36 protein-coding genes are annotated in these 48,422 nt (G+C 74.9%); 18 read left to right on the forward strand and 18 right to left on the reverse strand.

Annotated features, from left to right (window positions below; genetic code table 11):
- Positions 1–134: 134 nt before the first annotated feature.
- The 5 genes from AB0O82_RS25245 to AB0O82_RS25265 all read right to left on the reverse strand — a co-directional run bounded on the left by AB0O82_RS25245 (position 135) and on the right by AB0O82_RS25265 (position 4,288).
- Positions 135–1,205 (reverse strand): bile acid:sodium symporter family protein, encoded by a 1,071-nt coding sequence (locus tag AB0O82_RS25245; RefSeq protein ID WP_363586229.1) that lies wholly within the window; start codon positions 1,203–1,205, stop codon positions 135–137.
- On the reverse strand, positions 1,202–1,504 hold the full coding sequence (locus AB0O82_RS25250) for a hypothetical protein (protein WP_363586230.1): 303 nt from the start codon (positions 1,502–1,504) through the stop codon (positions 1,202–1,204). The genes AB0O82_RS25245 and AB0O82_RS25250 overlap by 4 nt, the downstream gene beginning before the upstream one ends.
- Positions 1,501–2,385, reverse strand: a complete 885-nt coding sequence (locus AB0O82_RS25255) for an isocitrate lyase/PEP mutase family protein (RefSeq protein ID WP_363586231.1) — start codon at positions 2,383–2,385, stop codon at positions 1,501–1,503. Before AB0O82_RS25255 ends, AB0O82_RS25250 begins: the two co-directional genes overlap by 4 nt.
- A 309-nt stretch (positions 2,386–2,694) precedes the next feature.
- Positions 2,695–3,564 carry a class I SAM-dependent methyltransferase gene (locus AB0O82_RS25260; protein WP_363586232.1) on the reverse strand — a complete coding sequence of 290 codons (870 nt, stop codon included), beginning with the start codon at positions 3,562–3,564 and terminating at the stop codon, positions 2,695–2,697.
- Positions 3,565–3,751: 187 nt separating this feature from the next.
- Entirely contained in the window at positions 3,752–4,288 is a 537-nt protein-coding gene (locus tag AB0O82_RS25265; RefSeq protein ID WP_363586233.1) for a PadR family transcriptional regulator, read from the reverse strand.
- Positions 4,289–5,342: 1,054 nt separating this feature from the next.
- Here AB0O82_RS25265 and AB0O82_RS25270 point away from each other — a divergent pair.
- Positions 5,343–5,870, forward strand: a complete 528-nt coding sequence (locus tag AB0O82_RS25270; protein ID WP_363586285.1) for a DinB family protein — start codon at positions 5,343–5,345, stop codon at positions 5,868–5,870.
- Here the strand turns inward: AB0O82_RS25270 and AB0O82_RS25275 are convergent.
- Complete coding sequence (locus AB0O82_RS25275) at positions 5,857–6,477, reverse strand: TetR/AcrR family transcriptional regulator (protein ID WP_363586234.1); 621 nt, start codon at positions 6,475–6,477, stop codon at positions 5,857–5,859. The genes AB0O82_RS25270 and AB0O82_RS25275 overlap by 14 nt on opposite strands.
- A gap of 75 nt (positions 6,478–6,552) precedes the next feature.
- Between AB0O82_RS25275 and AB0O82_RS25280 the strand changes: the two genes are divergently transcribed.
- Positions 6,553–6,744 (forward strand): hypothetical protein, encoded by a 192-nt coding sequence (locus tag AB0O82_RS25280; protein WP_363586235.1) that lies wholly within the window; start codon positions 6,553–6,555, stop codon positions 6,742–6,744.
- 162 nt (positions 6,745–6,906) lie between these two features.
- Here the strand turns inward: AB0O82_RS25280 and AB0O82_RS25285 are convergent, their stop codons facing one another.
- Positions 6,907–7,086, reverse strand: a complete 180-nt coding sequence (locus AB0O82_RS25285; RefSeq protein WP_363586236.1) for an antitoxin — start codon at positions 7,084–7,086, stop codon at positions 6,907–6,909.
- Between the two features lie 285 nt (positions 7,087–7,371).
- On the opposite strand from AB0O82_RS25285, the gene AB0O82_RS25290 reads away from it, so the two are divergent.
- Together AB0O82_RS25290 and lpdA are read left to right on the forward strand one after the other, a co-directional pair.
- Positions 7,372–8,868 (forward strand): M28 family peptidase, encoded by a 1,497-nt coding sequence (locus tag AB0O82_RS25290; RefSeq protein ID WP_363586286.1) that lies wholly within the window; start codon positions 7,372–7,374, stop codon positions 8,866–8,868.
- A gap of 326 nt (positions 8,869–9,194) precedes the next feature.
- On the forward strand, positions 9,195–10,601 hold the full coding sequence (gene lpdA, locus AB0O82_RS25295; protein WP_363586237.1) for a dihydrolipoyl dehydrogenase: 1,407 nt from the start codon (positions 9,195–9,197) through the stop codon (positions 10,599–10,601).
- Between the two features lie 94 nt (positions 10,602–10,695).
- Here the strand turns inward: lpdA and AB0O82_RS25300 are convergent, their stop codons facing one another.
- A complete protein-coding gene (locus AB0O82_RS25300; RefSeq protein WP_363586238.1) occupies positions 10,696–12,282 on the reverse strand; it encodes an MFS transporter in 1,587 nt (528 codons plus the stop codon).
- Positions 12,283–12,396: 114 nt separating this feature from the next.
- Between AB0O82_RS25300 and AB0O82_RS25305 the strand changes: the two genes are divergently transcribed.
- The 4 genes from AB0O82_RS25305 to AB0O82_RS25320 all read left to right on the forward strand — a co-directional run bounded on the left by AB0O82_RS25305 (position 12,397) and on the right by AB0O82_RS25320 (position 25,722).
- Positions 12,397–13,266, forward strand: coding sequence for a helix-turn-helix transcriptional regulator (locus AB0O82_RS25305; RefSeq protein WP_363586239.1), 870 nt, complete (start codon positions 12,397–12,399; stop codon positions 13,264–13,266).
- Between the two features lie 447 nt (positions 13,267–13,713).
- Positions 13,714–16,881, forward strand: a complete 3,168-nt coding sequence (locus tag AB0O82_RS25310; RefSeq protein WP_363586240.1) for an amino acid adenylation domain-containing protein — start codon at positions 13,714–13,716, stop codon at positions 16,879–16,881.
- 55 nt (positions 16,882–16,936) lie between these two features.
- The gene (locus AB0O82_RS25315; RefSeq protein WP_363586241.1) at positions 16,937–22,504 is read left to right on the forward strand and encodes an amino acid adenylation domain-containing protein; all 5,568 of its coding nucleotides are present in this window, start codon (positions 16,937–16,939) and stop codon (positions 22,502–22,504) included.
- On the forward strand, positions 22,501–25,722 hold the full coding sequence (locus tag AB0O82_RS25320; protein WP_363586242.1) for an amino acid adenylation domain-containing protein: 3,222 nt from the start codon (positions 22,501–22,503) through the stop codon (positions 25,720–25,722). The genes AB0O82_RS25315 and AB0O82_RS25320 overlap by 4 nt, the downstream gene beginning before the upstream one ends.
- Before the next feature lie 50 nt (positions 25,723–25,772).
- Here the strand turns inward: AB0O82_RS25320 and AB0O82_RS25325 are convergent, their stop codons facing one another.
- The gene (locus tag AB0O82_RS25325) at positions 25,773–28,877 is read right to left on the reverse strand and encodes an AMP-binding protein (RefSeq protein WP_363586243.1); all 3,105 of its coding nucleotides are present in this window, start codon (positions 28,875–28,877) and stop codon (positions 25,773–25,775) included.
- A 159-nt stretch (positions 28,878–29,036) separates the two neighbouring features.
- Here AB0O82_RS25325 and AB0O82_RS25330 point away from each other — a divergent pair, with 159 nt between their 5' ends.
- Entirely contained in the window at positions 29,037–29,768 is a 732-nt protein-coding gene (locus tag AB0O82_RS25330) for a leucine-rich repeat domain-containing protein (RefSeq protein ID WP_363586244.1), read from the forward strand.
- 199 nt (positions 29,769–29,967) lie between these two features.
- Positions 29,968–31,248, forward strand: coding sequence for a threonine--tRNA ligase (gene thrS, locus AB0O82_RS25335; protein WP_363586245.1), 1,281 nt, complete (start codon positions 29,968–29,970; stop codon positions 31,246–31,248).
- On the opposite strand, the gene AB0O82_RS25340 is transcribed toward thrS, so the two are convergent.
- Positions 31,242–31,652, reverse strand: a complete 411-nt coding sequence (locus AB0O82_RS25340; protein ID WP_363586246.1) for a VOC family protein — start codon at positions 31,650–31,652, stop codon at positions 31,242–31,244. The genes thrS and AB0O82_RS25340 overlap by 7 nt on opposite strands.
- Positions 31,653–31,747: 95 nt before the next feature.
- Here AB0O82_RS25340 and AB0O82_RS25345 point away from each other — a divergent pair, with 95 nt between their 5' ends.
- Positions 31,748–32,290: a MarR family winged helix-turn-helix transcriptional regulator gene (locus AB0O82_RS25345; protein ID WP_363586247.1), complete on the forward strand. Its 543-nt coding sequence runs from the start codon at positions 31,748–31,750 to the stop codon at positions 32,288–32,290.
- A gap of 7 nt (positions 32,291–32,297) precedes the next feature.
- On the opposite strand, the gene AB0O82_RS25350 is transcribed toward AB0O82_RS25345, so the two are convergent.
- Positions 32,298–32,918 carry an NlpC/P60 family protein gene (locus AB0O82_RS25350; RefSeq protein ID WP_363586248.1) on the reverse strand — a complete coding sequence of 207 codons (621 nt, stop codon included), beginning with the start codon at positions 32,916–32,918 and terminating at the stop codon, positions 32,298–32,300.
- A gap of 215 nt (positions 32,919–33,133) precedes the next feature.
- Here AB0O82_RS25350 and AB0O82_RS25355 point away from each other — a divergent pair, with 215 nt between their 5' ends.
- The 4 genes from AB0O82_RS25355 (at position 33,134) to AB0O82_RS25370 (ending at position 36,593) form a co-directional block, all read left to right on the forward strand.
- On the forward strand, positions 33,134–33,538 hold the full coding sequence (locus tag AB0O82_RS25355; RefSeq protein WP_363586249.1) for a RidA family protein: 405 nt from the start codon (positions 33,134–33,136) through the stop codon (positions 33,536–33,538).
- 261 nt (positions 33,539–33,799) lie between these two features.
- Positions 33,800–34,531 carry a ScbR family autoregulator-binding transcription factor gene (locus AB0O82_RS25360; RefSeq protein ID WP_363586250.1) on the forward strand — a complete coding sequence of 244 codons (732 nt, stop codon included), beginning with the start codon at positions 33,800–33,802 and terminating at the stop codon, positions 34,529–34,531.
- A gap of 424 nt (positions 34,532–34,955) precedes the next feature.
- Complete coding sequence (locus AB0O82_RS25365; RefSeq protein WP_363586251.1) at positions 34,956–35,831, forward strand: AfsR/SARP family transcriptional regulator; 876 nt, start codon at positions 34,956–34,958, stop codon at positions 35,829–35,831.
- Between the two features lie 84 nt (positions 35,832–35,915).
- A complete protein-coding gene (locus tag AB0O82_RS25370; protein ID WP_363586252.1) occupies positions 35,916–36,593 on the forward strand; it encodes a ScbR family autoregulator-binding transcription factor in 678 nt (225 codons plus the stop codon).
- A gap of 61 nt (positions 36,594–36,654) precedes the next feature.
- Here the strand turns inward: AB0O82_RS25370 and AB0O82_RS25375 are convergent, their stop codons facing one another.
- Positions 36,655–37,437 (reverse strand): MBL fold metallo-hydrolase, encoded by a 783-nt coding sequence (locus AB0O82_RS25375; RefSeq protein WP_363586253.1) that lies wholly within the window; start codon positions 37,435–37,437, stop codon positions 36,655–36,657.
- 90 nt (positions 37,438–37,527) lie between these two features.
- Here AB0O82_RS25375 and AB0O82_RS25380 point away from each other — a divergent pair, with 90 nt between their 5' ends.
- The 3 genes from AB0O82_RS25380 to AB0O82_RS25390 all read left to right on the forward strand — a co-directional run bounded on the left by AB0O82_RS25380 (position 37,528) and on the right by AB0O82_RS25390 (position 41,419).
- Entirely contained in the window at positions 37,528–38,136 is a 609-nt protein-coding gene (locus AB0O82_RS25380) for an ABATE domain-containing protein (RefSeq protein ID WP_363586254.1), read from the forward strand.
- A gap of 143 nt (positions 38,137–38,279) precedes the next feature.
- Positions 38,280–40,346 (forward strand): NAD-dependent DNA ligase LigA, encoded by a 2,067-nt coding sequence (gene ligA, locus AB0O82_RS25385; protein ID WP_363586255.1) that lies wholly within the window; start codon positions 38,280–38,282, stop codon positions 40,344–40,346.
- Between the two features lie 278 nt (positions 40,347–40,624).
- On the forward strand, positions 40,625–41,419 hold the full coding sequence (locus AB0O82_RS25390; protein ID WP_363586287.1) for a putative protein N(5)-glutamine methyltransferase: 795 nt from the start codon (positions 40,625–40,627) through the stop codon (positions 41,417–41,419).
- Positions 41,420–41,501: 82 nt separating this feature from the next.
- On the opposite strand, the gene AB0O82_RS25395 is transcribed toward AB0O82_RS25390, so the two are convergent.
- The 6 genes from AB0O82_RS25395 to AB0O82_RS25420 form a co-directional block, all read right to left on the reverse strand.
- On the reverse strand, positions 41,502–42,719 hold the full coding sequence (locus tag AB0O82_RS25395; RefSeq protein ID WP_363586256.1) for an MFS transporter: 1,218 nt from the start codon (positions 42,717–42,719) through the stop codon (positions 41,502–41,504).
- 106 nt (positions 42,720–42,825) lie between these two features.
- The gene (locus AB0O82_RS25400; RefSeq protein ID WP_363586257.1) at positions 42,826–44,025 is read right to left on the reverse strand and encodes a cytochrome P450; all 1,200 of its coding nucleotides are present in this window, start codon (positions 44,023–44,025) and stop codon (positions 42,826–42,828) included.
- A 30-nt stretch (positions 44,026–44,055) separates the two neighbouring features.
- On the reverse strand, positions 44,056–44,715 hold the full coding sequence (locus AB0O82_RS25405; RefSeq protein ID WP_363586258.1) for a DUF5825 family protein: 660 nt from the start codon (positions 44,713–44,715) through the stop codon (positions 44,056–44,058).
- A gap of 55 nt (positions 44,716–44,770) precedes the next feature.
- A complete protein-coding gene (locus AB0O82_RS25410) occupies positions 44,771–46,708 on the reverse strand; it encodes a RiPP maturation radical SAM C-methyltransferase (RefSeq protein ID WP_363586259.1) in 1,938 nt (645 codons plus the stop codon).
- Between the two features lie 79 nt (positions 46,709–46,787).
- Positions 46,788–46,949 carry a hypothetical protein gene (locus AB0O82_RS25415; RefSeq protein ID WP_363586260.1) on the reverse strand — a complete coding sequence of 54 codons (162 nt, stop codon included), beginning with the start codon at positions 46,947–46,949 and terminating at the stop codon, positions 46,788–46,790.
- Positions 46,946–48,422 (reverse strand): prolyl oligopeptidase family serine peptidase (locus AB0O82_RS25420; protein ID WP_363586261.1); only part of this gene is annotated, 1,477 nt, incomplete at its 5' end. The genes AB0O82_RS25415 and AB0O82_RS25420, both read right to left, overlap by 4 nt.

Consider the following 48,422-nt stretch of genomic DNA (forward strand, 5'->3'; position numbering starts at 1 on the left):
GGGCGCGGGCGGGGGGGGGGCGGGGGGGGCGGGGGGGGCGCCCCCCGCGGCCGGCAGCCGCCGTCCGGCCCCAGGCGCTGGCCCCAGACGTCGAGTCCAGACGTCGGGCCCAGGCACCTGCCCCAGGCGTCGGCTCACCCGGGAACGGGCGGCCCGCCCGGCCCCGTGAGCGCGCCCGGTACCCGATCGGCGGGCGGGGCCTGCCCGGCGGGTGTGGTGTCCGGCGCGCGGGCCCAACGGCCGGCGAGCACGGTGCCGGCCACCAGCTGGAGCTGGTGATACGCCATCAGCGGCAGGACCAGCAGCCCGGCCTGGGGCCCGAAGAGCACGGTGGCCATCGGCAGGCCGTTCGCCAGGCTCTTCTGCGAGCCGCACAGCACCGCCGCGATGGTGGCCGGCCGGTCGAGCCCCAGCAGCCGTGCGCCGAGCCCGGTGACCGCGAGCGCGGCGGCCAGCAGGGCGAGCAGCACCGCGAGCAGGCCGAGCAGGGCGCCCGGGGTGGCCAGGCCCCAGCTGCCCTGGGCCGTCGCCGCGCTGAACGCGGTGTAGACGACGAGCAGGATCGAGCCCCGATCCACCGGCGTCAGCACCCGTCTGTGCCGGGCGAGGAAGGCACCGATCCACGGCCGCAGCACCTGCCCGAGCAGGAACGGCGCGAGCAACTGGGCCCCGATCCGCAGCAGCCCCTCGGCCGACAGCGCCGTGTGCACGTCCAGGAGCCAGGCCGCCAGCAGCGGGGTCAGCAGCAGCCCGGCCAGACTGGAGTACGTCCCGGCGCAGATCGCCGCCGGGACGCTGCCCCCGGCGGTGCCGGTCAGCGCCACCGAGGACTGCACCGTCGACGGGAGCAGGCAGAGGAACAGCACCCCGGTCTGCAACTGCCCACTGAGCGGGACGGGCGTGAGTAGTGCGGTGGCCGCCCCGAGCAGCGGGAAGAGGCCGAAGGTGGCGGCGAGCACCAGCCCGTGCAGCCGCAGGTGGCGCAGCCCGGCCAGCGTCTCGCGGGCGGAGAGCCGGGCGCCGTAGAGGAAGAACAGCAGCGCCACCGCCAGGTTGCAGGCCACGGCCGCCACCCGCGCCGAGCCCCCGGTGGCCGGGAACAGGGCGGCCAGGCCGACCGCCCCGGCGAGCGCGACCAGGTACGGGTCGAACCGGCGCGGCCGCGGCCCGCGCCGCCGGCCCCGGCGGGCGGTGTCGTCGGTCATCGGCCACCCCCGATCGCCGCCCCGCCCGGGCCGGACCCGAGCAGGCCGCCCACCAGGGACCCGGCGCCGTCGTGGTCGCTGCCCGCCGAGCCGCTGCCGTTCTGGACGTTGGCCGTGCGGTCGATCTCCACCCAGGAATCGGCGTTGGAGTTGTCGACGAGCGTGATCAGCCCCCCGCCCGCCGCCGCGGGCGCCGCCGCGCCGGCGAGCAGGCCGCACGCCCCGGCCAGCCCCAGCGCGGTGGCCCGCAGGACGGCGGCCGCCGGGGGCGGGGCGGGACCGCGCAGCCCGGCCGTCACACCGTCACCCCCGTGAGCGGGCGTGAGCGCGCGATGTTCCGCTCCAGCAGTTCGGTGGACTCCCGCACGCCGATCTGCCGGCTCTCCCCGGCGCCGGCCGGCAGCCGCCCGTCGGCCACCTTCAGCCCGGCCAGCGCCTCGTCCATCGCCCGGTGGGCCGCGAACAGGCAGGGCGTGCTGTAGATCGCGACGTCCACCCCCAGCTCGGTCAGCTCGGAGAGCGACAACCGGGGGGACTTGCCGCCGGCGATCTGGTTGAACAGCAGCGGCTTGTCGCCGACGACCCGCCGGATCCGCCGGATCCAGTCCTCGCTGCGCACCCCGTCGACCAGCACCACGTCGGCGTCGGTGGCGGCGAGGGCTCGGGCGCGGCGCAGGATGTCGTCCTCCTCGGTGGCGTCGGTGCGGGCGACCACCAGGAGGTCCGTCCGGTTGGCGAGGACGAGGTCCAGCTTCTCCAGGTACTCCTCCAGCGGGAGGACCTGTTTGCCGTCGGCGTGGCCGCAGCGGCGCGGCCGTTTCTGGTCCTCCAGGATGACGCCGGACGCGCCGATGCGTTCGAGCCTGCGCACGACGTGGCAGGCGACCTCGGGATCGACGTAGCCGTCGTCGATGTCGACCAGGAGATGGTGCCGGGGGAAGGCGCCGCGCAGCCGTTCGACGAAGCCGACCATGTCCGGCCAGGCGATGAATCCGATGTCGGGCAGGCCGTAGTAGGAGGCGGCGAAGCCGAATCCGGAGACGAACATGCCGTTGTAGTGCTCGGCCGCGATGGAGGCCGAGTACATGTCGTAGACGCCGATGAGGGGCGTGGCTCCCGGGCTCGTGATCTCCTCGCGGAGCCGCTGCCCGTGGCCCGACGCCGTGGTTCCGTGGAACAAGGCCTTCTCCTCACTCGCGGTGGCTTTGCCTGAACTTGGTCTTCCCTAGACCCAACTGAGGCTCCATCACTATGCGACCTTTAACGTTCCGTGGGCAAATCTTTAAGGGAGATTCACTCATTCGAGTGAGGCGTTGAATTGAAGATATGTCAGACATATGAAAAGGGCGGTGGCGTGGAAGATCCACGCCACCGCCCTGGTCCGGTCGGGCCCGGCCGCCGGAGAATCCCGCGCCCCCGGCGATGGGCGCGTAGCCGTAGCCGTGGCCGTGGCGGGGGAGTTGCGGGCGCGCGTCGGCGCGCCGGAGCGTCAGGACGCCGGAACGGGGCGGACGGCGCGGCGTTCGCGCAGCGTCCGGAGCACCCGGCGGGTCGCCCGGGTGGCGACCGGCGGCAGCAGGTCCAGCGCCAGCCGGCGCGAGGTGGACTGCTGGACGGGGGCCTTGACCTGGTAGTTGAGCCGCAGCACCGGCTCCCCGGCGATGGTGTCGTCGTCCACCGTGTAGCCCTCGGCCCGCCAGTCGCGGGCGAGCAGGACCTGCCGGACGGCCGCGGCGTCGCCCCAGGTGCCGTAGAACTTCATCGGGGTGAGCAGCACCGGCCGCAGGCCGCCGGTGAAGACCGCCTCCCAGACCGCCGCCGACACGCCGGGGGTGTGTTCCGAGCGGTAGTCGTCCAGCGCCACGACGCCGTTCTCGGCGAGCGCCGCCCTGGTCACTGCGATGTCCCCGGCGACGTGCTCGTACAGGTGGGAGGCGTCGACGTGGACGAAGCGGCAGCTCCCGGCCGGGATCCGGCCGTCGGCCAGCACCGAGGTGGGCGCCTGCACGATCTCCGGCAACTCGCCGTGGAAGGCGAGGTAGTTGGCCTCGAAGGCGCTCCGGGTGAGGGTCTTGCGGTAGGACATCGCCATCTCGGCGGCGTTGTCCGCGTCGCCCGCCTCGGAGTCGAACAGGTCGCAGACGGTCAGCCGCTCGCCGGTCTGGAGGTGGTCGCCGAGCAGGACGGCGCTGCGGCCGAGGTAGCTGCCGAGTTCGAGGATGTCGCCGGTGGCGCCCGCCGTGGTCTGGGCCGCCAGCAGGTGGCCGAAGGCCGCCCGGTCGAGACGGAAGAACCAGCCGGGGATGTCGTCCCGGGTCAGTGGCGCGGGGCGGGTGGCTGCGGTCTCGGCGGTGGGCACGGCGGCCTCCAGGAGGGCGGGCGGGGCGCGGTGGCGGGTTCACGCCGCGGAGGGGACGCCGTGGACGTGAGGCCGATCATCATAGCGACGCGGAGGCCGACTGGGAGCCGGCTCGGAACGGCGCGATTTCGCGCGTTCGCGCTGCTGTGCGAAGGCGCGCGCCGGGTCGCGTCCCCGGCCTCACGGGTCAGTGCGCCGGGCCGTCCAGCTCGGCGATGGTCTCCGCCAGCCAGGCCCGCTCGGCCGCCGTGGAGGCCCGGGCGACCAGCAGCATGCCGCGCCGGAAGGGGTTCGGCTCCAGCTCGGCGGTGACCGCGCGGCCCTCACCGTCGTAGGAGAAGCTGCTCGGCTCGTCCAGGAACGCCAGCCGGCGCCGGAGCACGGCCGCCTGCGCGGGCGGGTCGGCGAGGTGGTGGAGGAAGGCGGCGTGCGCGAAGAAGCGGATCTGGTCGGTGATCTCGGCCTGCTCCGGGTCGGCCAGCCGGCGCCGCAGTTCGGTCCGGCCCTCCTCGGTGAGCTCCAGCGTCTGGCGCGGTGCGGCCCCGCTGCCCGGCTCGGTGCGGCGGCGCAGCAGTCCGGCCTTCTCCAGTCTGGCGATGGCGGGGTAGAGCGCGCCGTCGCTGACCGGCCGGACGTGGCCGGTGAGGCCGGTGATCCGGGACTTGAGCTGGTAGCCGTGCAGCGGCTGGTCGTACAGGAAGCCGAGGATCGCGAGGGTCAGCACGGTCGAAGCCCTTTCGTCGGAGTGCGCCCTGTGGCGCGCCCCATGTTACCTCTTGTCGATGTGCCTCGATAAGATATATCTCTATTCGAGACATGCCGCCGGCGGGCGGCGGAACGGGGGAGGAAGCATGCGCGGGCGTCCGTCGCGACGACTGGCCGCGCTGGCCGGACCGGTCTACGCCGAACTGCTGTCCGGCGTGATCGTCTCGGTGATCGGCACCTTCTGGGTGGCCGGCCTCGGCGGGGCGGTCGCCGCCGTCACCCTGCGGTTGGGGCCACGGCTGCCCGCACCCGCCGGGGAACCGGCGCGGCGGCGGGCCGGATCGTCCGCGCGGGAGCGCCGTTCGGCCTGGACTTCACCGCCCGGATGGCCGTCGGCACGGCCCAACTCGCCACTCGCCCTGGTCGAGGGCTTCGGCGTCGCGGCGGTGGCCGGGTACGGCATCGGCTACCGGGCCTTGCTGGTCGTCACCATGGCGTTCTACGCACTCCGGCAGGCCGCCGCGATCGAGGCCGCCCGCCTCTGCGGCGCGGGCCGCGCCACCGCGCCACCGCGCTGGGCGTTGCACCGCGCCACCGCGCCGGGCGCGCTGCACCGCGCCACCGGACGCCTCGCCGCGCTCCTCGGCGCCGTCGCGGCGGCGCTGTCCCCGACGCTCGCCGTCCCGCTGACCGCGCTGTTCACCGACGACCCGGTGGCGGCCGTGCAGTCCGTCGGCTTCCTGCGGATGGCGGTGCTCCACCTGCTCCCGTACGCGCTGGTGGTCGCCCTCGGCGGGGTGCGCCAGGCGGCGGGCGCCGGCTGGCCGCTGGTGCTCTCCGTGCCGCTCGGCCCGGGCGCCCAACTCGCCACCTCCGCGGCCCTGTCGGGGCCGCTCGGGGTGACCGGGGTGTGGGCGGGGCCGGCCGTGGGTGCGGCCGTGCAGCTCGGCCTGCTGCTTCTCCTGGCCCGGCGCGGGCCCCTGCGGCCCGCGCCGTTGGCGGACCAGGGCGACCGGCCCCGAAGCCGGTCGGATGATCGACTCCGGTCGCCCGGCTGTGCCACAGTGGAAGCCATGGGACCGACACTCGACGGGCGGCCGCTGCCGTCCCCGCACGCAGACGAACGCGCCATGCTGGAAGGCTGGTTGGAGTTCCATCGGGTGACTCTTGTGCAGAAGGTCGCCGGACTCGACGACCAGCAGGTCCGGCTGGCGGCCGTCCCGCCGTCGACGATGACGCTGCTGGGCCTGGTCCAGCACCTCGCCGAGGTCGAACGCACCTGGTACCAGCGGGTGCTGGCCGGCCGGGAAGCGCCGCCGCTGTACGGCGCGGACGGCGAGGGCGGCTACGCGCTCACCCCGGACCGGGGGATGCCCGAGGCGTTGGCCGACTGGCGGGCGGAGGTCGAGCAGGGCCGCGAACTGGCCGCCGCGGCGGCGCTGGAGGACACCGGACGCCTCTCCGAGCGGGCGGCGGCCGTGTTCGGCTCGGAGACGGTCTCGCTGCGCTGGATCCTGGTGCACCTGATCGAGGAGTACGCCCGCCACAACGGCCACGCGGACCTGCTCCGGGAGAGCATCGACGGCCTCACCGGCGTGTGACGGCTCCCCGGGGGAGGGCCTCGGGAGCCGGGCCGAGGTGGGCGTCCAGGGCGGCGCGCAGCAGCGGTTCGACGTCCTCGCCGCCGGTGATGAGCCGCAGGCTGCCCCAGGCGCGCAGTTGGGCCAGGCCGTGCAGGTTCGCCCACAGCGCGGCGGCCGCCGGTCCGGGATCGGTGGACTCCGGGCGGGCCTCGCCGACCAGGCGGGCGACGGTGTGGAACATCGGCAGGGTGGTGTGCCGCAGCTCGGCTCCGCTGCCCTCCAGCAGGTCGTGACGGAACATCAGCTCGAACATGCCGGGGTTGGCCGCCGCGAAGCCGAGGTAGGCGCGGGCGAGCGCGTCGAGCCGGGTGCGGGGGGCCGCGTCGGTGGTGGCGGCCATCGCGTCGGCGCCGGCCAGGGTGTCGGTGAGCCTGCCGAACCCGTGCCGCGCGATGGCGGCGAGCAGTTCGCGGTGGGTGGGGAAGTGGCGGCGGGGGGCTCCGTGCGAGACCCCCGCCTGCCGGGCGATCTCGCGCAGACCGAGGGCGTGGACGCCCTCCCTGGTCACCAGTTCGACGCCGGCGGCCACCAGGCGTGCGCGCAGGTCCTTGTCCTGATCGGTCATGGGCCTTGTCTACCAGGCTGCTGTAGACAGTGTCTACTCTCGTCGGTGCGGGCGCTCCGGGCAGAATTCGGAGGCATGGACGAAGGCGGAGAGGCGGCCTGCTGGCTGGACCGGGTGTGCCCGGAGTGCGGGCGCCTGCGCGAGCGGCCAGGGCCGCAACCGTGCGAGAACTGCGGGGCCGGGAGCGCGGACGGCACTGGCGGCACGGGCGGCGAGGCAGGAGCCCGGCAGCCCGCGGCCGAGGCCGCGCCGGAGCGGGACGGCTGACCGCAGGTCCAGGACGGATCGGCCCCGGCCCGGAAGGGCTGAACGCTGACCCGCAACGCCTGAACCCCGGCTCGGAACAGCCGAACGACGGCCCGGAACAGCTGGGCCCCGGTGCGGCCGGGCGGGCCTGACCGGGGCCGCAGGCGTACGGCGGGGTTCGGTCTACTGCTGCGGCGGCTGGTCGCGGAACTGGTTCTTCGCCTGCTCCTGGGCGGAGTCCACCTGGCTGCTGTACTTGCCCTGGGTGCGCTCGTCGACGGCGTCCCCCGCCTTGTCGACGGCCCTGTCGGCCTGGTCCTCGTGGCCCTTCAGCAGGCCCTTGAGCTTATCCAACATGGACATCTGGTCACGCTCCTGGAAGAGACGGCCCCACCCCTCCAGGATCACCGCCTCCGCCGCCGTCCGCATCCCGCGGCCGCGCGGCGGCCTTGGCAACGTGATGCCGGTCATGTCAAATCGGGAGTTCACGGACCGCCGGAAGGAGTCGCCTTGAAGCCCCGAGCCCGCCGCCCGATCTCCCTGCCCCTCCGCCCGACCAGCCCGCTCGACCAGTCCACCCCGATACCGCACCAGCAGCGCCGGGACCAGCGCCCGCGCACTGCCACCGTCCGGAGCGCGGGCGCCGTACTGACCGTCGCCGCCCTGGCCGCCCCGCTGCTGCTGGCCGGGGCCGGTGGCGCGGCCGCCGACCCGGACCCGGTGCGCAGAGGCGAGAGGCTCGCCGCGCGCCTGGTCGATGCCGCCGACGCCGAGAGCGCCCACGACACCCTGGCCGCGCTCCAGCGGATCGCCGACCGCAACGGCGGTACCCGGGTGGCCGGTTCGAAGGGGCACGACGAGTCCGCGCGCTACGTCTACGAGCAGGCCCGCCGGGCCGGGCTGAAGGTGTCCCGGCAGGAGTTCGAGTACACCTTCTTCGAGGCCCGCTCGGAGCGGCTGCAGGTGCTGTCCCCGCAGGCCGAGAGCATCCCGCTGACCGCCATGACGTACTCGCTCGGCGGTCCGGACGCGGGCCTGACCGCCGACCTGGCGGTCGCCCCGGTCAGCGCCACGACCGGCTGCGCGCCCACCGACTACCCGGCCGGCGCGTTCACCGGCCGGATCGCGCTGATCCAGCGCGGCGGCTGCGGCTTCGCCGTCAAGCAGGCCGCGGCCGCGACGGTCGGCGCGGTGGGCGCGATCATCTACAACAACACCGACGGCGACCTCAACGGCACCCTCGGGGACCCCGCGGCCGGCAGGATCCCCGTCGGCGGGATCACCCGGGCCGCCGGGGAGGCGCTGGCCGCGAAGGCCGCCGCCGGCCAGGTCCGGCTGAACCTCGACATCCGCACCGTCATGGAGCCGCGCAAGACCTGGAACGTCATCGCCGAGACCAGGGGCGGCGACCCGGCCGACACCGTGATGGTCGGGGCGCACCTGGACTCCGTCGCGGCCGGGCCCGGCATCAACGACAACGGCTCCGGTGCGGCGGGCATCCTGGAGGTCGCGCGCAACCTGACCGTCCACCCGGTGAAGAACAAGGTCAGGTTCGCCTGGTGGTCCGCCGAGGAGTTCGGCCTCAAGGGCTCGGAGGCCTACGTGAAGTCGCTCTCCGAGGCGGACCGGAAGAAGATCAGGCTCTACCTCAACTTCGACATGATCGCCTCTCCCAACTACGCGCAGTTCGTCTACGACGGCTCGGGCAGCACCGGCGGCGGCGCCGGCCCCGAGGGCTCGGCGCAGATCGAGCGGGACCTCACCGGCTACCTGGACGGCCGGGGCCTGCCGCACGAGCCGACCGCCTTCGACGGCCGCTCCGACTACGGCCCGTTCATCGACGCGGGCATCCCGGCCGGCGGCACCGACACCGGCGCCGAGGTGGTCAAGTCGTCGGCGCAGGAGGGCCGTTACGGCGGCACGGCGGGCGTGGCCTTCGACGCCTGCTACCACAAGGCCTGCGACGGCTTGAAGAACATCGACATGGACGCCTTCGACGTCAACATCGACGTGATCGCCCATGCCGTCGGCACCTACGCCTGGGACCTCTCCTCGCTGAACCGGCCCGTGCCGCCGCAGCGCCCCGCCGGCCAGGCGGGCGGCGGCGGTATGAGCGGGGGCCACGCCCACGAGGTGACGGCCTGACGCCCGGGTGGGCCCGCTGCCGTCCTCGGGCGGCGGGCCCACCCGTCCCACCCGCCGGCTCCGCCGCGCTCGTCCGCCATTCGGCCCCTCCTCCCGCTCGCACCTCCGAGCCCCGGCCCGGGCCCCGCCCCGGACCTCCCCCGGGCCCCGCCCCTGCCCGGCGAGGTTGCGAGCACCGTAGCCGAGGACACTGACAATCCGGCCCCGGGCCGGGTACGGTGCCGCGCGGAGCGCATCCGCCGAGACCCGGTGGGTGCGTCGAACCCGGTCCTGACACCATGGGACCGAGATCACGGGACCGTGACACCCTCGGAGGAGTCAGCAACATGAGCACGCACTACGACGTCGTCGTCCTCGGCGCCGGCCCCGGCGGCTACACCGCCGCCGTCCGCTCCGCTCAGCTCGGCCTGAAGACCGCGGTCATCGAGGCCAAGTACTGGGGCGGCGTCTGCCTGAACGTCGGCTGCATCCCCTCCAAGGCCCTGCTGCGCAACGCCGAGCTCGCCCACATCTTCACCAAGGAGGCCAAGACCTTCGGCATCAAGGTCGAGGGCCAGGTGACCTTCGACTTCGGCGAGGCCTTCCGCCGCAGCCGCTCGGTGGCCGACGGCCGGGTCAAGGGCGTCCACTACCTGATGAAGAAGAACGGCATCACCGAGTACGACGGCTGGGGCACCTTCGTCGACGACCACACCCTCCAGGTCGCGCTCAGCGGCGGCGGCTTCGACGTCGTCACCTTCGACCACTGCGTCATCGCCACCGGTGCCACCACCCGGCTGCTGCCCGGCACCAGCCTGAGCGACCGGGTGGTCACCTACGAGGAGCAGATCCTCACCGAGCAGCTGCCGGAGAGCATCATCATCGCGGGCGCCGGCGCGATCGGCGTCGAGTTCGCGTACGTGCTGCACAACTACGGCGTGAAGGTCACCATCGTCGAGTTCCTGGACCGCGTGGTGCCGCTGGAGGACGTCGAGGTCTCCACCGAACTGGCCAAGCAGTACCGCAAGCTCGGCATCGAGGTGCTCACCTCCACCCGGGTCGAGTCGATTGACGACAGCGACCCGAACGCCAAGGTCAAGGTCACCGTCACCAGGGACGGCCGGCAGCAGGTGCTGGAGGCCGACAAGGTGCTCCAGGCGATCGGCTTCGCGCCGCGCGTCAACGGCTACGGCCTGGAGAACGCGGGCGTCAAGCTGACCGACCGCGGCGCCATCGCGGTGGACGGCCGCGGCCGTACCAGCGCCGGGCACATCTTCGCGATCGGCGACGTGACGGCCAAGCTGATGCTCGCGCACGCCGCCGAGACGATGGCCGTGATCGCCGCCGAGACCATCGGCGGGGCGGAGACCATGGAGGTCGACTTCGCCATGATCCCGCGCGCCACCTACTGCCAGCCGCAGATCGCCTCCTTCGGCTACACCGAGGCGCAGGCCCGCGAGCTGGGCCACGACGTCAAGGTCGCCAAGTTCCCGTTCACCGCCAACGGCAAGGCGCACGGCCTCGGTCACCCGATCGGCTTCGTCAAGGTCATCAGCGACGCCAAGCACGGCGAGCTGCTCGGCGCCCACCTGATCGGCCCCGAGGTCACCGAGCTGCTGCCCGAGCTGACCCTGGCCCAGCAGTGGGACCTCACCGTCCATGAGGTGGCCCGCAACGTGCACGCCCACCCCACCCTCGGCGAGGCGGTCAAGGAGGCCATCCACGGCCTCGCCGGCCACATGATCAACATGTGACGCGCACCGCATGACGGCAGGGCCCGCCCGACCTCCCGGGCGGGCCCTGCCGTGTTCCGGCGGCCCCGGGCCCGGCACCGGCTCCGACGGCAGGTCAGGCCGACTCGTCCGGCGCCAGGGCGAGGTAGGTGAGCACCGCGCCGAGGGCGGACAGCGCGGCGAGGACCAGCCCGAGGACGTGCAGGGCGTCGGTGAACCCGGCGGCCAGAGCGGCCTGGTGCGCCGCGGCCACCCTGCCCTGGACGGCCTGCCCCGCGAGCTGCGCCGCCTCGTCGGCGGCGAGGCCGCTGCCGCCCAGGTGCGCGGCGGTCAGCGTGCTGAGCAGCGCGGCGGCCCCGGAGACGGCCACGGACTCCCCGGTGATCCGCATCGTGTTGAAGACGCCCGCGGCGGCCCCGGCGTGCTCGGCGGGGACGGTCCCGACGGCCGCGTCGTCCATCACCCCGAAGGCCAGTCCGACCCCGGCCCCGAACGGCAGCAGCGGCACCGCCAGCGCGAGCCACGACCCGTCGCCGCGCACCGTCACCAGCAGCAGGGAGCCCGCCGCGATCAGCGCGGAGGCGGCGGTCAGCACCGCCCGGACGGAGACGGCGGCGGCGAGGCGCCCGGCCACCAACGGCAGCAGGAGGACGGGCGCCGTCATCGGCAGCAGGAGCAGACCGCTGGTCAGGACGCTCCTGCCGCCCACGCCCTGGAGGTAGGCCGGGAGGTAGACCAGCAGCACGACGAACCCCAGGGTGACGGTGAACGGCTGGCACACCACGGCGAGGAACTCGGGCCTGCGGAACAGCCGGACGTCGACCATGGCGCGCCCGGCCCGGCGGACCTCCACCCCGGCGAACAGGACCAGCAGCAGCACCGCGCCCGCCAGCGGCAGCAGCGTGCCCGGCGCCGTCCAGCCGGCGGTGCCGGCCTGCACGAGCGCGTACGACAGCGCGGCGAGCCCGCCGGTGAAGCAGACCACCCCGGGCAGGTCGATCCCGGGGTGGTCCGGGTTGCGGGACTCCGGGGCCCGGGTGGCGCACAGCCACGCGGGCAGGGCCAGGACGGCGACGAGCAGGAAGACCGACCGCCAGCCGGCCGCCTCCACCAGCAGGCCGGCGGCCGGCGGCCCGATCGCCAGGCCGGTGCCGAAGGAGGTGCCGAGGATCCCGAAGGCGAGCCGTCGGCGCCGCCCGGAGGTGGACTGGGCCAGGACCGCCGCGCCCGCCGCCAGCACGGCGGCCGCCCCGCACCCCTGCACCGCCCGGGCGGCGTCGGCCACGGCCATCGACGGCGCGAGCGCCACCACCGCGGACAGCGCGCCGACCAGCGCGATCCCCGACAGCAGCACGCGCCGCCGGCCGATCCGGTCCGCGAGGCCGCCGGCCGCCAGCGGCAGGGCGGCGAAGGTGAGGTTGAAGGCGTTCAGCATCCACTGGGCGGCGCCCACCGAGGAGCCCAGCCGCGCGGTCATGCTGGGCAGCGCCACGGCGGCCCCGGTCACCGAGAACGGCAGCATCATGCTGGCGCAGCCGACGGCGGTGACGGTCGCCCAGTAGCCGCCCGGACCGCCGTCGGTACGCGGTGGGGGAGCGGCCGTGCCCGACGGGTGCTCGGTCCGGGGCGGCGCGGCGCGGCGGGCGTCTTCGGGACGGGCGCCTTCGGGACGGGCGTCGTCGAGGCGGGGAGAAACAGTCATGGCCCCGATCGTTCGCGGGCGCCGCCGCCGGGTGAAGAGAGCCCCGTTCCCTGGGTGTGACAGGGCCACCCTCCGGCCCCCGCACCCCCGGCCGGGCGCCCCATACTGGAACGCATGGCCGAACCGATCACGCTCGCCGCCAGCCTCGGCGACTACCTGCGCACCCGGCGGGCGCTGGTGTCACCCGCGCAGGCGGGGCTGCCGCCGACCGGACGCCGCCGGGTGCCCGGCCTGCGGCGCGAGGAGGTCGCCGAACTGGTCGGCCTCAGCACCGACTACTACGTCCGGCTGGAACAGGGCCGCGCCGAGCGCCCGTCCGACGAGGTGCTCGACGCGCTCGGCCGCGCCCTGCGGCTCGGCCCCGCCGAGCGCGCCCACCTGTACGACCTGGCCCGCCCGCCCCGCCGCTCGGCGGCCAGGGCGGCGGGCGCCGGAGGGGACGGCGACGCCCTGCGCCCCGCCCTGCGTCGGGTCGTGGAGGCGATGCCGACCACCCCCGCGCTGATCATGAACGACCGCAACGACGTCCTGGCGTGGAACCGGCTGGCCGCCGCTCTGATCGCCGACTTCCCCCAACTCCCGCCGCGCGAACGCAACCTGGCCCGCCGGATCTTCCTCGACCCGGGCGCGCCGGACGTCCACCTCGACTGGGAGGACGCCGCGTGCACCACCGTCGGCATCCTGCGGATGGCCTCCGGCCGGCAGCCGCACGATCCCGAACTCGTGCGCCTGATCGGCGAACTGGCACTCGGCAGCGCCGCCTTCCGCCGGTTGTGGGCCGGCCACCACGTGCACGAGAAGACCCACGGCCCCAAGCGCTTCCGGCATCCCGTGGTCGGCGACGTGACGCTCGACTACGAGACCTTCCAGGCGCCGGGCGCCGCGCGCCACCTCCTGGTCGTCTACACGGCCGCCCCCGGGAGCCCGGCCGAGGAGGCGCTCGCCTTCCTCGGCGGCTTCGCGGCCGCCGCCCCGGGCAGGTGAACCGGGGCCGCCCGGCCCGGGCCTGATCCGCTCCGGGCCTGATCCGCTCCGGGCCTGATCCGCTCCGGCGCGGAGCCGCCGTCGTCGCCCCGCCGTCCATGGCGGGCTCGTGGACGGAGTCGGAACGGCGGGATTTCCGCAGGCTGGGCGCGTACATGACGCCTGGTGGGGCGGGTGGAGAACCCTTGACGAGGGGTGGGTTCTCTGCGAATCTCTCGGCAGGTTTGGACCAAGGTCTTTTTCGCGGGGGAGAAGACCGGCTCCGGCCCGGGCGTGCGCAGGGGGGATCTGGGCGGCCGGGAGGGTGGGGGCCGGTGCGGCCGGTCGGCCGGCCAGGGGTGGGCCGGGCGGTATTCGGTGGCCGCGTCACCAGCGGATCCGTGGCGGCAGCGTCGCTGCCCGGTCGCGTGCCCCTACCGTTTCGCCGACTGCCGAATCGAGCCGCAGATGCCTGAGTCGTTCCCCGTGTCCGCGTCGTCCTTCCAGCAGGGCATCTGGCTCACCGAGCAACTCGGGCCCGTGCACGGGGCGTTCCAGATGCCCGTCCGGATCTCCTTCGACCGGGTCGACGCCGGGGTGCTCGGCCGGGCGGTGTCCGCGCTGGCCGACCGTCACAGCGCGCTGTCCGTGGTGTTCGTGGAGCGCGACGGCAAGGTGCTGCTGGAGCGGGGGCCCGCCCCGGGCCTGGAGGTGGTCGACGCCTCCGGGGACCGCGTGGAGGACCTGGAGAAGCGGCTGGCCGAGGAGGTGGCGCGGCCGTTCGACCTGTCGGCCGGACCGCCGGCGCGGTTCACCCTCTACCGCCGCGGAGGTGGAGCGGCGGAGCTGCTGATCGTCGTTCACCACGCGGTGTTCGACGGGGAGTCGAAGGACGTCCTGGTCGCGGGCCTCGCCGAGGCCTACGCCGACGCCGACGCCGAGGCCTGTGCCGAGGCCTGTGCCGACGTCGAGGCCGCCACGCCGCCCTGCCCGCCTTCTTCGCCCGCCCCGCCGGCTCCGGAGCTGGTGCGCCGGGCCGCCGACTGGTACGGCCCGCGCTGGGCCGCCGCGACGGCGCCGGTGCTCCCCGGGCTGCGACAGGCCGTCACGGCGGCGGGGCCGGGGGAGTCGGTCGGCTGGCGACTGGACGGTCCGGCCCGGGCGCGGCTGGCCGACGCGGCCGGGCGCAGCGGCGTCACTGTCTTCGAGTTCCTGCTCGCCGCGCTGCACGGGCTGCTGCTGCGCTACGGCGGCGAGGCCGTCCCGGTCTCCGTGCCGTTGTCCGTCCGGGCGCCGGAACAGGCCGGTGAGCCGGGGCTGTTCGTCAACGAGCTGCCGGTCCACGCGCCGTCCGGGACGAGCGTCCGGGACTCCTTCGCGGGCTACGCCCGGGCCGTCCGCGCCGAGGCGCGCGCCGGGTACCCGTTCCGGGCGGTGCCGTTCGGCGCGGCGGTGGGCGGGCTGACGGCCCGGGTCGGCCTGGCCCCGGTGTCGTTCGGGTACCGGCGCGCCCGGGGCGCCGACCCGGTGTTCCCGGGCAGTGCCGCGCGCGTGGACCGGGCCGTGTTCAACGGCGCCGCCCGCAATACGCTCCACCTCCAGGTGGTCGACACCGCCGACGCCCTGGACTGCTCCCTCCAGTACGCCCCGGCGGTCCTGCCGCCGGCCGCCGCCGAGCGCATCGCCGGGCACTACCGGGCGCTGCTCGACGCCGCGACGGCGCGGCCGGAGACGCCGCTGGGAGACCTCGCCCTGCTGGGCGAGGCCGAGCGGCGCCTGGTGACCACCGGGTGGAACGCCACCGCCCGCGCCTACCCGAGCGACCGCACGGTGCTGGACCTGGTGCGGGAGCGGGCCGCCGAGGCACCGGACGCCCCCGCCGTCAGCGCCGCCACCGGGCGGCTGAGCTACCGGGACCTGGTGGCGCGGGTCGACGAACTGGCGGCGGTGCTGCGCGGGGCCGGGGTCGCGGCGGGCGACCTGGTCGCCCTGCACCTGGACCGCTCCGCCGACCTGCCGGCCGTGCTGCTCGCCGTGCACGCCGCCGGGGCCGCCTACCTGCCGCTCGATCCCGGCTATCCCGGCGAGCGACTGGCGCACCTGCTCGCCGACTCCGGCGCCGTGCTGCTGGTCACCGACCGGGAACCCGCCCTGGAACTGGCGGCGGCGGCGCCGGCCGTGCTCCGGCTCGGGACGGACCACCCGGCACCGGCGGCCACCACCGCCCCGGCGGCGACGCGGGGCGCCCTCGCCTACGTGCTGTACACCTCCGGCTCCACCGGGCGGCCGAAGGGCGTGGAGATCGGCCACCGGGCGCTGGTGAACCTGCTGGCCTCCTTCGCCGACCTGCTCGGCTCGGGGCCCCACGACGTGTGGCTCGGGCTGACCTCGCTCTCCTTCGACATCTCCGGCCTGGAACTGCTGCTGCCGCTGACCACCGGAGGCCGCCTGGTGCTCGCACCGGACGGCGCCGCCCTGGACGCCCCGGGCCTGCGCGACCTGGTCCGTCGCGAGGGCGTGACCCACGTGCAGGCGACCCCCTCCGGCTGGCGGGTGCTGCTCAGCGCCGGGGCGCTGCCGCCGGGGCTGACCGCACTGGTCGGCGGCGAGGCGCTGCCGCTGCCGCTGGCCCGTGAACTGCGGGCCGGCGTCGCCAGGTTGTTCAACGTCTACGGGCCCACCGAGACGACGATCTGGTCCACCTGTGCGGAGGTCCCGGCCGGGCCGGAGGCCGTGCTGATCGGCCGGCCGATCGCCAACACCCGGGCGTACGTCCTGGACGCGGACCACCGGCCGCTGCCGGTCGGGGTGCCCGGCGAGCTCCACCTCGGGGGCGACGGGGTCGCGGAGGGCTACCGGGGCCGCCCCGACCTGACCGCCGAGCGCTTCACCGCGGACCCGTTCGCCGACGCCCCGCCCGCCGGCACCCCGCCTGTCGAGGGCCTGTCCGCCGACGCCCCGGCCGCCGGCCGCCGGATGTACCGCACCGGCGACCTCGCCGCCTGGACCGAGGACGGCGAACTGGCCTTCCACGGCCGGGCCGACGACCAGGTCAAGATCCGCGGCCACCGGATCGAACCCGGCGAGATCGAGGCGGCGCTGCTGGAGCACCCGGCGGTCGCGCAGGCGGCCGTCACGGTGTACGAGGAGAGCCCGGGGGAGCCCGGGCTGGTCGGCTACCACGTCCCGGCGCCCGGCGCAGGGCCGACGGGCGCCGCCGACCTGCGGGACCACCTGCTGCGCACCCTGCCCGCCGTCATGGTGCCCCGGCGGTTCGTGGCGCTGGACCGCCTGCCGCTCACCCCGAACGGCAAGCTCGACCGCCGCGCCCTGCCCGCCCCGCCGCCCGTGGCCCCCGCGGCCGGACCGCCGTCGGCCGCCCCCGGTGCCGCCCCGGTGGTGGCGGAGGTCCGCGACGACGTCACCGAAGCCGTCCTGGCGATCTGGTCCGAGGTGCTGGGCCTGCCCGAGGTCGGCCCGGACGACGACCTCTTCGAGTTCGGTGGGCACTCGCTGACGATCATCCAGATCACCGCGCGGATCCGCGCCGCGCTCGGGGTGGAGCTCGACTTCGACCTGTTCTTCGACGCCTCGACCCCGGCCGGGATCGCCGCGGCCGTCCGCGAGCGCCGCTGACCACGGGCGAGTACCCCTGCGCTCCCCCTCCCGCCCCCGCCCGAATGGACCGCCGATGACCGACACCCAGGACCCGCCCGCCGACTGGTCCGCCACCAAACGCGCCCTGCTCGCCCAGCGACTGCGCGGCGCCGCCGCGCCCCGGCGCACCGTCGAGCCGCGCCCCGAGGGCAGCGCACCGCCGCTGTCCAGCGGGCAGGAACGGCTCTGGTTCATGGACCAGTTCACACCGGGCGGGACGGCCTACGCGCTGGCGCCGGCCCGCCGGCTGCGCGGGCCGCTGGACCGCCCGGCGCTGGACCGCGCCCTGGCCGACCTGGTGAACCGCCACGAGAGCCTGCGGATGTCGTTCCCGACCACGGAGCACGGCACCGCCGAGGTCGCCATCGCCGAACCGGGCCCCTTCCCGGCCGAGTTCGTGGACGCGGCCGACGATCCGGACCCCCGGCGAAGAGCCGCCGACGAGATCGGCGCGCTGGTCGGCCGCCCCTTCGACCTGGCGCGCGGCCCCCTCCTGCGGGCGCTGCTGGTCCGGCTCGCCGACGAGGACCACGTGCTCGCCCTGGTGATGCACCACATCGTCTGCGACGGCTGGTCCATCGACATCCTCAACCGCGAACTGGACGCGCTCTACGCCCAGTACGCCCACCGCACCACCGTCGAACTCCCGGAGCTGCCCGTACAGTTCGGCGACTACGCGCACTGGCAGCGGGAGCGGCTGGCCGGCGGCGCACTGGCCGCCTCCCGGGACCACTGGCGCGCCGAACTCGCCGACGTCCCGGCACTGGAACTGCCCGTCGACCGCCCGCGTCCGCCGGTGCTCACCTTCGACGGCGCCGCCCTGGAGCTGCACTGGAGCCCGGAGCTGGTGCGGGCCGTCGCCGAGTGCGCCCGCGCCCACGGGGCGTCGACGTACATGGTGCTGATGGCGGGCCTCCAGGTGCTGCTGGGGCGGCACTCCGGGCAGCGGGACTTCGCCGTCGGCTCGGCGGTGGCCGGCCGCCTCCACCGCGAACTGGAGGGCGTGGTCGGGGCGTTCGTCAACATGCTGCCGATCCGGGCCCGGCTGGAGCCGGGGCAGAGCTTCGCGGGCCTGATCGGGCGGGTGCGGGAGACGACGCTCGACGCCTACACCCACCAGGAGGTGCCGTTCGAGCAGATGGTGGCGGACCTGGACGTCGAACGGGACGTCAGCCGCTCGGCGGTGTTCCAGGTGACCTTCGCCTTCCAGAACTACGGGGACCGCGCCGCCTCCACCGCGCCCGCCGCGGCGGCGGAGGGGTTCGGCTACGAGGCCACCACGACCCACGCCGACCTCGCCTTCTACCTGCGGGAGAAGAAGGACGGCGGGCTCTACGGCCTGATCACCTACCGGACCGACCTCTTCGAGGCCGACACCGTACGGCGGCTCGCCGAGCGCTTCGAGGTGCTGATGGCGGCGGCGACGGCGGATCCGGCGCAGCCCGTCGACGGCCTGCCCATGCTGACCGGGGCCGAGCGCCGGGACGTGGTCGAGCGCTGGGCGGCGGGCCCCGAACTGCCCGCGCCCGCGCCCGGTCCCGGGACGCTGACCGGGCTGCTCGCCGAGGCGGCGCGCGGCGCGGGCGACCGCCCGGCACTGGTCTTCGACGGCCGCACCCTCTCCTACCGTGAACTCGAGGCCCGGGCCACCGGCCTGGCCCGCCGGCTGCGGGCGCTGGGCGTCGGCCCGGACGACCGGGTGGCGGTGTGCCTGGAGCAGTCCCCGGAACTGGCGGCGGCCCTGGTGGGCGTCCTGAAGGCCGGCGGCGGCTACCTGCCGCTGGACCCGGAACAGCCGCCCGCGCGGCTCTCCCACCTGGTGGCGGACGCGGGCGTGCGGGTGCTGGTCACGGACTCGCGGCTGCGGACGGCGTTCGCCGGCTACGACGGCGCCGAGCTGCTCGTCGACCGGGAGCCGGTCGGCGAGGGTCGAATCCTGCCGGACGAGGCCCCGTTGGCGGAGGCGTCCGGGCCGGACGACCTCGCCTACGTGATCTACACCTCCGGCTCGACCGGGCAGCCCAAGGGCGTGGCGGTGCAGCACCGCCAGATCCTCAACTACCTGGCCGGCGTGCGGGAACGCCTGCGGATCGAGCCCGGTGCGGCCTACGGGCTGCTGCAGTCCCTGTCCTTCGACTTCAGCATCACCATGCTGTACCTGGCGCTGACCACCGGGGGCCGGGTGCACCTGCTGCCGCGCCGCATCGCCGGTGCCGAACTCGCCGAGCGCATCGAGGAGTCGGGCATCGACTACCTCAAGATGACGCCGTCGCACCTGGCCGCGCTGACCGCCGACGTGGACGCGGAGCGGCTGCTCCCGCGCCGGGCCCTGGTGCTCGGCGGCGAGGCGTCGCCCTGGGCCTGGGCGGCGGACCTCGCCGGCCGGGGCCGCTGCGCGGTGTTCAACCACTACGGGCCGACCGAGGCGACGGTCGGCGTCACCGTCCACGAGGTCCTGCCGGGCCCGGCGGGACCCGGCAGCACACCGATCGGCACCCCGCTCGCGGGTGCCCGCTGCTACGTACTGGACGAGGCCCGCCGACCGGTGCCGCCCGGGGTGGTGGGCGAGCTCTACCTCGGCGGGGACCGGCTCGCCCGCGGCTACCTGGGCCGCCCCGACCTGACGGCGGAACGTTTCGTCGAGGACCCGTTCGCCGACGGGCGGATGTACCGCACCGGCGATCTGGCCCGCTGGCGGCCGGACGGCACGCTGGAGTACCTGGGCCGCGCCGACGACCAGATCAAGGTCCGCGGCTACCGGGTCGAGCCCGGCGAGATCGAGGCCGCGCTCACCGCGCTGCCCGGCATCACCCAGGCGCTCGTGACGCTCCGCGGCGAGGGCGTCCGCCAGAATCTCGTCGCCTACCTCGAACACCCCGGCGCCGCCCCCGCCCCGACACCCGCCGAACTACGGGAGACCCTGGGCGCCGTCCTGCCGGACTACCTCGTCCCGGCCCGCTACGTCGTCCTCGACGCGCTGCCCCTGCTGGCCCACGGCAAGGTCGACCGCAAGGCGCTGCCCGAACCCGAGGACCCGGCGCCGACCGGCGGACACGTCGAACCCGACGGCGAGGCCGAGACGCTGATCGCCGCGATCTGGGCCCAGGTGCTGGGCGTCGAACGGGTCGGCGCGCTCGACGACTTCTTCGACCTCGGCGGCCACTCCCTGCTCGCCACCCAGGTCGTCGCCCGCCTGCGCCGGGCCTTCCCGGACCTGCCCGCCCCCATCGGCGTGATGGACCTGTTCACCCACCCCACCGTCCGCCGGCTCGCCGCCCTGGTCGCCGACCCGACCGCCGAACGCGGTTCCGGCGGCCTGCTCCACCGGCTCACCCCGCCGAGTCCGCGCACCACCGCCAGCGTGGTCTGCGCCCCCTACGGCGGCGGCAGCGCGCTCATCTACAAGCCGCTCGCCGACGCCCTGCCCGAGGACTGGGCGCTGTACTCGATCGCCGTCCCGGGGCACGAACTCGGCGAGGAGGCGATGGACATCGACGAGGTCGCCGCGACCTGCGCCCGCGAGATCGTCGAGAACGTCCCCGGCCCGATCGTGCTGTACGGGCACTGCGGCGTCGGCGTCCGCCTGGCCGTGGAGATCGCCCGGCAGGTCGAGGCCGCCGGCCGGGAGATCGACGCCGTCCACCTCGGCGGCATCTTCCCCTTTGCCCGTCCCCGGGGGCGCGGCGCCGCCGTCGGCGAACGCTGGGCCGACCTCACCGACCGGCTGCGCAACGACCAGGGCATGATCAACGTGCTGGCCGCCGCCGGGCTGGACACCGACGAGGTCGACGCCGAGCAGCTGCGGCTGATCGTGCGCAACCGCCGCACCGGCACCAAGGACGCCGAACGCTACTTCACCCGGCTGTTCGACAGCGAGGACGGCCGGATCAGGGCCCCGATCATCGCCGTCTGCGGCGAGCGCGACCCGGCGACGGACTTCTACCAGGAGCGCTACCGGGAGTGGCACCGGCTCACCGACACCGCCGCGGTCGTCGTGCTCGACGAGGCCGGCCACTTCTACCTGAAGTACCGGGCCGCCGAACTCGCGGAGATCCTCACCCGCGTCCACCGCTCGATCGCCGCCGGCCAGGAGGAACGGCACCACCGGAGCGACGGCGCGACCTGGTGGCTGGCCGGGCTCTCCCGGGGCGACGGCGCGCCACGGGCGGAGCAGGCCCCGCTGCGACCGACCATGCGCCGCTTCCTCACCGTCGCCTCCGGGCAGCAGGTGTCGATGATCGGATCGGCGCTCACCGAGTTCGCCCTCCCGGTCTGGATCTACCTGCGCACCGGTTCCCTGGCCCAGTTCGGACTGCTGGCCGCCTGCGGACTCGTCCCCGGCATCCTCGCCGCACCGATCGCGGGCGCCGTCGTCGACCGGGGCGACCGGCGCCGGATCATGCTCTACGGCGACCTCGCCGCCGGCGCCACCCAGGCGCTGCTGCTCCTGCTCCACCTCACCGGAAGCCTCCAGGTCTGGCACGCGTACGTGCTCATCGGCGTGCTCTCCACCGCGCTCACCTTCCAACGGCTCGCCTGGAACGCCGCGGTGCCCCAACTCGTCCCCAAGCGCTACCTCGGCCGGGCCAACGGCCTGGTGCAGATGGCCTTCGGCCTCGCCCAGTTCCTCGTCCCGCTGTTCGCCGTCGGCCTGCTCGCCGCGATCGGACTCGGCGGCATCCTCACCCTCGACGTCGTCAGCTACGCCGCCGCCCTCGCCGTCACCCTGGCGGTCCGCTTCCCCGACCTGATGGGCGCCCGCCGGCGCGAGAGCGTCTCCGCCGAGATCCGCGAGGGCTTCCGGCGGGCCCTCGGCAGCCGGCACTTCCGGGCCATGCTGCTGTTCTTCGCGGTGCTGAACATCTTCCTCTCCCCGCTGTTCCTGCTCACCACCCCGCTGGTGCTCTCCTTCGCCCCGCTCGCGGCGGCCGGCTGGGTGTCGACGGCGGCCGGCCTCGGGGCCGTACTCGGCGGGCTCACCCTGCTCGCCTGGGGCGGGCCGCGCCACCTGCGGCTGCGCGGGGTGCTGCTCGCCACCCTGGCCCTGGCCGGGGCGTGCCTGGTCACCGGGCTGCGCCCGTCGCTGGTCGTGGTCGCCCTCGGCGCGTTCGGCATGGCCTTCGGCCTGGCCCTGGTCAACGGCGTCTACGCGACCATCGTGCAGACCAAGGTGCCGCTGCGCTTCCACGGCCGGGTGATCGCCGTGAACACCATGGTCGCCTGGTCGACCCTGCCGGTCGGCTTCGCCCTGGTCGCCCCGCTCGGGCCCCGGCTGCTCCAGCCGCTGATGGACCACGACGGCACCCTGGCCCCGACCGTGGGCCGGCTCATCGGCACCGGCGACGGCCGCGGCATCGGGCTGCTCTACCTGCTGTTCGGCCTCGCGATGGCCGCCCTGGTGCTGGTCTGCCTGGCCGTGCCCGTGCTGCGCCACTTCGACCGGGACGTCCCCGACGCCGAGCCCGACGACCTGGTCGGGCTGAAGACCCTCCAGGACCGGGCCGCGACCGCTCCTGCCACCCCTGCTGCCCCCGCTGCTCCTGTCGCTCCCGCTGCCCTTGCCGCCCCGCGCCGCTCCGAGACCGAGGTGACCGTCCGGTGACCACCGCCATCCACCCGCTGACCGGCGAACAGCGCCGGCTCTGGTTCCTCCAGCAACTCCACCCGGACGACGCCGGTTTCAACATGTACCTCAACCGGCGGTGGACCGGGCCGATCGACCCGGAGGCCCTGCGCGCCGCGCTGCACCGGCTGACGGCGCGGCACGAGATCCTGCGCACCCGCTTCGCGCTCGGCGCCGCCGCGGGGCCCGCGGCCGCGGACGGCGAGGAACCCGTCCAACTCGTCCAGCCCCCGGCCGAGATCGACCTCGCCCTGGTCCGGCTGCCCGAGGGCGCGGCCGAGGCCGAGTTCACCGACGCCTGCCGCCCGTACGTCAACGCGCCCTTCGACCTCGCCGCCGGGCCGCCGCTGCGGGCGGCGCTGATCAGCGCGGGGGAGGGGGAGCACGCGCTCTGCGTCGTCGTCCACCACATCGTCTCGGACGGCTGGTCGTTCCGGACGATGTGGCGCGAACTGCTCGCCCTCTACCGTGAGGCGATCGGCGAGGCCCCCGCCGAACTGCCGGAACTCCCGCTCCAGTACGGCGACTTCGCCCGCGCCGAGCAGGCCAGGACGGCCGGCGGGGCGGCCGAGGAGGCGTTCCGCTACTGGGCGGAGAGGCTGGCCGGCACCGGCGCGCTGCGCCTCCCGCTCGACCACCCGAGGCCGGCCGACCCGGCCCGGCCCGCCGGGTTCACCACCGTCTGCCTCGACCCCGAACTGACCGCCGCCCTCGACCAGTTGGCGCGACAGGAGCGGTGCACCCCGTTCATGGTGCTGCTGGCCGGGTACCAGTACGTGCTCGCGCGCTGGACCGGCTGTCGGGACTTCGTGGTCGGCACCCCGCTGGCCGGCCGCAACGAGGCCGCGCACGAGGCGCTGCTCGGCTACTTCAGCCGGACGGCGGTGATCCGGGCCGACCTCACCGGCGACCCCGACTTCCGTACCGTGCTGCGGCGAACCCGCTCGGCCACGCTCGCCGCCCTGGGCCACCAGGACGTGCCGGTCGAACGGCTCGCCGCCCACCTCGGCCTGCCCGCGGAGCCCGGCGCCGGGCCGCTGTACCGGGCCGTCTTCGTCCACCAGAGCCAGTACGACCTGGCGGGCGGCCCCGGCGCGCCCGCCCTGCCCGCGGGCGTCCGCACCGCGAGCATGGACTCCGGCTTCGAGCAGGCCAAGACCGACCTGCTGCTGGACAGTTGGCGCACCGCCGACGGCGGGATCGCGCTGTCCTTCTGCTTCGACCGCGAGGTGCTGGACCGGGAGACCGTCGAGGCCCTCGGCCGGCGGTGCCGCGCCCTGTTCGCCCGGGTGGTCGACGACCCGCAGCTCCCGTTGCACGGGGACTGGCTGGTGGGGTCCGAGGAGCGGGCGGAACTGCTCGCACTGGGAGCGGGCCCGGAGGCCCAGGAGGCCCGGACGGTGCTGGAACGGTTCGCCGAGCAGGCCGCCGCCCGCCCGGACGCCCCGGCGCTGGAGTGCGACGGCCGGAGCCTGACCTACGGCGAACTCGACCGGCGCTCCAGCGCGTTGGCGCGACGGCTCGGCCGGGTGGCGGGCCGGGTCGTCGCGGTGTCGATGCCGCCCTCCTTCGACCTGGTCGTCGCCCTGACCGCGATCTGGAAGGCCGGCGCCGCCTACCTGCCGCTCGATCCGGCCCACCCCGAGGAACGCCGCCGGCTGATGGTGCGCGAGGCCGACGCCGCCCTGGTCCTCACCGGCGTCGACCCGGCGATCGACGGCCCCGGGCACGACGGTCCCGACCACGCCGACCCCGGGCACGCCGACCCCGTCCCGTCGGACCCCTGGGGCCCGGCCTACGTGCTCTACACCTCCGGCTCCACCGGCGCGCCCAAGGCCGTCGCCGTCGACCACGCCGCGCTCGCCGCGCGGGTGGCCTGGATGGCCGGGCCCGACGGCTACGCGCTCGGACCCGCCGACCGGATCGTCCAGTTCGCCTCGCTCGGCTTCGACACCCACGTCGAGGAGCTCTGGCCCGCGCTCGCCTCCGGGGCCTGCGTCGTCCTGCTGCCCGGCGGCGGCCGCACCCTGCCCGACCTGCTGGGCGGCCCGCACGGCGACACCGTCACCGTGCTCGACCTGCCCACGGCCTACTGGGAGGAACTCGTCGGCCTCGGCGAGCAGACCCGCTGGCCGGCCGCGCTGCGCTTGCAGATCCTCGGCGGCTCCCAGGTGGGCGCCGACGCCGTCGACCGGTGGCGGCAGCGGCACGGCGACGCCGTCCGACTGGTCAACACCTACGGCCCCACCGAGGCCACCGTCATCGTCACCGCGACCGACCTGACCGCCGCGGACACCGCCCGCCGGCCTGCGCTGGGCCGCCCGCTGCCCGGGGTCCGCCTCCACGTGCTGGACGAGCGCGGTGCCCTGCTGCCGCGCGGCTCCGAGGGCGAGCTGTACCTCGGCGGCGCCGGGCTGGCGCGCGGTTACCTGGGCCGGCCCGACCTGACGGCGGCCGCCTTCGTGCCCGACCCGTTCACCGCCGACCCGTCGACCGGCGACCCGCTCACCGTGGACCCGCTCACCGGCGGCCGGATGTACCGCACCGGCGACCGGGTCCGCTGGCGTACGGACGGGCAACTGGAGTACCTGGGGCGCGGCGACGGCCAGCTGAAGCTGCGCGGCTACCGGATCGAACCCGCCGAGATCGAGTCCGCCCTGGCCGCGCACCCGGCCGTCGCCCAGGCCGCGGTGCTGCTGCGCGACGGGCGGCGGCTGCTGGCGTACGCGGTGCCCCGCCTGGGCGCCCGGCCCGGCCCGGCGGAGCTGCGCGAGCACCTGGCCCGGCGGCTGCCCGCCTACCTGGTACCGGACGCCGTGGTGCTGCTGGACCGGCTGCCGCTGACCGCGAACGGCAAGCCCGACCCGGCGGCCCTGCCCGACCCCGAACCGGCCGCGGGGGCCCGCTACCTCGCGCCGCGCACCGACGCCGAACACCTGGTCACCGAGCTGTGGCAGGAGGTGCTGGGCGTGCCCAGGGTCGGGGTGCTCGACGACTTCTTCGCGCTCGGCGGGGACTCCCTGCTGGTCACCCGGGTCGCCGCGCGGATCCGGGCCGGGCTCGGCCTCGACGTGCCGATCCGGGACGTTTTCGAGAGCAGCACCCCGGCCGTCCTGGCGGCCCGGATCGAGGCGCTGCTGATCGCCGAGATCGACGGCCTCACCGAGGCGGAGGCCGCCGGCCGGCTCACCGGCTGAGGGCACGGCCGGCGGCCCCCCGCCCCCAGCGCGGGGGCGGGGGCTCCGGTTCACACCCGCGCGGCGCCGGCCAGCGCGGCGGCGAGGTCCGCGGCCAGCGCGTCCACCGCCTCGGCCGTGAAGGCGTGCTCGTTGTACCGCAGCCAGCAGCGCAGCGAGCCGTCCGGCTGCTCGGTGACGGCGAGCTCCGGCACGTGCCGGTCGCCGCCGGGCAGTGGGTACGGCACGGTGGCGTTGCGCGGCAGCTCCCACGCGGCGCACGCCACTCCGGGCAGCTGTGCCGGGGCGCTCCAGCTCTCGTACCGCAGCCAGGCGGCGAACGGGACCAGCGGGCTGAACTCGGCGAAGGGGTACAGCTGGTGGTCCAGCGCGGTGGTGGCGGCCGTGCGGACGCGGTCCAGCAGTTCGGCGAACCCGGGCTCCCCGGCGGCGTCCACCCGCAGCAGCAGCGACTGGACGAAGCAGCCGACCGCGCGTTCCGCCTCCGGCCTGGTGCGGCCGGGCACCGGGGTCATCAGGACGAAGTCCCGCTGTCCGCTGCGGGCGGCCAGCAGCCCGCTCCACACCGCCGCCATCGCGAGGAACGGGGTGGCCCCCAGCTCCGCCGCCCGGGCCCGCAGCGCGCCCGCCCGCTCGGTCGGCACCTCCAGCGTCCGGACGGCGCTCAGCACCACCTCGGTGTCCTGCCGCCCGGGGAACGGGTCGATCGCCGTGGGGGCGCCCGCGAGCGCCGTCGCGAAGTGCGCCCGGGTGGCCGGCCAGTGCGCGTTCGACCACTCCACCAGCTCCCGGTACGCCGGGCCGGGCCGGGCGGCCGGCGCCGGGCGGCCGCCGCGCAGCGCCGAGTACAGCACGCCCAGGTCGCGCAGCAGCACGCCCAGCGACCAGCCGTCGGCGACGATGTGGTGGACCGCCAGCATGACGACGTGGTCCCCGGGGCCCCGGCTCACCACGGCGAGCCTGGTCATCGCCCCCGAGGCCAGGTCGGTCAGCCGGTCGCGTTCGGCGACGAGCCGGGCCGACACCTCCGCATCGCTCGCGCCGGGGGCGTCCAGCAGCACCACGTCGGCGCGCGGCTCGTCGTCGAGCACGGCCCGCAGCACCCCCGGTTCGGCGTCCGGCACCGGGACGAACCTGGTGCGCAGCGCGGGGTGGCGGCGGATCGCCTGGTGGAGGGCGTCGGCCAGGGTGTCCGTCCGCAGCTCCTCCAGCACCCGGAACATCACCGCCACCGAGCCGACGTTGCGGCCCGCGGCCTCGGCCATCCAGCGCAGGAAGTTCTCCTGCTGCGCGGTGAGCGGGAGCTCGTGCGGCTGGGCGCGCAGCGAGCGCAGGAACGCCGTCGCCTCGGCCTCGACCGGCTCCACCGGCCCGGCGGAGCCGGTCGAGGCCGCCGCCTGCTCCAGCCAGGCGGCCTGGGCCCGCAGCGAGGGCCGCTCGAACACCAGGGCCGTACCGGCCGCCACGCCGAACTCGGCGGAGATCGCGGCGGCCAGCTGGACGGCCCGGAAGGAGTCCCCGCCGAGCGCGAAGAACTCCTCCTCCACGGCCCGGACCGGCCGCCCCAGCACGCCCCGCCACAGCTCGGCCAGCGCGCGCTCCCGGGCGGTGGCCGGTGCGGTGCCGGCGGTGGGCACGGGCTCCTCGAACCTGGCCCGGAGCCGGTGCTTGACGACCTTTCCGCTGGGGTTGCGCGGCAGCGAGTCCGTCACCAGCAGGCGTACGGGCAGTTCGGCCCGGGCGAGCCGCTCGCCGAGGAAGAGCCGCAGCCCGTCGAGGTCGATCCCGCCCGGGAGCGGGACCACGGCCGCCACCGGCACCTGGCCCATCACCGGGTGCGGCAGCCCGAGCGCGGCCGCGTCGGCGACCTGCGGGTGCTCGTGCAGCACCGCCTCGATGCGCAGCGTGGAGACCTTCAGCGCACCGGACTTGACGATGTCGCTCTCCCGGTCGACCAGGTGGAGGTAGCCGTCCCCGTCCAGTCGGCCCAGGTCGCCCATCCGCACCCAGCCGTCGCGGAACACGGCGCCGGAGTCCGCGCCGACGTACCCCCGGGGCGGGCCCGGCTGGCGCAGCCAGAGCTCGCCGGTGTCGCCGGGCGCGACGGGCTGCCCGGCCTCGTCCAGGATCCGCAGGTCGGCCGGGTCGGTGGGGCGGCCGACCGAACCGGGGCGGCCGGCGTCCACGATCGCGGAGATCTGGGCGGGGGAGGCCTCGGCGGAGGTGTAGGTGTTGACGACGGTCGCCTTGGGCAGGGCGGCGCAGAGCCCGGCGGCGACGGCGGGCGGGAGCGCGGCGGCCGAGGAGCTGACCAGGAGGACACTGCTCAGGTCCCGGCGCTCGGCGATCCCGGAGTTCAGCAGTTCCACCGCCATCGACGGCACCAGGAAGACGGTGCCCGCGCCGTACTCCTCGACCACCCGGCCGAACTCCTCCGCGTCGAAGCGCGGCAGGCAGATCGTGGCCGGCTGCGCGGTCAGCGCGTTCACCAGGACGACCTGGGCGGCGTTGGTCCCGATCGGGAAGGCGTGCACCGCGTAGCGCGAGTGCGCGTACGGGCGGGGGCGGGGGTTGAGGACGAGCCCGGCGGTCAGGCTGGCGTGCGCGGCCCGGACGCCCTTCGGGGTGCCGGTGGTGCCGGAGGTACCGATGATCTGGGCGAGGTCCCCGGGAGCGGCCCGATGCGGCGGTTCGGCGCCGCTGCCCTCGCCGTCACCGCTGCCCTCGCCGTCACCGCTGCCCTCGCCGTCACCGCTGCCCTCGCCGTCACCGCTGTTCTCCAGGTCGTCGAGGGTGAAGGTGGGCAGAGCGGTGTGCGGCCCGTTCCCGGCTATCGCCCAGCGCGCCCCCGCGGCGTCGACGAGCCGCGCGACGTCCGCCCCGGAGAGGTCCGCGCGGATCACCAGCCCCGCCGCGCCCGCGTAGTGCGCGGCCAGGAACGCCACGGCGTACGCGTCCCACTCCCGGTTGTCGAGCAGCAGCGCCACCCGGTCCCCGGGCCGTACCCCGGCCCGGGCCAGCCCGTGCGCGGCCCGCACCGCCCGTTCGCGCCACCGGCCGTAGGTGAGGCTGCCGCCGCCCGGCACCAGCAGCGCCTCCCGGTCGGGGTGCAGCGCCGCCCGGTGGTCCAGCAGGGCGGGGAGGGCGAGGGGCACGGGGACGGGGACGGGGACGGGCTGAGCGTTGATGACGACTCCCGGAGGGGCTGCTGACCGCTGAGTGATCCAGAACGTATCGGAGCAGTGAAGGAAGGCGCCAGATCCGTTCACATGTCGTCACGACCGCCCGTCGGCAGCGGGCGCGCGGACGGGACAATGACGGGCGTGACCGACGTGACGCTGAACCTCTGGCGCCGGCCCCTCGGCGCGGTACCGGCCGAGGTGTGGGACCGGACCGACCTGACCGTGCTCATCCTCGCCGAGACCGGCCTGACCGAACTGCCGCCCGAGGTCGGCGGGTTGCGACGGCTTCGCACCCTCGACCTCGGGCACAACCGGCTCACCGGCGTGCCCGCCGAACTGGGCGAGCTGACCGGGCTCGCCGACTTCCTCTACCTGCACGACAACGCGCTGACCGCGTTGCCGGCCGCGCTCGGCCGCCTCACCGCGCTGCGCTACCTCAACGTCGGCGACAACCGGCTCACCGAACTCCCCGCCACCATCGGCGACATGACCGCCCTGGTCGAGCTGCGCGTCCAGCACAACCGGCTCACGGCGCTGCCCGACCGCCTCGGCGAACTGACCGCCCTGCGTGAACTCTGGCTGTGCGGGAACCACTTGACCACCCTGCCGGACACCTTCGGCGGCCTCACCGCGCTGCGCGAACTCGAACTGCGGGACAACGCGCTCGCCGAGGTCCCGCCGGCGCTCGCCGGGCTGCCGCTGCTGCGCCGGCTCGACCTTCGGGGCAACCGGATCACCGAACTGCCGCACTGGCTGGCCGAACTGCCCGCACTGGAGAAGCTGGACCTGCGGTGGAACGAGGCGCGCCCCTCGCCGCGGCTGCTCGGCGCGCTCGACGCGCGCGGCTGCGCCGTCCTGTTCTGAGCGGCCGCGGATAAAGATCACCACGGCGGTCGGCGCCCTGTTATCGTGGATCGCATGAAGCGCGCTGCACTCGCCACGACGACGCCGGAGAGAGTCCCGGTGCGCTGACTGCTGACCTAGTCCGAAGCCCCGGGGCGAGTGCCCCGGGGCTTCGCCGTTTCCGGACCACTCGCCCGCCGACCCGAGTGGAGACCACCCCATGCACAACCACGCCGCGCACGACCACCCCGCGCACGACCACCGCAAGCTCGGCCGCGAACTCGACCTGTTCGACACCGACCCGCTGATGGGCTCCGGCCTGCCCTACTGGCTGCCCGACGGCGCCGCGATCCGGCACACCCTGGAGGAGTTCATCCGCGAGCGCGAGCGGCGGGCCGGCTACCGCCACGTGTACTCGCCGGTGCTCGGCAAGCGCGAGCTGTACGAGATCTCCGGCCACTGGGCGCACTACCGCGACGACATGTTCCCACCCATGGAACTGGGCTCGGAGGAGATGGTGCTCCGGCCGAGCCTCTGCCCGCACCACGCCCTGATCTACCGCTCCCGACCTCACAGCTACCGGGAACTCCCGCTGCGGATGGCCGAGTTGGGTGGCATGTACCGCTCCGAACTGTCCGGCGTGCTGGGCGGGTTGACCAGGGTCCGGGCGATCCAGCTGAACGACGCGCACGTGTTCTGCACCCCGGAGCAGGCCGCCGACGAAGCCGTCGCCGCACTGGAGCTGATCCGCGCGGCACACCGCGCGCTCGGCATCGAACCGGTCCGCTACCGGCTCTCGCTGCCCGGCGCGGGCGGCAAGTACGTGGCGGATCCGGCCCTCTGGGAGCGGGCCACCGCGCTGCTCACCGACGTGCTGGAACGCTCCGGCGTGCCGTTCGAGGCCGCGGAGGGCGAGGCCGCCTTCTACGGACCGAAGATCGACGTGCAGATCGCCGACGGCGCCGGGCGCGAGTTCACCCTCTCCACCGTGCAGATCGACTTCCACCAGCCCGAGCGCTTCGGCCTGCACTACATCGGCCCGGACGGCGCGAAACACCGGCCGGTGATGGTCCACCGCAGCGTGATCGGCAGCGTGGAGCGGGTGGTCGCCCACCTCATCGAGCTGTACGGCGGCGCGTTCCCGGCCTGGCTCGCCCCGGCGCAGGTGGTGCTGCTGCCGGTCTCCGAGGGCGAACTGCCGCAGGCCGAGCGGCTCCGGCGGCGCTGCCTCGACCTCGGGTTGCGCGCCGAGGTCGCCGGGCCCGGGCACGGCAGCCTGGGCGCCCGGATCCGGGCGGCGCGCCTGGTGCCGTACCAGGCCGTGATCGGGGCCAAGGAGGCCGTGGACGACCGGGTCGCGCTGCGGCTGCGGGACGGCCGCCGGCTCGAACCGCTGCCCGCGGAGGAGGTGTGGGCCAGGATCGGCGCGCTGGTGGCGGCGTGCAGCGCCGACCTCTGGGCGGACGACCCCGCGCGCCGGCCGGGCGTGGCGGCTCAGTAGGACTGGAGCTCGATCAGATGGCCGTCCGGGTCCCGCAGGTGGGCGCTGCGCAGGTCCGGGCCCCACTGGGGCCGGTCGGTCGGGCCGACGACCGGGGTGCCGCCGTGGCGCAGGCAGAGGGCGAACGCGTCGTCCACGGAGGCCACCCTGAAGACCAGCATCGCGGCGTCCTGGGCGGGGGCGGCCGGGCGTTCGGGCAGGCCGGTGGTGCCCAGGGCGGCGGCCATCGCGGCGCGGTCGAAGAGCACCAGGACGGCCTGCCCGTCGACGTCCCAGTTGGCGTAGGGGCCGTCGGGGGCGCCCTTGACCAGGGCGGCGCCGGTGAGGGGCGGCAGGACCGCCCGGTAGAACCCGAAGCACTCGGCGAAACGGGTCACGAGCAGGCGGGGATACAGGGCGTCCACGGTCGAAGCTCCCGGGCTCGAGGATTCAGCGGGTCGGATCAGTCCGATATTGGTGGGTCGGCACCCACTATAGGGACGAACCCTAGACTGACGCCATGGCCCCAGAACCCCCGCTCCCCGAATCCCCGCTGCCCGCCCCTTCCCTGCCCGCCCCTTCCCTGCCCGCTCCTTCCCTGTCCGCTCCCTCCCTGCCGCCGACGCTGCTCGACCTCAGCACCTACCTGCTCTCCCGGATCGGCCGGACGGCACGGGGCCGTCTCGCCGAGCAGCTCGCCGAACACGGCCTCCGGCTCTGGGACATGGCCGTGCTGGCCGCGCTCGCCGACTTCGGGCCGCACGCCCAACGGGACCTGGTCCAGCGGCTGGGCATCGACCCGAGCGACCTCGCCAAGGTCGCCGACCAGCTGGCCGCCGCCGGGTACGTCGAGCGCGTCCGCGACGTGGCGGACCGGCGGCGGGTCTCGGTGTCGGTCACCGGCGCCGGGCGGGCGCTGCTCGCGGAGCTGGACGCCCGGGCGCGCGCGGTGCAGGACGAGGTGCTGGCGCCGCTGGACGCGCGGGAGCGGCAGTTGCTGCACGGCCTGCTGCTGCGCGTCCACCAGGGACACCAGGGGCCGGGGGAGCGGCGCGGCCTCTGAGGCCCGCTCAGCCGGTCGGCCCGGGGCGGCGGGCACCGGCGAACTCGCCGGCCCAGCGCGGGACGTCGAGGACGTGCTCGACCCGGGCGACCGGCGTCCCGGTGCGCTCGGCGTGGATCATCGCGCCGTCGCCGACGTGGATCCCGACGTGGTGCAGCGGCGCGTCCGGGCGGGAGAAGAACAGCAGGTCGCCCGGGGCGAGGGCGTCACGCTCCACCGGGGCACTGCGGTGGAACTGGGCGACGGTGTAGTGCCCGAGCTCGACCGTGCCGTGGCTGGCCCGGTACCAGCAGTAGAGGGACAGGCCGCTGCAGTCGAAGCCGACCGTGCTCTCGCCCATGCAGACGCCGTCCAGGTAGCCGTTCTCGTCGTCGCAGAAGCCGAGGCTCGCCCCCAGCCGGTCGCCGCCGCCCCAGGCGTACGGCACGCCGAGCTGGGCGGTGGCCACCTCGGCGACCCGGCGGCCCAGGGCGGCGGACGCGGGCGCCGGGGTGTCCGACCGGGTTGTCGCGGTCGCGGCCGCGACCGGAGCGAGGGTCGGGACGAGCCCCGCCCCGAGTGCCAGGCCGAGCATCCGGCGCCGGCGGACCCCGGAGGCCTCGTCGCGGTACGGCGGTCGGGATTCCATGGGTGACCTCCTGGTGTCGGCGTGGCGTCGGCGCGTGCGGGTGGCGGCCACCAGGATTCCGGCCGGGCGGGTCGGCCCGCCATCACCCGCAACGGTGAATCGTGGACGCAACGGGCCCGTGGCGGACGGGAAAGCGCTGGTAAATGGTTTGACGGTCGTTCAGGAGAGGCCAACGATGGGCGCGAACGTTCGGCCGCGACCCTTCGGAGTGCCCCTTGAACAGCGCAGTCAAGCTGATCCGCAGCTCCCGCCTCACCCCGGCCGTCGACTACGCCTACGCGGCCCTGGTCGACGCCCCGGCCCGTTCGCTCTGGCTCGCCGGCGCCTGCCCGCTCGACGCGGAGGGGCGGACGGTCGCCGTCGGCGACTACGCGGGCCAGGCGCACCAGGTGATGCGGAACCTGATAACCGTGCTGGAGGACGCCGGTGCCGGGCTGACCGACGTCGCCCGCACGACGGTGTACGTGGCCTCCGCCGACCAGGCCGACCTGGTCGCGGTGTGGGACGTGTACCGCGCCTACATGGGGGAGCACGACGCCCCCAGCACGCTGCTGGGGGTGTCGGTGCTCGGCTACGACGACCAGCTGGTGGAGGTGGAGGCGGTGGCCGTCCTGCCGTGACGCCTTCCGGCCTCCCGGTGTCCGGATTAGGAAACCGATCGTTCGGTTTTTCCCCGGATAGGTGAGGTGTGGCGGCGGTGCCGCTTTCGGTCGTCCGGCGAAGGAGCGGCGGCCCGTAGGCGAAATGCGGAGGATGCGGGCGGGAGGGGAGAAGCGTTTGAGGCGATTCCCCGACATCATCTTGTCGTCCGTAGGCCACCGGTAGCTAAGATACGGGGTGTTTGGTTTTGTTTTCCGGGAGCTCTGGGTGGGGTGGTTGCGGTGGTTCGGCAGGAGCGGGCGGTCCGGACGCGTCGGCTGATCCTGGAGGCGGCGGCGTCGGTCTTCGACGAGTTCGGCTACGAGGGCGCCACCATCGGCGAGGTGGTCGCGCGGGCCGGTGTGACGCGTGGTGCGGTGTATTTCCATTTCGCCTCCAAGCGGGATCTGGCCCAGGGCGTCGTCGAGGAGCAGTTCGTCCAGGACGGTGTGCCCGAACGGGTCTGCAAACTCCAGGAGTTCGTGGACACCGGGATGGTGGTGGCGTATCTGATGCCACGTGATCCGCTGCTGAGCGCGGGGGCCCGGCTCTCGCTGGGCCAGGACGTCTTCGACGACCTCGGCGGCGGCGCGATCCCCGGCTGGATCAGCCGGCTGGAGGCGCTGCTGGTCGCGGCCGGCGAGCGGGGTGAACTGCTGCCGCACGTCGTCCCGGCCGACACCGCGTGGCTGGTCACGGCGGCGTGGACGGGTGTGCAGATCCAGTCGCAGAAGCTGTCCGGGCGCGCGGACTTGGAACGGCGGGCCGCCGGGCTGTTCCAGCACCTGATGCCGAGCATCACGGTGCCGGGTGTGCTCGGCTCGCTGCAGATGGGCCCGGACCGCGGTGCCCAGGTGGTCGCCGAGGTGGCGGCCGCCCGCGCGGCGGCGGAGGGCGCCGGGGCGCAGGGCGGGGCGCGGTCGGCCGCCCGGCCGGTCGCGGTCGCGGTCGCGGACGAGGTCGGTGTGGGCTGACGGTCCGGCACCGGCCGGAAATCGCTTCGGCTGGTGCGGAGTTGACCAGGGCTCGGTGGCCCCCTGTGCACGGGGGCGTCCGGGCGGTGGTCGGCCCGGTGGTCGGTCCGACGGTCGGCCGACCGGCGGTGCGCGCGGAGTGCGGGCGAATTGGTGGCGGCGCGGGATCCACGGGGGTCCGACGCCGCCTTCGGTTTGCCCGCACTCCGCTGCGCGTGGTGGCCGGTTCGTGGCGCAGGGTGGCCGCCGCGCCCGTCCGTCCGAGTCGGGCCGCCCATTCCTAGAAACAAACAGCACGTTCGGTTTTGTATTGACAAACCGCGCGTCCTGTTTTTGACTGGTGACAGTCGCCCTAGGGGTGTCGACCCGGGTGCCGGCCGCGGCGGATCGGCCTGCGGCGTTCCGTGTGATTGGGGTGGTCATCGTGGAAATTCGGGTGCTCGGGGCGTTGGACGTCCGGGTGTGCGGGGTGTCGGTGGTGCCATCGGCGCCGAAACCGCGGCAGGTGCTGGGGCTGCTGGCCCTGCGGGCCGACCAGGTGGTGTCGGCCGGGGTGCTGGCCGAGGAGCTGTGGTCGGGCCGCCCGCCGCGCAGCGCGCGCACGACGGTGCAGACGTACGTGCTGCAACTGCGCGACATGATCGACCGGGCGCTCGGGCAGGTCGCCCCGGCGGCAGGGGTCTCCTGCGCCAAGGACGTGCTGGTGACCTCGCCGGGCGGCTACATGCTGAACAGCGGCGGCGGGTTGACGGACGTCCGGGAGTTCGAGCGCCTGGCCGGCATGGGCTACCGGGCCATGGACGGCGACGACCACCCGCTGGCCGCCCGGATGCTCGGCGAGGCGCTCGGCCTGTGGCGCGGTCCGGCCTTCGCCGACGTCCTGGCGGGTGGCCAACTCGCCGTCGAGGCCAAGCGGTTGGAGGAGACCCGGCTCTGCGCGCTGGATCAGCGGATCGAGGCCGACCTGCGGCTGGGCCGCCACCGCGTCCTGCTCGCCGAACTCACCGTCCTGGTCGACCGCTACCGCACCCACGAGAGCCTGCACGGCCAGTACATGATCGCCCTGCACCGCTCCGGCCGACGGGGCGAGGCCCTGGAGGCCTACCAGCGCCTGCGCAACACCCTGGTACGGGAGTTGGGCATGGAGCCGTCCACCGGACTGCGACGGCTCCAGCGCTCCATCCTGCTGGCCGGCCCGGAGCGGCCCGAGCGCCCCGAGCGTTCGGAGCGCCCGGAGCGCGAGGCGGCCGCGACCGCTTCGCCGGAGGGGTCCGTGGCCCGGTTCACCCGGGTCGGCTGAGGACGCGCGGCAGGCGCCGTCGCTGCCGGGGCGCTGCTCGTGTGTGGTCGGAACGTGCTCGTCGTTGTGAGGGGTGTGGGTCGGGTGGTGCAGGAGAGGTCGGAACGGACACGCGGACGGCTGGTCGAGGCGGGGGCGGTGCTGTTCGACCGCTGCGGCTATGCGGGGGCCACGCTCGGCGAGATCGCCGGCGCCGCGGGAGTGACGAAGGGTGCGCTCTACTTCCACTTCGCGTCCAAGGAGGAGCTGGCGCAGGCGGTGTTCCAGCGGGCCGAGCGCTCGCTGCGGGGCGCCTGCGGCGGTTTGCGGGCCACTTCCTCCCCCCTGCAGACGCTGATCGACGTGGGCTACTGGCTGGTCGACGCCCTGGGGTCGGACGCGGTGGTCCGGGCGGCGTTCCGCCTCGGCCGGGAGGGCGGCTGGCAGTCGAGGACCGCCGCGTTCGCTCCCGCCACGTCCGCCCCCGGCGCGCCGGTCGCGGGCGTGCGGGGCTTCCACGGCGTCTGGGCCGGTGTCGTCCGGGAGTTGCTGACCGGTGCCCGGCGCGCGGGCGAGCTGCGCGACCGCTCGGGCGATCCCGGCCCGGAGACCCTGGTGGTGGCGGCAGCCTGCGGGCTGGAGGTCGTCTTCGGTGACGGCTGCCCGGGCGAGGAGCGCGCCCGCCGGGTCGGCGCCCTGTGGGAGTGGCTGCTGCCCTGCCTCGTCCCCCCGGGCTCCTCAAGCGCCTACCGGACCAGGCCGCTGACGTCGCTGCCGGGCTGAGCAGGCGGTGCAGGGGCGGACAGGCGGGGTGCCTCGTGCGGCGCGCCCCGCCCCGGGCCGGTCACGCCGTGTGGAGGCGCTCCGCCAGGCCGGCGGCCGTGAAGGCGGCCACCAGGTCGTCTCGGTCCTCGGTGAAGTGGGCCCAGCTGTCGTGGTGGACGAGGACGACCCGGCGGGCGTCGAGGATCGCGGCGGCCTCGGCGGCCTGGGCGCTGTCCAGGACGATGGGCGCGCCGTCGAAGAGGGCGGCGAAGCGGGGAGCCCCGGCGAAGAGGATCGCGGTGTCCACGGGGGCGAAGCGTTCGGCGATCTCCCCGACGGCGGGGAGGGAGGCGTTGTCCCCGCTGACGTAGACGGTGGGCAGCCCGTCCCCGGTCAGGACGAAGCCGACGACCTGGCCGGTGGCGGCCTCCACCTCCTCGCGGGCCCCGGGCCCGTGGAGGGCGGGCACGCCGGTCACGGTGAGGGTGCCGCCGCCGGGGCGGTCCAGCGTGACCGACTCCCAGTCGGCCAGTCCCCGGGCCGTGCCGCCGAGGCGCAGGCCGCCGCCGGGGGTGGTGAGGGTGAGCGGGACGTCGGCCAGCAGGGCCCGGCCGGAGTGGTCGAGGTTGTCGGGGTGCTCGTCGTGGGAGAGCAGGACGACGTCGACGCGGCCGGCGTCGGCGGGGCTCCCGGAGGAGGGCGCGGTCTTGGTGAGGAGCGGGCCGCCCGGCCGCTGGTAGTCGCCCGGGCCGTCGAAGGTCGGGTCGGTGAGGAAGCGCAGGCCTCCGTACTCGAAGAGGGCGGTCGGGCCGCCGAAGAGGCGGACGGGGAACTGCTCGACGGTCGTGTCGGAAGAAGCCATGGTGAAGCACACCTCACGGTTGAGATCGGTTTATCCGTGAGGAAAGCTAGCCGGTTCTCACGGATGATCGCAAGCGCTACCATGAGACTCATGACGGACGCCGCGGACACCGCCACCGACGAGACCGCCGTGCCACCCGCGCCGGGCGAGCAGCAGCACTCCTCGCTCGCCCTGGTCAACAGCACCGTCACGCTGCCCGGCGGACACGTCGTCGACCGCCTCGGCACGCCGGCCGCCGCCGGCCGGTGGCTCCTGGAGCACGGCCTCGCCCCGGCCGACGCGGGCCTTCAGGAGATGTGCACGGCGCAGGTGCGCTCGATGCGCGAACAGGTCAGGACGCTGTTCGCCGCCCGCGTCGCGGAGCTGCCCGCACCCTCCTCCGCCCTGGCCGCCGTCAACGACGCCCTGACCCGCCTGCCCACGGCCCGGCTGCTGCGGTGGGACGACGGCAGCGGCCCCTACCGCGCGGCCCCCCACCCCACCACCGAGATCGTCGACCACGCCCTGGCCGCCCTCGCCGCCGACGCCGCCGACCTGCTCACCGGGCCCGAAGCGGCCCGTCTCACCGCCTGCGGCTCCACCCCGTGCACCCGGTACCTCCTCCGGCACGGCCGGCGCCACTGGTGCTCCACCCGCTGCGGCGACCGCGCCCGCGCGGCCCGCGCCTACGCCCGGCGCACCCGGCCCCAGCCCGACTGACCGGGCCGGCGCCCTCGACCGGCGCCCTCGCCGACGGCCCTGGTCGGCACCCCTGGCCGGTGCGGGCCGCACCCCCCGGGCCCGGTCCGTGCGAGCCGCGTTCGAACGGGCCGAATGTCAGTGCGGCTCGCCATGATGGCGGTATGAAGGACGCAGCCACCCTGGCCCCTCCCGCCGCCCTGGCCTCCCCTCAGGCCTACGCCGACGCCGTCGCCGCCGCCGTACGGGCCGCCGCCGCGTACTACGCCGACGGCTCCGCCCCGCTCGGCGACGACGAGTACGACGCCCTGGTGCGGGCGATCGAGGCCTACGAGCACGAGCACCCGGACGAGGCGCTGCCCGAGTCGCCCACCGGCAAGGTGGCCGGCGGCGCGGCGGTCGGCGACGTCCCGCACAGCGCGCCGATGCTCTCCCTCGACAACGTCTTCTCGGCCGAGGAGCTGGAGTCCTGGGCGGCCGGCCTGGAGCGCCGGCTCGGCCGGCCGGTCGCCGCCTGGTGCGTCGAACCGAAACTGGACGGCCTCGCCGTCGCCGCCCGCTACCGGGCCGGCCGGCTCACCCAGGTGCTGACCAGGGGCGACGGCCTGGCGGGGGAGGACATCACCGCCGCCGCCGACGCCGTGCTCGGCCTGCCCGCCCGGCTCGCCGAACCGGTCGACGTCGAGCTGCGCGGCGAGGTGCTGCTCACCCACGAGCAGTTCGAGCAGGCCAACGCCGTCCGCACCGCGCACGGCGCCACCCCGTTCGCCCACCCGCGCAGCGGCGCGGCCGGCACCCTGCGCGCCAAGGACCGCGCCTACCGCGTCGAACTCACCTTCTTCGCCTACGACGCCCTCGGCCTGCCCGGCCTCGACCACGCCGACCTGCTCGCCCGGCTGGCCGTCCTCGGTGCCAACACCGCCGCCAGCACCGATGCCGCGCCGCGCCGCTGCGCGACCCTCGCCGAGGCACAGCAGCGGATCGACGAGATCGCGGGCCTGCGCGCCGCGCTGCCCTTCGGGATCGACGGCGTGGTGGTGAAGGCGGACGCGGTGGCCGACCAGGAGGCGGCCGGGTCCGGCTCCCGCGCGCCGCGCTGGGCGGTGGCCCGCAAGCTGGCGGCGCAGCACAAGGTCACCCGGCTGCTCGGCGTCGAGTGGAACGTCGGCCGCACCGGGATCATCGCGCCCCGGGCCGTCCTCGAACCGGTGGTGATCGACGGCGTCACCGTCACCTACGCGACCCTGCACAACCCGGCCGACATCGGGCGCCGCGGGCTGATGATCGGCGACCAGGTGTTCGTCTACCGGGCCGGCGACGTGATCCCGCGGGTCGAGGCGCCCCTGGTCGACCAGCGCACCGGCGCCGAGCAGCCGATCGCCTTCCCCGAGGTCTGCCCGCGCTGCGGCGACGCCATCGACACCTCCGAGCAGCGCTGGCGCTGCGTGCGCGGCCGGGCCTGCCAGGCGGTCGCCTCGGTGATCTACGCGGCCGGGCGCGACCAGCTCGACATCGAGGGCCTCGGCGGCACCCGCGCCGTCCAACTGGTCGAGGCCGGGCTGGTCGGCGACCTCGCCGACCTGTTCACCCTCACCCGGGAGCAGCTGCTCACCCTGGAGCGGATGGGCGACACCAGCGCCGACAACCTGCTCGCCGCGATCGAGACCGCCCGCAGCCGCCCGCTGAACCGGGTGTTCTGCGCCCTCGGCATCCGCGGCACCGGCCGGACGATGTCCCGCCGACTCGCCGCGCACTTCGGCAGCATGGCCGCGATCCGCGCCGCCGACGTCGCGGCGCTGGCCGGCGTGGACGGTATCGGCGTCGAGAAGGCCGCCGTGATCGTCGCCGAACTCGCCGATGTGGCACCGCTGTTGGACCGGCTCTTGGCGCAGGGCGTCGGCACGGCGGTGACCGAGCCGACGGCTCCCGCCGACCGGGCCGCGGACGGCGGCGCGGCGGCTGCGGACGACACCGCGGCGGGCCCGCTGGCCGGCCAGAGCGTGGTCGTCACCGGCAGCATGACCGGAGCCCTCGCCGAGCTCTCCCGCAACGCGATGAACGAGCTGATCGAACGCGCCGGCGGCAAGGCCTCCTCGTCGGTGTCCAAGCGCACCACCCTCCTCGTCGCGGGCGAGAAGGCCGGCTCCAAGCGTGCCAAGGCGGAGGAGCTCGGAGTGCCCGTCATGACCCCGGAGGAGTTCGCCGCCCTGGTCGCCGAGCAGCTCGGCTAGGCCGGCCGCGGCCGGCCAACCGGCCGGACAGCCGGACAGGACCTGGGCCCGGAAGGCCAGTTGATCGCCCGCGCCAAGGGTGCGGTAGGGTGGCCGACGCCGTGTACGACCGCGACTCAAGGAGGTGAGCCCCATTACCGGTATGTCCGAGCGGGTGCTCCCGGAGCGCGGCCGTGCGGGCGCGTCGCGCGCGTAGCGCGGACGCGTCGGCGCGGTGTCGGCCCTTGCGGGAGCCCTGACGGAGTCGTTCGTCCTCCTCCCGATTCCCCCAAGGGGTCATCTTGTCGGTTTTTGCCTCCGCAGCTCTCCGTTCCTCGGTCGTCGCCCGGCTGCGTGCCGCCGGTTGCGTGTTCGCCGAGGACGAGGCGCGGGTCCTGCTCTCCGCCGCCGCGACACCGGCCGACCTGGCCGTGATGGTCCGGGCCCGGGCCGAGGGCCGGCCGCTGGAACACGTCGTCGGCTGGGCCGAGTTCGCCGGGCTGCGGATCGCCGTCGACCCGGGCGTGTTCGTGCCGCGCCGCCGCAGCGAGTTCCTGGCCGCCACGGCCACCGAGCTCACCGGCCCGGGCGCCGTGGTCGTCGACCTCTGCTGCGGCAGCGGCGCCCTCGGCGCCGCCGTGGCGGCCACCGCCGCGCACCCGGTCGAGCTCTACGCGGCCGACGTCGACCCGGTCGCCGTCCGCTGCGCCCGCCGCAACCTCACCGGGCCCGGGGCCCCGGTCTTCGAGGGCGACCTGTTCGTCGCGCTGCCCGCCGCCCTGCGCGGCCGGATCGACGTCCTGCTCGCGAACGTCCCGTACGTCCCCAGCGCCGACATCGCGCTGCTGCCGACGGAGGCCCGGCTGCACGAGGCCCGGCCGGCGCTGGACGGCGGCGCCGACGGTCTGGACGTGCTGCGCCGGGTGGCCGCCGAGGCGCCGCACTGGCTGGCCCCGGGCGGGTCGCTGCTGTTCGAGACCAGCGAACGGCAGACCCCGACGGCCCTGGCCGTCGCCCGCGCGGCCGGCCTCGACGCCGTCGACGCCTGGTGCGAGGACCTGGATGCGACGGTCGTCACCGCGACCCTGCGCTGACGGGGCCGCAGCCCGCCCCCGCCCCCGCCTCCCGCCTCCTGCCTCCCGGTGGCAGGGGCGGGCCCGGCGGCCGGCTGGGCGCTCACAGCTCGCGGATCTCACGCCTGGTCAGCGCGTACCCGAACGCGCCCGTCAAACAGAGCCCGGTCGTCGCGAACACCCCCCGGCTCCCGAAGGCGTCCACCGCCGCGCCGGCCGCGATCACCGAGATCGGGAAGACTCCCAGCGCGCAGAAGGTGACGGCCGCCATGACCCGGGCCAGCAAGGCGGGCGGGGTGCTCTTCTGCACGCCGGTGACGATCAGGACGTTGGTCACCGTGCTGGCGCCGCCGGCCAGGCAGAGCAGCAGCACGGCGCCGACGAGGCCGGTGAACGGCACCAGCCCGATCGCCGTACCCATCACCAGACCGGAGAGCATCGCCGTGCGGCCCCGCGAGCGCACCTCGGTGAGGCCGGCCGCGAACAGGCCGCCGACCAGCGCACCGCCGGTGAACGCGGCCAGCAGCAGGCCCAGCCCGACGGCACCGGCGCCGAAGCCGTGGGTGGCCAGGGTCGGTAGGGCGACACGGGTGGCGCCGCCCACCGTCAGGTTCGCGATCACCGTCACCGTCAGCACCGCGCGCAGCAACGGCGACTCCCGCAGCAGGCCACGGAAGTTCTTCGGTACGGAGGCACGTTCGGAAATCGGGCTGGCGGGTGCGACGAGGCTGCCGCGACCGATCAGCAACAGCGTGGCCGCCGACACGGCGAAGGTGGCCGCGTCCAGGCCCAGTGCGGCGGCCGGGCTGAGCCAGGCGACCAGCGGGCCGGCCAGCGCCGGACCGAGCAGACCGGCGCCGAAGGTGACCGTACTGTTCAGTGCGTTGCCCGCATGCAGGTCCTCGGAGGGCAGCAGGGTCGGGGTGATCGCCCAGGCGGCCGGCAGGAACACCCCTGCTCCGAGGCCGACCAGCAGCGCGAGCCCGCCGATCAGCCAGAAGTTCGCCGCCCCGCCGGCGGCGATCGCGCACAGCCCGGCGGTGGCGAGCAGTCGGCCGAGGTCGGCGGCCAGCATCACCCGGCGGGCGCCGAACCGGTCGGCGAGCATCCCGCCGAGCGGGGTGGCGGCCAGCCGTCCCGCGCCGTAGGCGGCGACCACCAGACTCAGCTGGCGGGCGCCTCCGGCGAGGGAGTAGACCAGCAGCGGCAGGGCGACCACCTGGAACGCGTTGCCGAACTCCGAGGTGCCCTGCCCGATCACCAGCAGCCGGAAGCCCCGCGCACGCAGGGGCGCGACGCTGATCCGGGGGCGGAACCGCAACAGCCCCGCCGCGCCGCCTGCTCGCGCGCCGCCCGTCCCCGTGCTGCCCGTCCCCGTGCTGCCCGTCTCCGCGTTGTCCGTCCCCGTATCGCTTGCTCCCGCGCCGCTAGCCATCGAGCGAGACCGGCAGCGACTCCAGGCCGCGCAGCATGATCGTGTTGCGCCAGGGCAGGGTCTCCTCCGCGGCGGCCAGCTCGATCCGCGTGAAGCGCTCCAGCAGGCCGGTCAGCGCGACCTCGCTCTCCAGCTTGCCGAGGAAGGAGCCGAGGCACCGGTGCAGGCCCTGCCCGAAGGCCAGGTGGCCCGGATCGCCCCGGTCCAGGATCAGCCGGTCGGGATCGGTGAATCGGGCCGGGTCCCGGTTGGCCGCGCCGAGCGAGAGCAGCACCAGCTCGTCCGCCGGGATCTCCACGTCGTCGACCATCACGTCGGCGTTCGTGAACCGCAGCGTGGCCATGCTCACCGGAGACTCGTAGCGGAGGAACTCGTCGATCGCGACCGGCATCGCCGCCGGGTTGGCGCGCAACCAGGCGAGCTGGTCGGGGTGGTGGAGCAGCGCCAGGGTGGCGGTGCCGAGCAGGTTGACGGTGGTCTCGTGGCCGCCGATCAGCAACAGGAAGACCATCGAGAACACTTCCCGCTCGGTGAGTTCACCGGCGTCACAGGCCTGCACCAGGTCGGTCAGGATGTCCGCGCTCGGCGAAGCCCGCCGGGCCGTCATCAACTCGCGCAGGTAGTCGTTCAGTTCGGCGGTGGCCTGGTCGAAGGTCATGTCGCCGCCCTGGGTGAGGATCGCCGTCGACCAGGTGCGGAAGGCCTGCATGTCCTCCGGCGGGAAGCCCAGCAGCTCACAGATGATCATGATCGGCAGCGGGAAGGCGAAGTCCGTCACCAGGTCGGCGGCCTCCCGCCCGCGCAGCCCGTCCAGCAGGCCGCCGGCGATGCGCTCGACCAGCGGTCGCATCAGATCGACCCGCCGGCGGGTGAAGACGCCCTGGATCAGCCGGCGCAGCCGGGTGTGGTCCGGCGGGTCGCTGTTGAGCATGTGGACCACCTCCGAACCGAGCGTCAGGCCGGAGCCCCGCCCGCTCGCGATGGCCTGGCTGCGGCGGACGTCCTGCCCGAAGCGCGGGTCCATCAGCGCGGCCCGGACGTCCTGGTAGCGCGTCACCAGATAGACCGGCAGGCCCTCGCCGAACTCCACGACGGAGACCGCGCCGGCCTCGCGGATCCGGGTGAGCGTGGGGTAGGGGTCGCGGATGAAGGCGGACATCCGCGCGGCGGCGTCGTCGACCGCGGTGGTCATGGATCACTCCTCGGGCTCGAACTCCGGCAACTACACGGTCAGCGACGGGAAGGGCCAGCGGCGCACCCGCATGGGCAGGAACCAGGCGCGGCCGGCCTGCTCGGCGATCAGGCCGGCCGCGGCGAAGTCCCGGTGGACGGCGTCCGGCAGCCGGCCGACCTCGACGCCCTCGGCCAGCGCCTCGACCTGCGCCAGGTGGCCCGGCTCGTCGATGGTGAACAGCTCCAGCGTCCCGAACCGGCGGTCGCGCACCTCGACGAAGCCGGGGCCGCGCCGGAAGACGCACTTGCTCGGGTAGTACGTGGCGCGCCAGTCGGCGACGACGTCCTCGGGGCCGCCGGTCAACTGCTCGGGTGGGTACAGGTGGTGGAACCGGCGCTGTGCCGCGCAGCCGTCCGTGCAGTCGGCCTGCCAGAGCACGGCCAGCCCCTGCCCGGTCGCCTCGCGCAGCAGCATCAGCGCCCGCGCGGAGGCCGCCGGCGCGTCCGCGCAGAGCCGCACCGGCTCGGTCAGCCGCAGGCAGCGGACCCCGGCGCGGTGCAGTTCGGTGACCTCCGCCTCCGCCGGGCCGGACAGGGTGCGGTGGCCGAGCGCGAAGCCCGGCAACTCCCGGGCGTCGGGGTCGTAGTCGAGCCAGAGCTCGACCTCCGGGCCGGCCGCGCGCCAGGAGGCGGCATCGGTCCTTCCCACAATGGTCCTTTCCGCAACGGTCCTTCCGGCATCGGTCCTTCCGGCATCAGTCCGTTCAGCCGATCGTGACGGCATCGAGCACCTCCTCGGCGCCAGGGCGGGCGGCGGCGGGGCCGTGCCGGTGCTGCATCCGCATCAGCACCTGGTTGTCGGACTCGACGGCGACCTGGAGGAAACCGTCCCCGTCGTGGAACAGCAGGCCCAGCGCGGTGAAGCGCTCCAGCACCGGCTCGACCGCCGCCGCGCCGCCGGGGACCTTGGCGGCCAGCGCGGCGGTCGAGCGGGGCTGGTTCAGCAGCCGGAAGGCGGCGAGCTCCACCGGATCGGTCAGCTCGACCACCCGCCAGTCGTACCCGGGGCGGGTGTTGACGAGCGCGATCCGCCCGCCCGCGTCCCGGTAGCTGAGCCGGCTGTCGGGGAACCGCGCGATCCAGGTGCCCACCGCCGCGCTCAGCCGCTCCGCGAGGTCGCCGCCGATCCCGCGCGGCGGTGCGCTGAACACGTAGGCCAGTTCGGCCAGTTCGCTCTCCGGCAGGCGGTAGGTCGCGCCGTACTGGAAGGCCGGTCGGGTGATCGCGAAGCCCAGCTCGGGGCGGTCGAAGTACGGGCTGAACCGCTCGATCGCGATCCGGCCCGCTCCGGTCGGCGGGTCCAGGTGGTGCAGCACGGGCAGTTGGCGGATCACCGACTCGTAGTCGGCCGGCTGCTCGCCCGGGAAGCCGTAGAGGTAGTTCCAGCTCACCGACACTCCGGCGCTCTGCGCGTCCCGCAGCGCGCGGACGTTCTGGCAGCCCGTCACCCCCTTGTCCATGATCCGCAGGACCCGGGTGCTCAGGCTCTCGATGCCGGGCTGTACCTGGGCCGCGCCCGAGTCGCCGAGGAGTTGGAACTGGTGGCGGCGCAGGTTGGCCTTGATCTCGAAGTGCAGCCGCAGATCCACCGGGAGCTCGGCGAGCGACTTCAGGACGGTGTCGAAGTAGCCCATGTCCAGGATGTTGTCGACCACGTAGACGTCCAACAGCTGGTGGCGTTCGGCGAGCGTGAGCACCTCGGTGAGGAAGTCGGCCGGCGGCTTGGAGCGGAACTCCATCGAGGAGCCGTTGAGCCCGCAGAAGGTGCAGTGGTGCTTCTCGCCCCACCAGCAGCCCCGGGAGCCTTCGACGACCAGCTTGGGATCGACCCAGCCGGCCGCGACGGAGGCGTCGAGCCGCTCGTAGAAGCCGTCGTAGCGGGGCGCCAGGATCGCCGCTGGCGGCAGCGGACGCCTCGTCATCTCGTTGGCCGTCGACTTCCCGGAGCCGTCCCGCCAGCACAGCCCGGGGACGGCGGAGAGGTCGCCGCCTTCCAGGAGTGCCGGGAAGGCGGCCTCGCCCTCGCCGCGCACCACGTAGTCCAGGAAGGGGAAGTTGCGGTGCAGCGCGGCGCCCTGCGGACCGTCGCAGTTCGCGCCGCCGAACACCGTGCGCACCTGCGGGCACCGCTGCTTGAGCAGCCTCGCGGCGGCGAGGCTCGCCGTGTTCTGCTGGAAGGTGGTGGTGAAGCCGACCAGGTCCGGTGGGTCGGCGGCGAGTTCGTCGACCAGTCGGGCGATGAACGCGGGGGCGATCGCGCGGGTGGCCCGGGTCAGTGCGATCTCCTGCTCGCTCGCACCGCTGGTGGCCAGGTACTCGAAGTAGGCCGCGAACTCGCCGTCGCTGTCGTCGATGTCGACCTCGATGTCGCCCTCGACGCCGGGGGCCGGGCCGTCGTCACCGTACAGCGCACCGGCGAACGCCCAGTCGCCCGCGCCCTGGAAGTAGGACTTCTCGGAGAAGTACTGGTAGTCGTCCACGCCGAAACCCGCGGTCTCGGCGGCCCAGTCCACGAAGTCCAGGTTGGCGTACCGCACTTCGACCTGGTGGTCGGCGCGTGCGGCGGCGGTGTGCATGATCCCGAGCGCCAGCGACGGCACGTCGATCGCGCCCCAGGGCATGTGCAGCAGGACGATACGCATGGTGGCCACTTCTGTTGATCGCCGGCGGTCGATGAGGTGTCGCTCCGGGGCACCGCAGGCGCCCCGGAGCGACGGAGAATCACTTGCCCTTGGTCTCCGGCTTCGGCTTCGGCTGCCCCTTGAGGGCAGGCGCGACCACCGCGGCCTTGGTGATGTCGAGTGCGAAGGCCTGGACCACCACGGCGCCCCGGTCACGCTCCGGGGTGCTGATCGGGTCGTTCTGAATGCTGCGTCGCTTCATGGATGTTCACCTCCTTCCACCAGTTCGGCGGGTACCTCGGGGCGGTCGCCCCGGGGTGGCAGGGGGAGCGGTGCCGGCCAGGCGTGCTCGGCGAACCGGACCATCGTGGCCAGCACCGATCGGTGGTCGGCGGTCCGGCGGCTGTAGTGGCCGCCGTCCACCCAGAGCAGCTCGTGCGGCACCGCCAGCCGGCGCAGGTCCGCGGCGTACCGGGCGACCTGGTCGGGCGGGCACCGCTCGTCGGTCCGCGAGGCGACCAGCAGGACGGGCGAGCGGACCTGGTGCACGTACGATCTCGGGTCGGCCGCGCGGTAGCGCTCGGGAACCTCGTCCGGGGTCCCGCCGAAGAGCTGCCGATCGAGCGCGCGCAGTGCGGGGGTGGTGGTGCGGTAGGCGGCGGGGTAGTCCGCGATCGGCTGAGCGGCCATGCCGAGTGACCACAACTCCGGCTGCGCGCCCATCGCCAGCAGGGTCAGGTAGCCGCCCCACGAGAATCCGCACAGGCCGGTGCGCTCCGCGAGCGCCGTACCGTCGGCGACCAGCTCCGTGCGGACGGCGGCCAGGTCCTCGATCTGCGCCAGCCCGACCCGGTGGCCGTACTCGTGCTGCCAGCGGGCGCCGTAGCCGGTGGAGCCGCGGTAGTTGGTGCGCACCACCGCGTAGCCACGGCCGACCAGGGCGTTCACCCGCGGGTCGTAGGAGTCGCGGTCGTGGGTGGCGGGGCCGCCGTGGACCAGGAAGAGGGTCGGCCACGGGCCCTCGCCGACCGGGGTGCTGACGAAGCTGTGGATCCGCCCGTACGGCCGGGGCGTCCAGCGCCGGCTGCGGGAGGTGTCGCCCCGGTCCGGGTCGAGGCCCTGTCCGGGGTGGTGCGCAGCCTCCGTGCCGGGGCGCAGTACCAGCGGGCGGGGCGGTGTCGACTCCCGGCTCCAGACGCAGTGCAAGGTGCCGTCCGGAGCGCAGGACAGGTCGTGGATCGTGCCGCCGGGCGTGCTGATCTCCCGGACGGGCGGGGCCTGTTCCGCCGGTCCTTGCCGTGCGGCTCCCTGCGGCGTCACCCGCTGCCGCGTCGCCCCCTGTCCCTCCGGCGGGTCGAGGTCGGCGAGGAGCAGCCGGCTCCGCCCGGCCCGCTCGTGCTGGATCAGCACCTCGCGCGGCCCCCGGTACCAGCCGGCCGATATCTGCGAGTCGAACGACAGCCCCGGGTACCTGCGCAGTCCCGTGCCGGCCCGCCAGGTCGCGACGGTGTACCGCTCGTCCTCCTCGACCACCAGCAGCAGCTCCGGTTCGAGTCCCGCGAGCGGGTTGAACTCGATCGGCCAGAGCCGTAGTCGGCGGTTTCCGGCGATCCGCAGCGGACCGTCCGCCTGCGCGTCCGCCTGCGCGTCCGCCTGCGCGTCCGCCTGCGCGTCCGCCTGCGCGTCCGCCTGCGCGTCCGCCTGCGCGTCCGCCTGCGCGTCCGCCTGCGCGTCC

This window comes from Kitasatospora sp. NPDC088264 (genome assembly GCF_040685715.1).
Classification (GTDB): Bacteria; Actinomycetota; Actinomycetes; order Streptomycetales; family Streptomycetaceae; genus Kitasatospora.

What these genes read in the sequence shown, in the direction of transcription:
- AB0O82_RS25245 (WP_363586229.1), bottom strand. Translation starts at nt 1,205, where the DNA reads ATGACCGACGACACCGCCCGCCGGGGCCGGCGGCGCGGGCCGCGGCCG.
- AB0O82_RS25270 (WP_363586285.1), top strand. Translation starts at nt 5,343, where the DNA reads ATGGGACCGACACTCGACGGGCGGCCGCTGCCGTCCCCGCACGCAGAC.
- AB0O82_RS25275 (WP_363586234.1), bottom strand. Translation starts at nt 6,477, where the DNA reads ATGACCGATCAGGACAAGGACCTGCGCGCACGCCTGGTGGCCGCCGGC.
- AB0O82_RS25280 (WP_363586235.1), top strand. Translation starts at nt 6,553, where the DNA reads ATGGACGAAGGCGGAGAGGCGGCCTGCTGGCTGGACCGGGTGTGCCCG.
- AB0O82_RS25285 (WP_363586236.1), bottom strand. Translation starts at nt 7,086, where the DNA reads ATGTCCATGTTGGATAAGCTCAAGGGCCTGCTGAAGGGCCACGAGGAC.
- lpdA (WP_363586237.1), top strand. Translation starts at nt 9,195, where the DNA reads ATGAGCACGCACTACGACGTCGTCGTCCTCGGCGCCGGCCCCGGCGGC.
- AB0O82_RS25300 (WP_363586238.1), bottom strand. Translation starts at nt 12,282, where the DNA reads ATGACTGTTTCTCCCCGCCTCGACGACGCCCGTCCCGAAGGCGCCCGT.
- AB0O82_RS25305 (WP_363586239.1), top strand. Translation starts at nt 12,397, where the DNA reads ATGGCCGAACCGATCACGCTCGCCGCCAGCCTCGGCGACTACCTGCGC.
- AB0O82_RS25310 (WP_363586240.1), top strand. Translation starts at nt 13,714, where the DNA reads ATGCCTGAGTCGTTCCCCGTGTCCGCGTCGTCCTTCCAGCAGGGCATC.
- AB0O82_RS25315 (WP_363586241.1), top strand. Translation starts at nt 16,937, where the DNA reads ATGACCGACACCCAGGACCCGCCCGCCGACTGGTCCGCCACCAAACGC.
- AB0O82_RS25330 (WP_363586244.1), top strand. Translation starts at nt 29,037, where the DNA reads ATGACGGGCGTGACCGACGTGACGCTGAACCTCTGGCGCCGGCCCCTC.
- thrS (WP_363586245.1), top strand. Translation starts at nt 29,968, where the DNA reads ATGCACAACCACGCCGCGCACGACCACCCCGCGCACGACCACCGCAAG.
- AB0O82_RS25345 (WP_363586247.1), top strand. Translation starts at nt 31,748, where the DNA reads ATGGCCCCAGAACCCCCGCTCCCCGAATCCCCGCTGCCCGCCCCTTCC.
- AB0O82_RS25350 (WP_363586248.1), bottom strand. Translation starts at nt 32,918, where the DNA reads ATGGAATCCCGACCGCCGTACCGCGACGAGGCCTCCGGGGTCCGCCGG.
- AB0O82_RS25375 (WP_363586253.1), bottom strand. Translation starts at nt 37,437, where the DNA reads ATGGCTTCTTCCGACACGACCGTCGAGCAGTTCCCCGTCCGCCTCTTC.
- AB0O82_RS25380 (WP_363586254.1), top strand. Translation starts at nt 37,528, where the DNA reads ATGACGGACGCCGCGGACACCGCCACCGACGAGACCGCCGTGCCACCC.
- ligA (WP_363586255.1), top strand. Translation starts at nt 38,280, where the DNA reads ATGAAGGACGCAGCCACCCTGGCCCCTCCCGCCGCCCTGGCCTCCCCT.
- AB0O82_RS25400 (WP_363586257.1), bottom strand. Translation starts at nt 44,025, where the DNA reads ATGACCACCGCGGTCGACGACGCCGCCGCGCGGATGTCCGCCTTCATC.
- AB0O82_RS25410 (WP_363586259.1), bottom strand. Translation starts at nt 46,708, where the DNA reads ATGCGTATCGTCCTGCTGCACATGCCCTGGGGCGCGATCGACGTGCCG.
- AB0O82_RS25415 (WP_363586260.1), bottom strand. Translation starts at nt 46,949, where the DNA reads ATGAAGCGACGCAGCATTCAGAACGACCCGATCAGCACCCCGGAGCGT.